Genomic DNA, 57,671 nt, shown 5'->3' on the forward strand with positions numbered 1-57,671 from the left:
TGCGGCGGGGCATCACACGCGGGCTACGCGCGATGATCAGACGGCGCAGCGCAATCGAGCCAGCCATCGGTCACATGAAGACAGACGGAAAACTCGATCGCAACTGGCTGAAGGGCGCGCTCGGCGATGCGATGCACGCGGTGCTGTGCGGCGCTGGCCATAATCTGCGGATGATCCTCAGGAAGCTGCGCTTTCTTTGTGTCTTCATTCTCGCTGCATTGTTCAACCGCAGCATTGCTGCCGACGCGATGGTGTGACGCCGGCCGCACGAGAAGCGAATTGTTCAGGGGCGACTACTTCCTGGCGCGGAGTACGGCATGGGGTGGCTGAAAATCCGTGACGGCTCACAGTCGGCAGCTCTCCCGGTTGCTGATCCTTACGGAGAGGTCTATCTGTCCCGTGGACAATGGTGGAGTCTTTGCGACGACAAATTAATCAACCCAATCGATGCGAATAAACAGACAGTTGATCAGGACTGGGCCTCCTATGAGCGAATCATCAACAAATTGGTCATTCCTTTCCACCTGGGGCTAGCTGGGAAGTACCACAGTAACTCCTACGCATTTTACGGAGACGATGATGCCCACAAGACATGGGGCGAGGTGGTATGGGAGAGAAAGATAGGCACCGTTCTGAAGTGGGCAGATGCTTATGCCAAGGTCGATGACCTTACAAGCGGGCAGGTCATGCGGGATACGGGTACAGGCGACCAGGATTTGCTTCAACGCAGTGGGAGGGACCCGCTCGCCGCGCACTATACATTGCGGCCTGCTGCACAGAGCGGTGACGGGACCGTTCCCGCCGTTTCGGGTGCAGCCCCGAGGGGAAAGATCAAGCTATGTGTTGGACACAAGGATGTAGACCATGAGGGCGCATATAAGAAAAAGCCACAGATGCTCTTTGCGCTTTGGGCTGTCACTCGGATCGTGTACCGGGCGAAGGAGACGAAAATGGCGTATGTCGAATGAGAACACTATTGATCACGATGCTCGCGTGCATGATGGCGCTGGTGTCCGCGTGTAACCGGGAGAAACCGATGACCGAGCAGGAAGAAGCCACCGTTCACGCGTTGACTACGGAACTCGAAACGCGCTGTATGGGCCGATATCTAATTGATCTACCAAAGGATATCCGGACGTTTGGCAACAGTTTCATTGAAGGCGTGACGTTTGAGGCTATACCAGCATCCAAAGCGGAATCCCTCCAGAACATCTCGGCTCGGGAGGCAAACCTCAAGTCCCTTGTGAATCTGGCCGGAGGATATCGTGTCCTGTACGAGCACGGGGTCGTTCCGGCAATAACAGACAGCTATTACTTCGTTTCACTCGAATCCCCTAAAGGGCAAAGCTCCGATATGCCGCGCATCGTAGAAGCATACCGCTGGGATCGTGGCTACCAGATAAAGCTACAAAGCACAGCAACCGATATGGTCAATTCGGTATATGTAAGAGAGAACAAAGGTACGCCGTACGGCATCCACGGCGAACTCATAAACGATGTTCCGGAAAAGAAGCGGCTTGTCTTTGGTCTTCTCAGCAGGGTGGAAGGTCGTGACGAGGCCACGATTCCAACTGTCCCCGGCGTGTGCTTTCTTGGCGGATTCCTGCATGGGCGTGCCGGGGAGAAAGAGGATCTGTCTGGCCAATACTACCTGCGCGATAAACAAGACGTGAATTTTGTTCTTGAGACAACCTCTTTCATTCACGAGAAGACCACGTTGCTTCAACGTGGCGATAGTATCAATGACGCACTCAAAGAGCGTAACGGCCATACTGTTCGAAAGGGCGTGGTTGATCTACCGGGTATGCAGGCCGAGGAGTGGCTGATGGCGGGTACAACGTATCTTTATATCCCGGGTCATCATTTTGTCCTGGAGGCAAATTCGAAAACAGGAAGTGCGCTTACGCCGTTAGTGGAACTCGATTTGGACAACGGCGACATCCTGCCAGACGATTGGCAGGGTGATCCGCCTCGCAAGGCGTCGCTTACGGAAAATGAGGCCGTCGCCCTTTGGGACGCTGTATCGCGGACACTTCGTCCACGTCCCAACGGTTTTTGAGGGGAGCTACGGGCGATTTAAAGCTTCAAGGTTGTCTCGCAGGGGCACCTTTCGCGCGAAGCAACCTGATATGGCCAGCATTTTGCCGATGCACTTCCCATACCCTGATCTATACACGGCGATGCGCTTCCGGCTCAAATCCAGCCGTCGATCTTCAGCCCGCTCGCCGCTTCCGCTTCTTCGCGCGTGACCTCGCGCACTGTTTCGCCGAAGCTCCACACGTGGCCTTCGGGGTCGCATGCCACATAGACGCGGTCGCCGTAGAACTGATCGGCCGGCTCGCGGATGATCTTTGCCCCGGCGGCGCGGGCTCGTTCGCAATGCGCGTCGAGGCCGCTTTTCAACTGCACGTGTACCGACTGCGTGTTCTTGCCTTCCAGTTCGGCGGGGGTCGTGTAGGGCATGCCGGGCCAGCCGCCGCAAATCATTACGTAGCCGTCGCCGAAGCGCATCTCCGAGTGGCCGAGCTTCCCGTCCGGCGACGTGACGACGAACTGGCGCGTGAAGCCGAACGCCTTTTCGAGCCAATCGAGCGCGGCGAACGGATCGCGATAGTAGATGGCAGACCCGAAGGCCGGACGCGGCGAGGTGTTGCTCATGCTTGTCTCCTGGGCTGTATGTGTGACGAATCTAGCACCAGCGTGGTGCGATTGCGCGCAGCGCGCTCACGCGTCCTTGCCGCCCACGCACGGCCATTACCTCCGACGTAATCGTCAGCACGCACGGCATCGACGACCATGTCGCTCATCGGCACACCCCACCCGCAAGGAGCGACGACCATGGCAACTTCCAACGCCCGCCAACCCGGCTACATCCGCATCGACGACGATACCGCGCTGCACTATCGCGACTGGGGCGATGGCGCACCGCTCGTGTTCCTCTCGGGTTGGACGCTCAACGCCGACATGTGGAACTACCAATGCGCGCCGCTCGCGGCCGCGGGTTATCGCTGCGTGGCATACGACCGGCGCGGCCATGGGCGCTCCAGCGACCCGGGCCGCGGCTACGACTACGACACGCTCGCCGACGATCTCGAAGCCGTACTCGCCGCCCGAGGTTTGGAGCGAGTCACGCTGGTCGGCCATTCGTTCGCGAGCGGCGAGATCGTGCGCTATTTGAGCCGTCACGGCTCGCGTCGCGTGGCGGGCATCGTGCTGGTTTCGCCGGCGTCGACGCCTTATTTGCTCAAGACTGCTGATAATCCCGGCGGACTCGATGCTAGCCTCTTCGAAGCGTCGATCGAAGAAATGCTCACGTCGTTTCCCGACTGGATCGAGCGGCGCGCCGAAGCCTACTTCAGCTCCGGTACTTCTCGCACGGTCATTCAGTGGACGGCCGACATGATGCTGGCCACGTCGCTCTACGCTGCGACGCAACTGTCGCGCGTGCAGATGGTCACCGACTTCCGCCGCGAACTGGCCGCGATCGACGTGCCGGCGCTCGTGCTGCACGGCGACTGCGATGCCTCGGCGCCGCTCGAGATCACCGGACGCCCCACGGCGGCCGCGCTCGAACACGCGGTGCTGAAGGTTTATGAGGGCGGCACGCACGGCATGTACTTCAACCACGCCGCGCGCGTGAACGACGATATCCGCGCGTTCGTGACGCGGCGACAGGCCTGAAACGCGACTCGGCCAGCCGGCGGATAGAATTCGCGGATACAAGTCGTAATCAGGGCCCGGCCATTCGCGCCGCGCGCAAAGGAATAGCACCCCTGCGCCCCTCGTTTTGCAGATGACACGCGGCCGGCGCGAGCCCACTCGCGCGCCGCGTGCCAGGCGTACCGATGGAGTCTTCACGGCCAAGGCGCACAGCCCGTGCACCGCGAGGCCGGTCCGTCGAGAGGGGCGACATCATGCGCAATCTTCTCGCCTTCACTGCACTGGCCTGTCTGCTGGGCGCCTGCACGACACCGGTCGCGTCGCAGCAGGCGGCGGACGCATCTTATTACCCGCCGCCGCCCAACTGCCGCTCCGTCACCGGCACCGCCGAGATCGACGGCGCGCCGCAGGTGATCAGCGGTCTCGCTTGCCTGCAGCCCGACGGCACCTGGCAGATCGTGCAGGGTAACGACGGCACGCAGGTCTACCCCGTGGCATGGACCGACGCGACGACCTGGTACGCCGGCCCATGGTACGGCTGGTGGCCGCCGGTGTTCGTGGGCGGCTCGTTCGTGTTCATCGATCACTTCCATCACTTTCATCACATGGATCACGTCTTTCCGGGCGGCCCGCATATGCATCCGGCGCCAGGCATGCACGGCGGCTTTCATGGCGGGCACGGCGGCGTCTGGAGCGGTGCGGGTGGAATGCACGGCGGCTCTCATCGCTGAAACACACTGCACGGTCTGATTGACGCACGACGAATCCTTTATGATGGAGCGCGCCTTCCCACCCGAGACGCTCCATGTTTTTCGCCGCGCATTCCCTGCATCGCCGCCTGAGCATTGCGATCGGCACGCTCGCGATCCTCGTCGGCGTGCTGGGTGCGCTCGGCACTTTCCTCGTCGTGCGCAGTCTCGCCGCCGAGTTCAACACGACGCTGCGAGACGCCGCCGCGCACGTGCAGACCGGCGTGCCGCATCGCGCGATCGAGCCGCGCGGCGACAGCGAAGCCGCCGACAATTTCGTCGTGCAGATCTGGTCCGCCGACGACTGCGCGGTCCCGAGCCGCACGAGCAACGCGCGTATCGCGTTGCCGCGCGCACAAAGCGGCTTCTCGTCGGTCGAATACGACGGCGAATCCTGGGACGTGTTCGCGCTCGCCGCCGGCGACGAATACATTCAGGTGGCCGAATCGCGCAGTATGCGCAATCGCAACGCGTTGCGCGTGGCGTTCTGGAGCCTGCTGCCCGTGCTCGCGCTGCTGCCGCTGCTCGCGCTCACGATCGCGGTGACGGTGCGCGTTTCGCTGCGGCCACTGGAGCGCGTCGGGCGGCGCGCGGCGAAGGTCGATCTGCACGACCTCAAGCCGCTCGAAGTGGGGCAGGCGCCCGTCGAGTTGCGGCCCTTCGTCGAGTCGATCAACCGCATGATCGAGCGCCTCTCCGTGCTCGTGAATACCGAGCGCATGTTCATCGCCGATGCCGCGCACGAACTGCGCTCGCCGATCTCCGCCATGCAGTTGCAGATCGACAACCTGCGCAACGCGCCGCCCGAACAATACCCCGAGCGCTTCGAGGAGCTGCGCCGCGGCATCGTGCGCACCGGGGCGCTCGTTTCGCAGCTGCTCGGTCTGGCGCGCGCCGAAATCGGCAGCACGCAACGCGTGCTGGCGGAGGTGCCGCTCGCGCAAGTTGTCACGGACGTGCTGTCCGACCTGCTGCCGCTCGCCGACGCGCGCGGCGTCGATCTGGGCGTGACGCGCCTCGACGACGTGACGGTGCGCGCCACCGAGACAGACATGCGCGTGCTCGTGCGCAATCTCGTGGACAACGCGATCCGCTATAGCCACGCAGGCGCGAATGTGGACGTGGCGGTGCGCCGCGAGGGCCAGGGCGTCGTCATCGACGTGACCGACAATGGGCCCGGCATTGCCGAGGCCGATTTACCGCGCGTGTTCGACCGGTTTTTCCGCGCGGGCGGTCATCGAGGTCACCCGCGCGGTGAGCATGACTCGCACGGCAGCGGCCTCGGCCTCGCCATCGCGCAGGCGGTGGCGCGCAGCTATCGCGGCTGCGTGACGCTCGCGAACCGGGGCGACGGGCAAAGCGGCATCGTCGCGCGCATTGAGTTTTCGCGCGAGTTACCGCGCGCCTGAGCGCCGCGTCGATGTAGCGAACGCAGGTCAGGCAAAATCCCGGGAAGCATGCGAAACAAAGGACGGACACGATGCGCATTCTGCTGATCGAAGACGATCTGCTGATCGGCCCTGCGCTGCTGCGCGCGTTGAAGGACGCGTCGTACAGCGTCGACTGGGTGCGCACGGGCGAGAGCGGCCGCGACGCCATTCGCGACGGCTCGTACACGGCGGTGCTGCTCGACCTGGGCCTCGGCGACATGAGCGGGCTCGACGTGCTGCGCGCGCTGCGCGAGTCGCTGGACGGCACGCCCGTGCTCATCATCACCGCGCGCGACGACGTGGACACGCGCGTGGAAGGCCTCGATCTCGGCGCCGACGACTATCTCGTGAAGCCATTCGAGAGCAAGGAACTGCTCGCGCGCATCCGCGCCGTGGTGCGGCGCAAGTCGGGCTTTGCCTCGCCGACCATGGGCAGCGGCCGCGTCACGCTCGACATGAACGCGCGCCGCCTCACGTTCGACGGTCAGTCCGACGATCTCTCCGCGCGCGAATACGCACTGATGCTCGCGCTGCTCGAGCGGCCGGGCGCGATCCTGTCGCGTCAGCAAATCGAGGAGCGGCTCTATGGCTGGGGCGAGGAAGTGGAAAGCAACGCGGTGGACGCCGTGATCTACAGCGTGCGGCGCAAGTTCGGCCACGCGGTGATCCGCAATGTGCGCGGGCTCGGCTGGGCCGTGTGCGTGTGAGCGGCGGAACCATCGAAGAAAAAAGCGCGCAAAAAAGCTGCGCGCTGTAAAAACCGAACTTACGCCAGCAGGCGCTGCCAGGGTTCCTTCTGCCACGCACGGCTAAGCGAGGCGAGCAGCGCGACTTCGCTTTCGGCGACGTGCCGGTCCGAATACACGGCCACGTGGCACAGATTCAACACTTCGGCGCGCAGCGCGGGATCGTCGAGCTCGCGCATCACCTGCTGCATCACGTCGGAGTCGAGCTTGCACGCATCGCTCCAGTTCAGGTGCGAAGTGGTCTGCAAGTCTTCACACAGATCCTTGAGGATATCGCCGAATTCGCCGGGCGCGAGGCCGAGCCGGTCGGCCAGGCGCGCGCGATGGACGGCTGCGAGTTCCTCGCTGCCCAGGTGGCCGTCTGCGAGCAGTGCGACCGCGACGATCCGGCCCGCGGCTTGCGGGCTGTTGCAGGTATAGTTGCGCATGATCAGGAATCCTCTTGAAACGTGATGTCGATGGGATAGCAGGCGTAGCCGTGGCTCAGTCGAAGATGTCCTGCAGCCACGACTTGCGGCGATGGCCATTGCCGCGGTAGCTTTCGTGAGCGCGGCGCGGGGCGTAGTCGCCGTGTTGCGTGCCGTGCTTCGAATCGTGCTGGCGGAATGCCTGTGCATCGCCTTCGTTGCGATAGTGCCGGTTGCCGCTGCGTTCGATCAGCTTGTCGAGTTCGCCGCGATCGAGCCAGACGCCGCGACACTGCGGGCAGTAGTCGAGTTCGACGCCCTGACGCTCTGCGAGCGAGAGGGTGACGTCAGGGCAGTTGGGGCATTTCATGATGCGCTCCGTGATGAGTGACAGGTCATCGAGGCCCTTGCCGTCCTGCGTGGAGGGCAGTGCGGCCTCGATGGAAACCATCCTGGCAGAGCAAAATGAGCGAAGAATGAGGAGCACGGGGGCGCTCCGTCTGAGTCGGGTTCGGCTTCAGGACGTGCCGAGCGTGTCCTTCGGCTTCTGCGTCTTGACGAGCGACACCACCACGCCGCCCGCGAGCAGCGCGGCCGTCACGCCAAGGCTGAATAGAGCGGGAATCTTGCCGATGATGCCCACCAGAAAGATCTTCGCGCCGATGAACACCAGTACGAGCGCGAGCGCATGCTTGAGGTAGTGGAAGCGATGCGCCACGGCCGCGAGCGCAAAGTAGAGCGCGCGCAGGCCGAGCACGGCGAAGATGTTGCTCGTATAGACGATGAACGGATCGGTCGTGATCGAGAAAATCGCGGGGATCGAATCGATGGCGAAGATCAGGTCGGCGAACTCGATCATCAGGAGCCCGAGCAGGAGCGGCGTGGCGAGCAGCGCGGGCTTGCCGGTGCGCGGATGCGCCTGGCGCACGAGGAACGCGCGGCCCTCGAGATGCGGCGTGACGGGCAGCTTGCGACGCAGCCAGCGCAAGAGGGCGCTGTCGTTCACGCCGGGCTCTTGCTTCGGGCCCAGCAGCATCTTCACGCCGGTCACGGCGAGAAATACGCCGAACACGTACAGCATCCACTCGAAGTGCGTGACGAGCGCGGCGCCGAGCCCGACCATCAATGCACGCAGTACCAGCACGCCGACGATGCCCCAGAACAGCACGCGATGCTGAAGCTGGCGCGGCACGGCAAGCGCGCCGAAAATCGACGCGATCACAAACACGTTATCGAGCGATAAGGACTTTTCGATCAGATAGCCGGTGATGTACTCGGTAGCGGGCTGCGCGCCGAGCTGCCACCAGACGAAGCCGCCGAACAGGACGCCCACGGCGACATAGCCGAGCGAGAGCCAGAGACTTTCGCGGATGCCGATCTCGTGGTCGTCACGATGCAGCACGCCGAGGTCGAGTACGAGCAGCACGATCACCACCGCGAGGAAGGCGATCCAGAGCCACGCGGGCTGACCGAGGAAGGAGGCCGTGGCGATCGGCGCGAGCATGGTCGATCCTTTGAACGTAGAGGGAAACGTGGCCCTGCTGCGCGTTTTAGGCGGGCGCAGCCGGCCGACTGGGCCTGGCGCCCGTACGGTCAAGGATAGTGGCGAAGAATGAGCGGTGAATGAGGGGTGGCCGGGCAGGCGCTCTCGCGACGTACGCCGGCCTGACGCCGGTCAGGCGGCCGGCCGCGCTAGAACTCGTAATTGATCGAGACGTCGCAAACGCCGCCCGTCTTCGACTGGACGATCGGGCTGTGCGAGGCGCTGCCGAGCAGGCGCTTGATGGCGCCGTCCGCGCTCACGAACCAATGTTTGTTGACGAAGTACACCATCGTGATGCCGAAGCCGGCCGACTTGAGGCCCGCGCTCGCGTCGTACTGACGGTAACCCGATGCGGCCGCCTGCTGCGGCGTCACGCCAAACCAGCTTTGCATGTAATTGGAGTCGGCGAACGTGACCGAGGGGCCGGCGAACCAGTAGAAGTTCTGGTTGCTGCCCGGCAGCGGCATGTAGGCGCCGAGGTCCGCTATCCAGCCATTCGAGCCGCCGAAGCTGCGCGTGAAGGCGGTGCGGAACACGAGCGGAAAGTCCTTCGAAATCACATACTCGCCAGCGATCTTCAATTCTGGCGCCGGGTTGATGTTGCCCATGCCGTGCAGCCGCGTCGGGTCGTCCTGGCCGCGCCGCCCGAGGTCGTACACGGCTGCCACGCTCACGCGCCAGTTTTCGCCCTGCAGGACGTTGGCGCCGAAGCCTTCACCCGTCGAGCCGAACAGGATGTCCTTGTAGCGCAGGTCGATGCTCGGCCCGATCTGCGTGTGATAGCGGTCTGAGCCGTCGTAGCGCGGCTCGAAGGTCGCGCCCACGCCGAGCCGCGCCTCGAAGTCGGGACGGTTCGGCTGAAACATCTTTTCGAGCGGAATGCCTGCAGAATATTGCCATTCGCCGAGCGGCGAGGGGGTCTGCGCCTCGGCGCGCGGGGCGAGCGCGGCGAGGGCGCATGCCGCGGCGGCGAGAGAAGCTCGCTGCGTGGCCCGCGAGCGGCGCGGCGCCGGTGGTTTTATTCTGCTTTTTCGTTGTTGCGCAGTGCGGATTGCGAGTGGCATGAAGCCTCCGGTTTTGCATGGTCGGCCGCGGCGTCGTTTGTTGGTGTGACGCAATCACAAAGTGGAATCCGGCGCGGCGTGGCTCGTTTCGCAAACCTCGTGCCTGGCTTGTGCATGACCGGCCGGCGTCCGCTCCGGCGATTCCCCGCGCTCCCCGGCGGCTATGGCTGTCAAACGCGGGAAACGAAGCTAAATAATCAGGAGAACTAACAGAATTGCAGGGGCTCCGGTGCACCGTTTTGGAGCGCCGCATTCGCCCCGGTTAAACCTTGGCGCCGATTTGCCGTTAGACAGTCATGGACTTCGGCGATGCGGCCCCCCCTGTGTCGCGGAATCCGGAGCCCATGTTGCACCGTTCTCACAGCGGTCACCAACTTGCGCCGGTCGTGGTCGGGCCGGCGCATCTCCTTTTTGCCTTCCGAATCCTTGCAACGCGCGGCCGAGCGGCGCTCGCTACGCCGCGGCACCCATGCGCGACAACCCGCGCGCGCGCGCCGGGTAACACTGATACAGGTATCGCGACTACCACCCAACTCCCTGTTTTTTATCGCTTTTTTTCGGGTAAGGCCCTGTGGCGAGCGGGTTTCGCGTGGCATAATCGATTCACACCGTATTGCCCCGCAGTCAAACATTTCCCCGCACATCATGGCAAAGACGCTCTACGACAAATTGTGGGACACGCATGTGGTCCACACGGAAGACGATGGCACGACGATTCTCTACATCGACCGTCATCTGTTGCACGAAGTCACCAGTCCGCAGGCTTTCGAAGGCCTGAAACTGCACCAGCGCCCGGTATGGCGCATCAGCGCGAACCTGGCCGTTTCCGACCATAACGTGCCGACCACCGACCGCAGTCACGGCATTGCTGACCCGGTCTCGAAGCTGCAGGTGGACACGCTCGATTCGAACTGCGACTCCTTCGGCATCACGCAGTTCAAGATGGCCGACCAGCGCCAGGGCATCGTGCACATCGTCGGTCCGGAGCAGGGCGCAACGCTGCCTGGCATGACCATCGTCTGCGGCGACTCGCACACGTCCACGCACGGCGCGTTCGGTGCGCTCGCGCACGGCATCGGCACCTCTGAAGTCGAGCACGTGCTGGCCACGCAAACGCTCCTGCAAAAGAAGAGCAAGAACATGCTCGTGAAGGTCGAGGGCCAACTGCCGCGCGGCTGCACCGCGAAGGACATCGTGCTCGCCATCATCGGCAAGATCGGCACCGCGGGCGGCACGGGCTACGCCATGGAGTTCGGCGGCTCGATGATCCGCGGCCTCACGATGGAAGGCCGCATGACCGTGTGCAACATGGCGATCGAAGGCGGCGCGCGCGCCGGCATGGTCGCCGTGGACGACACCACGATCGAATATCTCAAGGGCCGTCCGTTCTCGCCGCAAGGCGCGGAGTGGGATCAGGCCGTCGAGTACTGGAAAAACTTCCGCACCGACGAAGGCGCGCACTTCGACCGCGTGGTCGAACTGAGCGCGGCCGACATCGTGCCGCAGGTCACGTGGGGCACGTCGCCGGAAATGGTCACGGCAGTCGACAGCCGCGTGCCGGATCCCGAGCGCGAGAAGGACCCGGTCAAGCGCGACGCGATGGAACGCGCGCTGCAGTACATGGCGCTCGAACCGAATACGCCGATCGAGTCGATCAAGCCGGACAAGATTTTCATCGGTTCGTGCACGAACGCGCGCATCGAAGACCTGCGCTCCGCTGCTTACGTCGTGAAGAAGCTCGGCCGCCGCGTGGCGCCGAACATCCGCCTCGCGATGGTCGTGCCGGGCTCGGGTCTCGTGAAGGCGCAAGCCGAGCGCGAAGGCCTCGACAAGGTGTTTACCGAAGCCGGTTTCGAATGGCGCGAGCCGGGCTGCTCGATGTGTCTCGCGATGAATGCCGACCGGCTGGAGCCGGGCGAGCGTTGCGCGTCCACCTCGAACCGCAACTTCGAAGGCCGCCAGGGCGCGGGCGGTCGCACGCACCTCGTGAGCCCGGCCATGGCAGCCGCCGCGGCAATCGAAGGCCATTTCGTCGACATTCGCAAGCTGGGCTGAGGCTACACGGATCATGGAAAAATTCATCGTACACACCGGCGTCGTGGCGCCGCTCGATCGCGAGAATGTCGATACCGACGCGATCATCCCCAAGCAGTTCCTCAAGTCGATCAAGCGTACCGGCTTCGGCCCGAATGCCTTCGACGAATGGCGCTACCTCGACCACGGCGAGCCGGGCCAGGACAACTCGAAGCGTCCGCTGAACCCGGACTTCGTGCTGAACCAGCCGCGTTATCAGGGCGCCTCGGTGCTGCTCACGCGCAAGAATTTCGGCTGCGGCAGTTCGCGCGAACACGCGCCGTGGGCGCTCGACCAGTACGGTTTCCGCGCGATCATCGCGCCGAGCTTCGCGGACATCTTCTATAACAACTGCTTCAAGAACGGCCTGCTGCCGATCGCGCTTTCCGAAGCGGATGTGGATCACCTGTTCAACGAGACGTACGCGTTCAACGGCTTCCAGCTCACGGTCGATCTGGACAAGCAGGTCGTGCGCACGACGGATGGCTCGAAGGAATATCCGTTCGAAGTGGCCGCGTTCCGCCGCTTCTGCCTCCTGAACGGCTTCGACGACATCGGCCTCACGCTGCGTCACGCCGACAAGATCCGCCAGTACGAAGCCGAGCGCCTCGCGCGCCAGCCGTGGCTGAACAACCGCGTGCTTTGATACCTGCACATACGCACACTGAACAAACAGCGAGGAATCACAGGATGAAGATTGCAGTGCTGCCGGGCGACGGCATCGGTCCCGAGATCGTCAAGGAAGCCGTGAAGGTGCTGAACGCACTGGGCGAAAAATTCGAGCTGGAAGAGGCGCCGGTTGGCGGCGCGGGCTACGAGGCGAGCGGCCACCCGCTGCCCGAGGCAACGCTCGCGCTGGCCAAATCCGCTGACGCGATCCTGTTCGGCGCCGTGGGCGACTGGAAATACGACACGCTCGAGCGTGCGCTGCGTCCCGAGCAGGCCATTCTCGGCCTGCGCAAGCACCTGGAACTGTTCGCGAACTTCCGCCCGGCGATCTGCTATCCGCAGCTCACGGGGGCGTCGTCGCTGAAGCCGGAAATCGTTTCGGGCCTCGACATCCTGATCGTGCGCGAACTGAACGGCGACATCTACTTCGGCCAGCCGCGCGGCACGCGCGAAGCGCCGGACGGCAACTTCAAGGGCGCGCGCGAAGGCTTCGACACGATGCGCTATGCGGAGCCCGAAGTGCGCCGCATCGCTCACGTGGCGTTCCAGGCCGCGCAAAAGCGCCAGAAGAAGCTCACTTCTGTCGACAAGGCCAACGTGCTCGAAACGTCGCAGTTCTGGAAGGACATCATGATCGATGTCTCGAAGGAATATCCGGACGTCAAGCTGTCGCACATGTATGTCGACAACGCGGCCATGCAGCTCGTGAAGGCGCCGAAGGCGTTCGACGTGGTGGTGACAGGCAACATGTTCGGCGACATTCTCTCGGACGAAGCCGCGATGCTCACGGGCTCGATCGGCATGCTGCCCTCGGCCTCGCTCGACAAGAACAACAAGGGTCTGTACGAGCCGTCGCACGGTTCGGCGCCCGATATCGCGGGCAAGGGCATTGCCAACCCGCTCGCCACGATCCTCTCGGCGGCCATGATGCTGCGTTACTCGCTGGGTCGCCCGGAGCAGGCGGACCGCATCGAGAGCGCGGTGAGGAAGGTGCTGGAACAAGGCTATCGCACCGCCGACATCGTCACGCCGGACTGCAAGCAGGTTGGCACGGTGGCAATGGGCGATGCGGTGATCGCAGCGCTGTAAGTCGCACGAAGGGCATGCCGTTTCAGGCGTGCCCTTTTTTGTTTCGCGCGCCTGAAGAACGGGCGTTGCAAATAGCGGAAAGTAGGTTTTTGCCGCGCAAATTAACCGTTTCGTGTATATTGCTTCGATGGCGAAGATCCCCCAGATCACGACTGTTACGAACATCCACGGCATGAAAGCCCGTGCGATTTCGCTCGCCATCACCACGAAAACGACGATTATCAAAACGATCACCATTCGTTGATCGCTCGTCGTGCCCGCTCATCTTCCCCGCGCGGTCACGCCGGGCGAGCGAAGCGGGGAAGTGTCCATTTCAAGGGTTAGTCATGAACGTAGGTCTCGTAGGTTGGCGCGGCATGGTCGGCAGCGTGCTGATGCAGCGTATGCAGGAAGAACGTGATTTCGACCTGATCGAACCGGTGTTTTTCAGCACCAGCAACGCAGGCGGCGCGGCTCCGTCTTTCGCCAAAAACGAGACAAAGCTCAAGGACGCGAACAGCGTCGACGAGCTCAAGAAGTGCGACATCATCATCACTTGCCAGGGCGGCGACTACACCAACGAGGTGTATCCGAAGCTGCGCGCGGCAGGCTGGAACGGCTACTGGATCGACGCGGCCTCGGCGCTGCGCATGAAGGACGACGCCGTCATCATCCTCGACCCGGTCAACCTCGACGTCATCAAAGATGCTCTCGTCAAGGGTCAGAAGGACTTCGTCGGCGGCAACTGCACGGTCAGCCTCATGCTGATGGCGCTCGGCGGCCTGTTCCGCGAGAACCTCGTCGACTGGATGACGGCCATGACGTATCAGGCCGCTTCGGGCGCGGGCGCGCAGAACATGCGCGAACTGCTCTCGCAGATGGGCGCGCTCAACGCATCGGTCGCGAGCGATCTGGCGAATCCGTCGTCGGCGATCCTCGACATCGACCGCAAGGTGCTGGCCACCATGAACAGCGACGCCATGCCGACCGAACACTTCGGCGTGCCGCTCGCGGGCTCGCTGATTCCGTGGATCGACAAGGATCTCGGCAACGGCATGTCGAAGGAAGAGTGGAAGGGCGGCGCGGAAACCAACAAGATTCTCGGCAAGCCGGCCATGGGCCAGCCGGGCTCGATTCCGGTCGACGGCCTGTGCGTGCGGATCGGCGCGATGCGCTGCCACTCGCAGGCGCTCACGATCAAGCTGAAGAAGGACGTGCCGCTCGACGAGATCGACGGCATCCTCGCTTCGGCCAACGACTGGGTCAAGGTCGTGCCGAACCAGCGCGAGGCTTCGATGCGCGATTTGTCGCCGGCCGTGGTCACGGGCACGCTGTCGGTGCCGGTGGGCCGTCTGCGCAAGCTGGCCATGGGCGGCGAATATCTGTCGGCCTTCACGGTGGGCGACCAGTTGCTGTGGGGTGCGGCTGAACCGCTGCGCCGCATGTTGCGCATTCTGCTCGACAAGTGAATGAATTAAACTACGCGGCTAATGACGCGTAGACCGGGTGAAAAGCGCCGCGCCAGTCGCGGCGTTTTTTTTATTGCATGCTTTCTATTGCATGCATCGATGCAATCGCCCCGAAGCACACTCCTATTTGATCGACAGCCGCAAGAGCGGTATGCCAGGGCAACTGATGATCGTTCGATTTGATACTGATTCCGCCGCGCCTCGCGCGAAGCGCGCCCAAGGGCGGCGCGCCATCCGCGCCACCGTGGCGGCGGCGAGTTTCCTGTTCTGCGGCCTCGCCGCTGCGCAGGGCGGCGCGAGTGCGGCGCAAGGCGCTGCGGCCAGTGGTGCCAGTGCCGCGTCTTCCGCCGCGGCGGCGCTGAGCATCGCGGGGCAGTACACCGTTCATCCCGGCCAGTCGTTGCACGACGTGGCCGTCGATGTCACGCAGTCGCACGACAAGGGCACGCTCGCACGCATGAGCCAGGCGCTCTTCGATGCGAACCCCAATGCGTTCATCAAGCAGGATCCCAGCCGCATGCGCGTGGGTGCGACACTGAACGTGCCGGCCACGCCGGACGTTTCCAGTGCGGCGGAGGGCATGACGGCGGCATCGGGCGGGGCGGCTTCGGCTTCGGCGGGTGCTTCGGCCGCCCCCAGCGCGCCCGCCACGGCGACGGCTGCGCCTGCCAGCACACCGGCCGCTGCTTCGAGTGCTGCTGCCGAGGCTGTGGCAGCTGCATCGTCGGCGGCTGCCGCCGCAACGGGCGGCGCGAGTTCGGCCAGTGCTGCCGCGACGGCAGCGGCAACGGCTTCGGCAGTCGCAGCGAGCGGCCCCGAAGCGGCCGCGCAAGGCGCGTCGGGCGCCGCTGCGGTGGGCGCCAGCGCCGCCGTTGCGGCGTCAGAGGCCAGCGACTCGCACGTGTGGAGCGGTTCGATCCAGGCCCCGGCCAGCGGCGCGGCAGGCGCGTCGGCCCAGGGCGCGAAGGGCGCGCCAGTGACGGTCTCGAGCCTGCAGCAGCTCCTCGCGTTGAAGAACCGCGTGCTGATGGCGTTGCAGCAGCACGGCATCGGCAAGCCGGCGCAGACGGCGGGCGGCGCATCCGCCGGTGCGCCTGCTGCGCAAGGCGGTGCGCCGGTGCAGAACGGCGCGGCGAACGCCGGCCCGGCTGGCGGTCAACCGGAAGTCTCGCCGATCGCCATGGGGGCCGTGGCGGCGATCGTCGTGGCGCTGCTGGCCTTGTTCGTGCGTCTGCTCATGCGCAAGCGCAAGAAACCCGCTGAGCAGGCGGCTGAGGTCTCGCCCGAAGCGCACGAGCCGACGCCGTCTGCATCGGCTGCCGCCGTTGCCGCCGCGCCTGTGGCCGAGGAGCCGCCGGTACTGCACGAGCCGATTTCACGCGCCGGGGATGAACCGGGCGTGAATGAAGCCGCGCCTGTGGAGGAAGCGGAGTTTGTGCCGCCGGTTGCGCCGGTTGAACCCGCAGCGGACGAAGTCGCGATCACGCCGGTGCCCACGCCAGCCGTCTCTGCCGCGCCGCTCGAACACGACGAAGCGCTGCCGCCGATGCTGACCGAGACGCTGCACCCGGCCACCCCGCAAGCGCCTTCGGCTGCGCAGGAAGCTCACGCGGCACACGAACTGCAGCACGGCGTGGAACCGGGCGAGCCGCAGACGCTCGCCGACGCGACCGACGCCGCCAGCCTCGCCGCCGCGATGGAGCTGGGCGCGGATGCGCTGCCGCCCGAAAGTCTCGGCGCACCGCAAGCCGCGCAAGCGCCGCAGGCCGAACCGGCCGCCGTGCAAACGCCGCCCATCACCGAAGCCTTCGAGCGCCCGCCGGCGCCGCTTACCGCACCTGAAATTCCGTCTGTGCCCGCAGTCACCGCAGAAGACATGAGCTACGCCGAAGTCCCGATCGCGTTCCCGCACGATGCAATAGAAGCGATGGGCGGCCTCGACCTGCCCCTGCCGCCGCGCATCGGGGAGCCGGTCATGCCCACGGCGCCGCTGTCGACCGAGCCGGCCGCTACGCCCGAGGCCTCGGCGCGTCTTGCGTCGCCGTTCTTCGAGCCGCCTGCGCCGCTGGCGGGCCAGGCCATCGAGGCCGGGACGGCGGGCGCAGGTGCGCTCGCGGGCCTCGGCGCGCCGCGCTTTGGCGCGCTCACGCTCGACTTCGACCTGAACCTGCCGCCCGATTCGGCCGAGCCGCTGCCGGTCTTCACGCCCGAGCAGCTCGCGCGCATCGCGCGCAACAAGCTCGACCTCGCGCACGAATACATCGCGCTTGGCGACGTGTCGGGCGCCCGCTCGCTCATCAACGAAGTGATCGAGTCGAACGACCCCGCGACGCGCAGCGACGCGCAGGCGCTGCTGTCGACGCTCGCTCCGCTTTCGTGACGCCGTTGCAAGCCGTATGCGTATCGCGCTAGGAATCCAGTACGACGGCGCCGCGTTCTGCGGCTGGCAGTCGCAGCCGCACGGCAAGACCGTGCAGGACGCGCTCGAGCGCGCACTGCGCGAATTCGCCACCGTGCCGCTGTCCACCATCGTAGCGGGCCGCACGGACACGGGCGTGCACGGCCTCGGCCAGGTCGTGCACTTCGACACCGACCTCGATCGCACGCCGTTCTCTTGGGTGCGCGGCACCAATGCGTTCCTGCCCTCCACGGTGGCCGTTCAGTGGGCCAAGCCGATGCCCGAGGCGTTCCACGCGCGCTTTGCGGCGTTCGAGCGCACCTACTACTACGTGCTCTACGTGAACCCCGTGCGCTCGCCGATGCTGGCGGCCCGCACGGGCTGGATCCACACGCCGCTCGACGTAGATGCGATGCGCGAGGCGGCGGCGCACCTCATCGGCGAGCACGATTTTTCGTCGTTTCGCTCGTCGGAGTGCCAGGCGAAGACGCCGGTGAAGCATCTGTATCAGATCGACATGCGGCCGCAGGGCGACTTCATCCACTTCCGCTTTCGCGCCAACGCGTTCCTGCACCACATGGTGCGCAACCTCATGGGTTGCCTCGTGGCCGTGGGGCGAGGGCGATATCCGGCCGCGTGGATGGCCGAGGTGCTGGCGGGCCGCGACCGCACCTTGGCCGCGCCGACCTTCATGCCCGACGGCCTCTATCTCGCCCAGGTAGGCTATCCTGATGAGTTCGCGGTACCCGCGCCGCATACCGCCAGCGTGCCGTGGAGCGCGATCTGGAGCGACGCGCCCGAAGGCCGTGCCTGACGCGGCCCGGCGTATTGCCCCGCGAGCAATCACGTCGCGATTGAATCATCGGGATTGAATCATCGAGACCAACACCGCAGCCAGAACCATGACGTCAGCCGAGCAACTCGCCCCCGCGCACCGCACGCGCATCAAGCTGTGCGGACTTTCGACGCCCGAGGCGGTCGCGTACGCCATCGACCTCGGCGCCGACGCCGTCGGTTTCGTGTTCTATCCGCCCAGCCCGCGTTCGGTGAGCGTGGCGCAGGCGGTCGAACTCACGCGTGACCTGCCGCCGTTCGTTTCGGTCGTGGGCCTGTTCGTGAACGCCACGCCGCAATGGATGAGCGAAGTGGCGAGCAATGTCTCGCTCACCATGTTGCAGTTTCACGGCGACGAAACGCCCCAGCAGTGCGAGTCGCTGGCCTCCGTTGCCGGTTTGCCCTGGTTGCGCGCGCTGCGGGTGGCGGCCGATACTCAGCAGGCCGATTTGATAGAATCGGCTAATCGTTATTCATCAGCCAGCGGCCTCTTGTTCGACACGCATGTCGAAGGTTACGGCGGCGGCGGAAAGGTCTTCGATTGGTCACTTATTCCCGCAGGGCTCGCGCGTCGGGCCGTTTTGAGTGGTGGCTTGAACGCGCAAAACGTCAGTGATGCGATTCGCCGGGTGCGTCCGTTCGCTGTCGATGTCTCCAGTGGCATCGAGGTTCCGGGCGCAAAGGGCGTGAAGGATCACGCCCGCATGGCGGCGTTCGTGCGCGCAGTGCGCGAAGCGGACGCGGGATAAATCCGGGGTGGATGCCCCTTTGGCCGGCACGGCCCGCGCAACGCGGGTCCTCCCAAGCCCGGCCGAGCGAGTGACTTATGTACAATTTGCCAGATGAACGCGGCCATTTTGGCCCTTATGGCGGCGTATTCGCTGCCGAAACCCTCATGCAGGCGATCGACGAACTGCGCGACGCCTACGCGAAATTCAAGGACGATCCCGACTTCCGCGCTGAATATGAGCGCGAGTTGAAGCATTTTGTCGGCCGTCCGTCGCCGATTTATCACGCACAGCGGTGGAGTGAATTGCTGGGCGGCGCGCAGATCTACCTGAAGCGCGAAGACCTGAACCACACCGGCGCGCACAAGGTGAACAACGTGATCGGCCAGGCGCTGCTCGCCAAGCGAATGGGCAAGCCGCGCGTGATCGCCGAAACCGGTGCGGGCCAGCACGGCGTGGCCACCGCGACGATCGCGGCGCGTTTCGGCATGGAGTGCGTGGTCTACATGGGCGCTGAGGACGTGCGCCGCCAGGCCGCCAACGTCTACCGCATGAAGCTGCTGGGCGCGACCGTGGTGCCGGTCGAGTCGGGCTCGCGCACGCTCAAGGACGCGCTCAACGAAGCCATGCGCGACTGGGTCACCAATGTCGAAAACACCTTCTACATCATCGGCACCGTGGCGGGCCCGCACCCGTACCCGATGATGGTGCGCGACTTCCAGCGCGTGATCGGCGACGAATGCCGCGTGCAGATGCCCGAAATGACGGGCCGCCAGCCCGACTCCGTAATCGCCTGCGTAGGCGGCGGGTCGAACGCGATGGGTATCTTTTACCCGTATATCGAGGACACTTCCGTGCAGTTGATCGGGGTCGAGCCTGCCGGCGACGGCATGGACACGGGCCGCCACGCCGCGTCGCTCGCGGCGGGCACCGTGGGCGTGCTGCACGGCAATCGCACCTACCTGCTACAGGACGAGAACGGGCAGATCATCGAGACGCATTCGATTTCGGCGGGCCTCGACTATCCGGGCGTCGGTCCCGAGCACGCGTGGCTCAAAGACAGCGGCCGCGCGCAGTACGTCACCATCGACGACGAGGAAGCGCTCAAGGGCTTCCACGACTGCTGCCGCATCGAAGGCATCATTCCCGCGCTCGAATCGAGCCACGCGCTCGCGTACGCGGCGAAGCTCGCACCGACGTTGCCGAAGGAGAAAATCCTGCTGGTGAACCTGTCGGGCCGCGGCGACAAGGACATGCACACGGTCGCTGAGCGATCGGGCATCCAGTTCTGAGCGCCCGGAGCGACACAAGCGATGCGTGACGAGTTCGACGAGCCGCAGATGCCGGCGCCCGTGGGCGAGGTGAACGCCGAAGCGGCTGCTCTGGAGGCCGCCGAGGCGGTCGCCAATGCAGCCGCCGAGTTACCCATACTCGCCACGGTGCCGGAAACCATCCGGCTCCTGAACCGCGATTTTCTGACCGATGCAGCCAACCTGCCCGATGCCTCGATCGACCTGATCGTCGCCGACCCGCCCTACGGGCTCGGCAAGGACTACGGCAATGACTCCGACATGCGCTCGGGCGAGGACTTCCTCGCCTGGACGTATGCATGGCTCGACCTGGCGATTCCGAAGCTCAAGCCCACGGGCTCGCTCTACGTGTTCTGCACGTGGCAGTACGCGCCTGAGATCTTCGTCTATCTCAAGTCGAAACTCACGATGATCAACGAGATCGTCTGGGATCGTCGCGTACCCAGCATGGGTGGCACGACGCGCCGGTTTACCTCGGTGCACGACAACATCGGTTTCTTCGCGGTGTCGAAGGACTATTACTTCGATCTCGATCCCGTCCGCATCCCGTACGATGCCGTGACGAAGAAGGCGCGTTCGCGCAAGTTGTTCGAAGGCAGCAAGTGGCTGGAGCTCGGCTACAACCCCAAGGACGTCTGGTCCGTCTCGCGGCTGCATCGCCAGCACGCGGAACGCGTGGATCATCCCACCCAGAAGCCCCTGGAAATCGTCGAGCGCATGGTGCTCGCGAGCTGCCCGCCGGGCGGCCGCGTGCTGGACCCGTTCATGGGCAGCGGCACCACGGCAGTGGCTTGCGCACGTCAGCAACGCGAATTCGTCGGCTATGAAATTAACGAAAGTTACTGCGCGATCGCGCGCGAACGCGTCAGCGCGGCCGCATCAAGCGCCGTTGCGGCCGGCGCCTGATGCGCCGCCGCCGGACCCACGCGCAGTAACGCCTAAAAGCTGAGGACCCTGAAATGTCCCGTATCAAGACCACGTTCGAGGCGCTCGCCGCCCAAGGCCGCAAAGGCCTGATCCCGTTCATGACGGCAGGCGACCCCGATCCCGCGCGCACCGTCGAGTTCATGCACGCGCTGGCCGCAGGCGGCGCCGATGTCATCGAGCTGGGCGTGCCGTTTTCCGACCCAATGGCCGACGGCCCCGTGATCCAGCAGTCGTCCGAGCGCGCGCTCGAGAAGGGCGTGACGCTCAAGAGCGTGCTCGCCGACGTCAAGCGCTTTCGCGAAACCGACAACAAGACGCCCGTCGTGCTGATGGGCTACGCGAACCCCATCGAGCGCATGGGCGCCGATGCGTTCGCGCAGGCCGCGAAGGAAGCGGGCGTGGACGGCGTGCTCGTGGTGGACTATCCGCCCGAGGAGTCGGCCGAGTTCGCGGCGAAGATGAAGGCCGCCGACATCGATCCGATCTTTCTGCTCGCCCCGACTTCGACCGATGAGCGCATCGCCGAAGTGGGGCGTGCCGCGAGCGGCTATGTTTACTACGTCTCGCTCAAGGGCGTGACGGGCGCTGCGAATCTGGACGTTTCGAGCATCGCGGGTAAAATCCCGGCGATCAAGAAGCATGTCTCGCTGCCCGTGGGTGTGGGCTTCGGCATTCGCGACGCGCAAACGGCCGCTGCCGTCGCGCAGGTTTCGGACGCTGTCGTGATCGGCAGCCGCATCGTTCAGCTGCTCGAACAGGCTGCGCCGGAGACGGCCGCCGACACGCTCACGCAGTTCATCACGGGCATTCGCGCGGCGCTGGACGAAGTCTCCGCCGGGTAGTGCTGGAGGCTAGCCTGGTTGGCTAGATTCGAGACTGCTGTAAAATCCACTTTTCGCCATGCGCGGTCGGGGTCGGAACCCGGTCGGTTTTACCGATCGGTTGACTGGGTCGATCCGCCGCGCCCGCGCATCACGAAGGTCAAGGAAGGAACATCAATGAGCTGGCTCGATAAACTGCTGCCGCCCAAGATCAAGCAAACCGATCCGAAAAGCCGCAAGAGCATTCCGGAAGGGTTGTGGATCAAGTGCCCGTCGTGCGAAGCGGTTCTGTACCGCAACGACGTCGAGGCAAATCTCCACGTTTGCCCGAAGTGCGATCACCACATGCGCATCAACGCGCGCGAGCGTCTTGACGGACTGCTCGATCCGGAAGGCCGCTACGAGATCGGCCAGGAGATCGTTCCGGTCGACGCGCTCAAATTCAAGGACAGCCGCAAGTACCCGGACCGCCTGAAAGAGGCGATGGACGAAACCGGCGAAACCGACGCCATGGTGGTGATGGGCGGCGCGATCCGCACGCTGCCCGTGGTGGTGGCCTGTTTCGAGTTCTCGTTCATGGGCGGCTCGATGGGCTCGGTGGTGGGCGAGCGCTTCGCCCGCGGCGCGCAAAACGCGCTCGAGCAGCAAGTGCCGTTCATCTGCTTCACGGCTTCGGGCGGCGCGCGCATGCAGGAAAGCTTGCTGTCGCTCATGCAGATGGCCAAGACCACGGCCATGCTGACCAGGCTGGCCGAAGCCAAACTGCCGTTCATCTCCGTGCTGACCGACCCGACGATGGGCGGCGTTTCGGCGAGCTTCGCGTTCCTTGGCGACGTGGTGATCGCCGAGCCGAAGGCGCTGATCGGCTTTGCCGGCCCGCGCGTGATCGAGCAGACCGTGCGCGAAAAGCTGCCGGAAGGCTTCCAGCGCGCCGAATTCCTGCTGCAGAAGGGCGCGATCGACATGATCCTGGACCGCCGCAAGCTGCGCGACGAAATCGCGCAAATGCTGGCGCTGCTGCAGCGTCAGCCCGCCGACGCGGTGGCTTGAACCCTGCTTTGAGCGATCTGCGGCGCAGCCCGTGCCGCAAGCCGCAACGCTTTACCTAACGCGCCGCGAGCGAAAGCAAGCGGCGCGTTGTCATTTCCGCGATAATGCCGTTCTTTCGAAGCGGAACATTCGTGTGAACCCTCCGCCGTTGGCGGCGTCTCACGCGCAGCACCTGGCAATTTCTATCCTGATGAGTACCTTTCCCACCCTCGACGCGTGGCTCACGCACCTCGAAACTGCGCATCCGGTCGGCATCGACATGGGGCTGGACCGCATCCGTCAGGTGAAGGACGCGCTGGACCTCAAGTTCGACTGCCCGATCATCACCGTGGGCGGCACGAACGGGAAGGGCTCGACCTGCGCGATTCTCGAAACGATCCTGCTCAAGGCGGGCTTTCACGTGGGCTGCCACACCTCGCCGCATCTGCTCGAGTTCAACGAGCGCGCGCGCGTGGACGGCCAGCAGGCCAGCGACGCGGAGCTGCTGCCGCACTTCGAGGCCGTGGAAGCCGCGCGCAATTCGCTCGCCACGCCCGTTACGCTCACGTACTTCGAGTTCACGACGCTCGCGATCATGCATCTGTTCGCCTCGCGCAGGCTCGACGCCGTGATCTTCGAGGTGGGTCTGGGCGGGCGTCTGGACGCTGTCAACGTGCTCGACACCGACTGCGCGATCATCACGAGCATTGACCTCGATCACACGGAATACCTCGGCGACACGCGCGAGAAGATCGCGTTCGAGAAGGCCGGCATCTTCCGGGCGGGCAAGCCCGCGATCTGCGCCGACCCGATGGCGCCGCAGTCGCTCATCGACCATGCCGAGGCGATCGGCGCCGAACTGTGGCTCTTCGGCCGCGATTTCCGCTACGAAGGGCAGCCTGGCAACGAACGCCAGCAATGGAGCTACGTGGGCCCGACGATGCGTCGCTCGGCGCTCGCCTATCCGGCGCTGCGCGGCGCGAACCAGCTGATCAACACCTCGGCTGCGCTCGCGGGCCTCGAGTCGTTGCGCGACCGCCTGCCGGTTTCCGCGCAGGACATTCGCCTCGGCCTCGCCAACGTCGAACTGCCCGGGCGCTTCCAGGTGCTGCCGGGCAAGCCTTCGATCATTCTCGACGTCGGCCACAATCCGCACGCGGCAGCCGTGCTCGCGCAAAACCTCGGCAGCATGGGCTATTTCCCGTACACCTACGCGGTGTTTGGCGCGATGCGCGACAAGGACATCGCGGGCGTGGTCGAGCACCTGAAGGGCGAGATCGACCACTGGTGCGTGACCGATCTGCCGCTGCCGCGCGCGTCCACGGCCGAACAGCTTGAAGAAGTGCTGCGCGATGCGGGCGTGACGGACGGCGCCGATAGCAGCGTTACGCGCTACGAAAATCCCGCCGCCGCCTTCCAAGATGCGCTAAAACGTGCAACCGAAAATGATAGAATTATTGTTTTCGGAAGTTTTCTGACGGTTGCCGGGGTCATGGCCTGGCGAAAGTCGCAGCAACATTGACCGCCCGGCACCCGCACGCCGCCCACGTAAGACAGGCCAGGTAGGCCAACAGCAAGCCATACATGGGAATTTTCTCGTTCGGCAAGAAAGATGACGCTGACGCGCCCCGACGGCGCGGCACTGAGTCCGGCTCCAGCCGGCGCAGCAATCAGAGCTCGCGTGTGGAGCGGCGCAGCCGCCGGCCGGACCGGTCGGGCGACGCCGAGGCGATGCTGCTCGACCCCACGCTCCCTGAAAAGCAACGCGCGCGCCGCCGTCTCGTCGGCGCGATCGCGCTGGTGCTCGCGGCCATCGTGATCCTGCCGATGGTGCTCGATTCGCACCCGAAGCCCGTCACCGACGACATCGCCATCGACATTCCGAGCCGCCCGGCCGACAAGGCCGCCGCGCGCCAGCACGACGCCGAAGACACGCAAGCCGGCGTCGCTCCCGACAATCCCGCAGCCGCTGAAGCGACGCCTGGCGCGTCGGCTCTCGCGGCCGCTTCGGGCGCTGCGCCCACGCAGAACGCCCAAAGCACGGACAAGACGCCGGCAACGCCTGCCAAAAAGCCCGCCCAGGCGGCAGCCGCGGCGGCCCAATCGACGCAAACCGCCCAGACGCAAAAGCCCGCCGCCAGGCCGGCGGCGTCGGCCAGCACGACCGTCGCCGCGAACAGCAAGCAGACAACGCCCGCCGCAAACGACAACGACACCAGCGACGGAAACGGCGCAAAAGCCGAATCCGCCACACCGGCGGCGCCCCCGGGCGCACGTTTCGCGGTGCAGCTCGGCGCGTTCTCGAACGGCACGACGGCGAACAATTGGGTAACGAAGTTGAAAGCAGCGGGGGTGCCCGCATATACCGAACAGCGTAAGGAAGCCGACGGCACGACGCGCACGCTGCTGCGCGCGGGCCCGTTCCCGGACCGCGCTTCGGCCACGGCGGCGATCGCCAGGGTGCGCGGCGCCGGCCTGATGGCGGGCTCGAACGCCAACGCGGAATAAGCCGTCGATGTTGACTGCATTCGACTACGCTGTAATGGCGGTGATAGGCCTGTCGGCGCTGCGCGGCGCGTGGCGGGGCTTGATCGGCGAGATTTTTGGATTGATCGGCTGGATCGCGGCGTTGCTCGTGGCCTGCCGCTACGTGGACCGCGTGGTGCCCTGGATTCCGGCGAACTGGCCGGGTGGGGCGCTGACCCAGTGGCTGATCGCCTTCGCGCTGATCGTCATTGCCGTGGTGCTCGTGGCCGGCGTGGGCAACGCACTGATCGGCCGTCTGGTGCAGGTGAGCGGATTGTCCGGCGTGGACCGTTCGCTCGGGATGATGTTCGGCCTCGTGCGAGGCGTCGTGCTGGTGCTGATCCTCGTCGTCCTCGGCGGGCTGACCGAGCTGCCCCAGCAGGACTTCTGGCGCCACGCGCTGCTGCGGCCCTATGCCGTGCAGGGCGTGCTCGAACTGAAACCGCTGTTGCCCGAGGCGCTCGCGGCCTACGTACACGTCTGATCAGAAACTGGTCGGACGCGATGCGAGGCGAAGCTTCCCGGCAACACTGCCCATTTGCGGCGCTCGACCGGTGTTGATGAAGCTGGGCGACCCGCTACCGATTTCGCTTTTTTGAAGGACCTGCCATGTGCGGCATCGTAGGCGTAGTTTCCCGCTCTCCCGTCAACCAGCTCCTCTATGACGCGCTGCTGTTGCTCCAGCACCGCGGTCAGGACGCGGCCGGCATTGCCACCGCGAACGGCAGCACGTTCCACATGCATAAGGCCAATGGCATGGTGCGCGACGTGTTCCGCACGCGCAACATGCGCAGCCTCCCCGGCACCGCCGGCATCGGCCAGGTGCGCTACCCGACGGCCGGCTCGGCGTCGAGCGAAGAAGAAGCCCAGCCGTTCTACGTGAACGCGCCGTTCGGCATCGTGCTCTCTCACAATGGCAATCTCACCAACTGGCAACAGCTCAAGGAAGAGATGTTCCGCGTGGACCGGCGCCACGTGAACACCAATTCCGACACTGAAGTGCTGCTCAACGTGCTTGCGCACGAAGTGCAGCTCGCCACCTCGGGTCTCGAACTCGATCCGGCGACGCTCTTCAAGGCGGTTTCGGGCGTGCACCGCCGCTTGCGCGGCTCGTACGCGATCGTCTCGCTGATTGCCGGCCATGGCCTGCTCGCGTTCCGCGACCCGTTCGGCATTCGCCCGCTCTGCATCGGCAAGATGGAAACGCCGGAAGGCACTGAGTGGATGCTTGCATCGGAATCGGTGGCGCTCGAAGGTATCGGTTTCGAGTTCGTGCGCGACGTGAAGCCGGGCGAAGCGGTGTTCATCGACTTCGAAGGCAACTTCCATTCGCAGCAGTGCGCGCAGGCGCCGAGCCTGAACCCCTGCATCTTCGAACTCGTGTATCTCGCGCGTCCGGACTCGGTGCTCGACGGCGTGCCCGTGTACAACGCGCGTCTGCGCATGGGCGACTATCTCGCCGAGAAGATCAGGCGCGAGCTGCCCGACGTGAAAATCGACGTGGTCATGCCGATTCCCGATTCGTCGCGCCCCGCGGCCATGCAGGTCGCGAACAAGCTCGGCGTGGAATATCGCGAAGGCTTTTTCAAGAACCGCTACGTGGGCCGCACCTTCATCATGCCGGGCCAGGCCATGCGCAAGAAGTCGGTACGCCAGAAGCTCAACGCCATGGGCATCGAGTTCAAGGGCAAGAACGTGCTGATCATCGACGACTCGATCGTGCGCGGCACCACCTCGCAGGAAATCGTGCAGATGGCGCGCGACGCCGGCGCGACCAAGGTGATCTTCGCTTCGGCGGCGCCGCCCGTGAAGTACCCGAACGTCTACGGCATCGACATGCCCACGCGCGGCGAGCTCGTTGCGCACGGCCGCACCGATGACGAAGTGGCGCGCATCATCGGCGCGGATTACCTCGTGTATCAGGACGTGGAATCGCTCAAGCAGGCAGTGCGCGACATCAATCCGGAGTTGAAGGGCTTCGAGGCTTCGTGCTTCGACGGCGACTACATCACCGGCGACATCACGAGCACGTACCTCGACAACATCGAGACGGCGCGCCTCGCGCCCCAGGCGCAGTCGGACCGCGACGCCGCGAGCGACGCGATGGACGGCGGCTCCCGCTCGCAGTTGCACCTGCAGCTCTCGGTGGAGTGATCCCTTCGGCAAACGCGAGCGTGAGGCTCGCGTTCCCGCCGATTCCGAAGCCCGCTTTCTGCCGACGCAAAAGCGGGCTTTTTTGCGCCTGCACGTGCAGGATTGAAGCCTGATTGTTCAGAACACGGAGAACACGAACATGGACGACACCTTCAACTTCGACACGCTGGCCGTTCGCTCGGGTACGCTGCGCAGCGAGTTCAACGAACATTCGGAAGCGCTCTACCTCACGTCGAGCTTTTGTTTCGGCAGCGCCGCCGAAGCCGCCGAGCGCTTCAGGAATTCCGAGACCGCCTATACGTACGCACGTTTCTCGAATCCGACCGTCACCATGTTCCAGGAGCGCCTCGCCACGCTCGAAGGCGGCGAGGCGTGCATCGCCACGGCTTCGGGCATGGCCGCGATCATGTCGGTGGTGATGGCCGCGCTGCAGGCGGGCGACCACATCGTCAGCTCGCAGAGCATTTTCGGCTCGACGCTCGCCATGTTTTCGCAGATCTTCAGCAAGTTCGGCATCACGACCACCTTCGTCGATCCGACCGATCTCGATGCATGGAAGAACGCCGCGCGCTCCGAAACGAAGATGTTTTTCCTCGAAACGCCGTCGAACCCACTCACCGAAGTGGCCGACATCGAAGCCGTGGGCAAGATCGCCCGGGCGGCGGGCGCGCTCTTCGTGGTCGACAACTGCTTCTGCAGCCCGGCGCTGCAGCAACCGCTCAAATTCGGCGCGGACGTGGTGATGCATTCGGCCACCAAGTTCCTCGACGGCCAGGGCCGTGTGCTGGGCGGCGCGCTCGTGGGCTCGAAGGCGTTCATCATGGAAAAGGTGTTTCCGTTCGTGCGCACCGCGGGCCCGACGCTCTCCGCGTTCAACGCGTGGGTGCTGCTCAAGGGCATGGAAACGCTGTCGCTGCGTGTGGAGAAGCAGTCCGGCAATGCGCTCGAAATCGCGCGCTGGCTGGAGACGCATCCGGCCATCAAACGCGTTTTCTATCCGGGCCTCGAGTCGCATCCGCAGCATGCGCTCGCCATGCGGCAGCAGAAGCTGGGCGGCGCAATTGTCTCGTTCGAAGTGAAGGGTGGCACGCCGGAGCAGCAGCGCGCGAATGCCTGGCGCGTCATCGACGGCACGAAGATCTGTTCGATCACCGGCAATCTCGGCGATACGCGCACGACCATCACGCACCCGGCGACGACGACGCACGGCCGCATCACGCCTGAAGCGCGCGCGGCGGCCGGCATCACCGAAGGGCTGATCCGCCTGGCCGTCGGCCTCGAAAACGCGCAGGACGTGCGCAACGATCTCGCGCGCGGGCTCGATGCGGCGCGGTAAGCTGTTTTAAGCAGCGGTTGTATGATCGTGGGTCGGGCGCTGCCCGGCCTATTTCCTTTTTTCCTTTCCCGTGAGTTCGTCATGCCCATTGTTCGTGCGCTGTTCGTTTATCCCGTGAAGTCATGCGGCGCGATCGCGCTCGACGATGCGCAGCTCGGCCTGAAGGGTATCGAGTGGGACCGCCACTGGATGGTCGCCGACGAGAACGGCCGGCTCGTCACGCAGCGCCAGTACGCCGCCATGGCGCGCATCGTGCCCGCGTTCGTCGAAGACGGCGTGCGCCTCAGCATGGAAGGCATGAGCGAAGTGCTCCATCTGCCGTTCGCGCCGCGCGGCGGCGAGGCGCGCGTGCCGGCCTCGGTTTGGGACGACGATTTCGAGGCGCTCGACGAAGGCGATCACGCGGCGCAGTGGTTCACACAGGCGATTGGCGTGCCGGTGCGCCTGCTGCGCTTCGCGCACGACGTGACGCGTCTCGCGAGCAAGAAGTGGACGAACGGCGAAGACGCGCCCACGCAATTCGCCGACGGCTTTCCGATTCTCGTGACGAGCGAGGCGTCGCTCGCGGAACTCAACGAGCGCCTCGCGGCGAAGGGCGCGCCGCCCGTGCCGATGGCGCGCTTTCGTCCGAACATCGTCGTCGGCGACATTGACGACGCATTCGAAGAAGACTTCATCGACACGCTCGCCATCGAATCGGCTTCAGGCGGCGAAGAGATCGTGTTGCGCTTCGTGAAGCCCTGCGCGCGCTGCCCGATCACGACGATCGATCAGCAGTCGGGCGAGCGCGACGCGCAGTGGCCCACCGAGCCGCTCGACACGCTTGCCGTGTTTCGCGCCGATCCGCGCGTGGACGGCGGCCTCACGTTCGGCCAGAACGCGATGGTCGTGACGGGAGCGGGCCAGCACGTGACGGTGGGCGCACGTGCCGCGTGGGAATACCGCTTCGACGAATGAGCCGCGCCTGCGCGCTCAGTGTGACGGCAACGCGCGCCACTGGCCGGGCGCGAGCCCAAAGCGGCGTGTGAACGCATGCGTGAACGCGCTCTGGTCGCCGAAGCCCACTTCGAGCGCGATGTCGGTGAGCGAGGTGCGCGGGTCGGCGAGCAGCGTGAGCGCCGTGTCAAGCCGCAGCCGCTGCAAGTAGCGATGCGGCGTCTCGCCGAACGCTTCGATAAAAAGCTGATGAAAGCGCCGCATGCCGAAGCCGCAATGCGCGGCGAGATCGGCAATGCGCAGCGGCTGCGCGAGATGCGCGCGCAGCCACCGGTCGATGCGGGCGAAGTCCAGCCCGGCAGCCGCGCTGAATGGGGCGCTGGCTGCCACGCCGGTTTGTGCGATGAATGCCGCGCACAGGCGCGCCGAGGCGTCCCAGTGAAAGCGGCGCGCGCGCAGGTCGGCGCTGTCGCGCGGCGGCGTGGCCGCGGCGGCGCGCTGCGCGATCTGGCTCACGAGCTGCGTGAGCGCAGGGTCGAGGCGCACGGCGCGCGCGGTGTCGAAAAGCCGTTCGGGCACCGCGAGCGTAGCCGCGGGCAGGTCGAGCACGAGCTGGCGGTTATCGCCAATACCCATGTAGTCGTGCCGCGCGCCCGCCGGAATGAGCCACGCGGAACAACTGTCGATGCGCTCGCCCCGGCCGTTCACGGTCATCTCCATCTCGCCGTCGAGACCGAGCACGATCTGGTGAAAATCGTGCAGATCGGTTTCCTCGATCGCGCCGTAGCGGCGCAGTTCGACGCCGGGCGCGGTGACGGGAGCGTGGTGATGCGGATTCATGTTGACCGGTTGCGGTTGCAAGTCAGGCGAGCGCCGTGAAGTGTCAAGCGGGCATCAGACGTCGAGCAGCTCGACTTCGAACACGAGCGTCGCGTTCGGCGGAATCACGCCGCCCGCGCCACGCACGCCGTAGCCCAGTTGCGGCGGAATCGTCAGCTTGCGCACGCCACCGACCTTCATGCCCTGCACACCTTCGTCCCAGCCCTTGATGACCATGCCGCCACCCAGCACGAAGGCGAACGGATCGTTGCGGTCCTTGCTCGAATCGAACTTCTGGCCGTCCGTGAGCCAGCCGGTGTAGTGCACGCTGACGGTCTGGCCGGCCTTGGCTTCGGCGCCGGTGCCTTCGGTCAGGTCTTCGTACTTGAGGCCGGATTCGGTGGTCACGATAGACATGGAAAAACTCCTGATTCGGATAGGTTGAACCGCTTATTGTAGGCGCTTTGCAGGGCCGGGCGGGCAGCGGCTAGCCAGGCACGCCGGTTGCTCGCAACCCGCTGCCTATAATGGGGGACCGCTCGCCCGGCTTGTGGCGAAATACGAGGAATCAGATGGTGTCGACTTCGCAAAACCGAACCGAGCGCACGGCGCGCCTGTGCGCCGAGGCAGCGCTGTTCATGCGCGACCACGTGCTCTCGCGCGTCTCGCATGATCTGCGCAGCCCGCTCAATGCAATCCATAGCTGGGCTTACGTGCTCGAACGCAAGATCGACAACGCCGACGCCACCGCGCAACGTGCGCTGGGCGGCATTCGCACGGGCGTGGAGCAGCAGGTTCAACTGCTCGAAACGCTCGTCGATACCACGCGCGCCGAAACGCGCAAGCTGCGTATCGAGCGCGCGCCGTTCGCCGTCGCGGCACTGATCGGCGAGGCCGTGGATGATGCCCGCGCCGCGCTCGGCGATGCGCGCGGCGTGACGTTCGCGGTGCAGGACGCGACAGGCGCGGCGACGCTCGACGGCGACCGCGAACGCATTGCGCAGGCGCTGTGGCTGATGCTGGTGTTCGCGGCGGAAACGAGTGCTCAGGGAGCCAGCGTGGCGCTCGCGGCGAGCGCGAGCGCCACTGCCGCTCAACTGGAAGTGCGATGGCACGCCACGCGTGCGGTGCTTACCGACGACGCGCTGGCGCACGTGCTGGAACCGTTCGCGCGCGCCCAGGCGAGCGAGCAGCAGGAAGCGGGGCGCTACGCCTGGGTGCTGGCGCTGTGCCAGCGCGTGGCCGAGGCGCATGGCGGACGCTTCGAGGCGCCGGCTCTAGTGGGCGAGGGCGAGGCGATGGTGCTTGCGCTGAATGTGCCGCTGAATGGCGTGTGAGCGGGGATCGAGCCGGGTCGCGCACGAACGACCGCCGCGTGCGCGGCGGGTCGTATTGAGCCCGCCCGCACCTTTCACTCACCTTGCACCCTTATACTGAGCGCTTCGTCTCTCGGAGCCATGTGTCTTGATCCAGCTTCTCGCCCTCATCGGGGCGTTCCTGCTCGTTGCCCTCAACGGTTTCTTCGTCGCGGCCGAGTTCGGCCTCGTCAAGCTGCGCGCCACGCGCGTGCAGAGCCTCGCGCAGCAGCACGGCCTGCGCGGCCGCCTGCTCGCCAAGGTTCACGGCCAGCTCGATGCCTATCTTTCCGCGTGCCAGCTCGGCATCACGCTCGCTTCGCTCGGCCTCGGCTGGATTGGCGAGCCGGCTTTCGCGCAGTTGCTCGCGCCGGTGTTCGAACTGCTAGGCGTGCAATCGGCGGATCTCGTGCACGCCATCTCGCTGGTGTTCGCGTTCACGGTCATTTCGTTCCTGCACATCGTGGTGGGCGAACTGGCGCCGAAGTCGCTCGCCATCCGCCAGGCCGAGAAGATTTCGCTGTGGACGGCCATGCCGCTCTACGGCTTCTACTGGACCATGTATCCCGCGATCTGGGTGCTCAATTCGAGTGCGAACGCGGTGCTGCGTCTCGCGGGCCTTTCGTCGGGGCACGGCCACGACACGCACTATTCGACCGACGAACTCAAGCTGATCCTGCGCAGCCGCCGCGCCGCCGCCCAGGCCGAGGCGCATGACGCGATGCACGAGCCGCGCGGCGCAAAAGGCGGCGCGGTGCCGCTCCTCCCCGCGCCGGCTGCGAATGCCTATAGCGCCGACGAATGGAACACGCTCGCCCATTCGCTCGACTTCTCGCGTCTCACGATATCCGACCTCATGCGGCCTACGCACGAGATGGTGGGCCTGCGCCGCGACCTTTCGCTGCGCGAGAACATGCAGATCGTGGCGCGCCATCGTTTCAGCCGCTACCCGCTGTTCGAGGACGCCGCGGGCGAACGCGTGGCGGGCCTCATCCACCTGAAGGACCTGCTGCTCGCGCGCGAGGCGGGCAACGCACTCAGCGATCTCGGCAAGTTCGTGCGCCCCGTGCAGTACGTGCGGCCCGACACGCCCGCGCTCGCACTGTTCCGCCGCTTTCGCAAGGGCGCGCCGCATTTCGCGCTGGTGGGGCACAAGAACGCACGCCCGGCCGGCTTTCTCACGCTCGACAATCTGCTCGGTGCGCTCGTGGGCCAGATTCACGACGAGTTTCACCAGGCCGACACCGACTGGACCCGCATGGACGACGGCACGTTGATGGGCCGCGGCAGCCTGCCTGTGGTGTCGCTGGAGCAGGCGCTCGGCATCGACATCGACGAAGGGCGCGCGGAGTCGGTGGGCGGCCTGGTGATTCACGCGCTCAACGATCTGCCCACCGAAGGGCAGCGCGTGGAGTTCGACCGCTTCGACATCGTCGTGAAGAAGATGAAGGGGCCGCGCATCGTGCTCGTGCGCGTGTATCCGAAAGATCTCGAGGACGAGGGCGGCTGAGCGCGCCTCGAGTGCCGCTCAGCTGCGCGTGAGTGTGGCGAGCACGGCTACGGGCATTGCGCCCAGGATGTCGCGCAGCGCGAGCGTACCGCCTTCGCGCACCGTGTGCGTGGCGTCGCTGAGCCAGTCATATAGCGTGGCTGGTGCGCATCCTTTCGGCAATTCGACGGCCGTATCTTCCCAGCGTTCGGGCGCGACGAGCGGGGTGTCGCCATCCAGCAACCCTGCCGCGAGGCGGGTGCCGATCACGACGGCCCACGCATTGCCGTGATGGCGCGCGAACGCGATCACGTGTGAGGCCTGCGCGCCGCTGACTGTGAGCGGCAGATAGTCGCCTTCGCGCAGCAGTTCGGGCGCGCGCGAGTGCAGCGCGAGCAGGCGGTGCACGGTGGCCAGCTTCACCTGTGCGTTGCGCCAGTCCTTCAGCTTCGCGGCGGGCGCTTGCTCATCGAGCGCGGCCGCGCGTGCGGCGTAATCGACGGGCCGCCGGTTATCCGGATCGACGAGGCTGAAGTCCCAGAGTTCGGTGCCCTGATAGAGATCGGGCACGCCCGGCGAGGTGAGCCGCAGCACCGTTTGCAGCAGCGTATTGAGCGCCCCTGCGGGCGCCACGCGCGCGACGAATTCGGCCAGCGCCTGCAGGAAGCCGTCGCGCCGTTGCGGTGCGAGGATATCGAAGAGAAATGCCTGGCACTCCGATTCATAGGTTTCGTCAGGCGAGAGCCAGTTCGTGCGCAGCTTCGCTTCGCGCAATGCTTTGAGCAGCCACGTCGAGACGCGCTCCGCGAGCGCGTGCACGCCCGCTTCGTCGCCGGGGTCCAACTCGGGCGGCCAGCATCCCACCAGCGTTTGATACAGCATCGCCTCGGCGGTCGGTCCGGGCGACCAGGCCGCACCGGCCGCCCCTTCGTTGCGGCGATGCGTCTGGTTCAGCGTCGACCAGGCGCGCAGCGTGGCGCTCCAGTCGCCCGCAATCTCGCTCAATACGGCGAGCCGCGCGCGCACGTCCTCGCCGCGCTTGTGGTCGTGCGTGGCCGTGGCGAGCAGTCCATAAGGACGCCGCTGGCGCAATCGGTTCGTCGCATGAAAGTCGTGCGGCGTGCGCGCGAAATCGTCGGGGTCTGCGCCCACTTCGTTACGCGACAGCAGGCGGCCGTAGCGATAGAGCGCCGTGTCCTCCGTGGCCTTCGCCGCGAGCGGCGCGGTGAGCTGCGAGAACAGCGCGAGCGCCGTGCGTTGCGCGATCAGCGCGTGGCTGAGCGGCGTATTCGCCTGGCTGTTGCCCGCGCTCGCGTTCGCGACGGCTGGCGCGGCGCGTGGCGTCCTGGCACCGCCGCTAGTGTTGCCACTGTTGCCGCTGCCGCTACTGGCGTTGGTCGCGGCCGGTTCGGGGGCGCGTCCGCCTAGCCAGCCGTCGACCAGGTCGAGCGCCGCGAGGCTCGCGCGCGGCAGCGCGCATCTCGCGGCGTCGAGCGCAACGTCGAAGTAACGGTTGTCGAGCGCGCTGCGCAAGCCGTTCACCGGATAGATCCGGTAGATCGGGAAGGACATGGCCAGATGCGCGGCCACGCGATGCACCGATGCATAGGTGGTGTCGCGCGTGCCCGGGAGTTCGCGCGCGATGCGGTGCAGCGCGCGCGTCACATGGTCGAGTTCCGCGGGGAGATAGGCGGCCAGCATCTCGCGGCGCGCGTCGAGCGCGTAGGCCGCGAACGGCCGGTCGTCGCCTGCAATGGCGGCCCACGCCTCGGCGAGCGGCGCGGCGCCCGCGGGGTCGTGCAGCAAGGCGCCCACGTCGTTCATGAAGTCGTAGCCGGTCGTGCCTTGTACCGGCCAGTCGTCACGCAGCGTTTCGCCTTGCGCGAGGATCTTCTCGACCACGATGTAGGGCGGCGTGGCGCGCAGCGCAGCGAGCCGTTGCCGCAGGCGTTCGCAGTACTCGCGCGGGTCCGCGAGTCCGTCGATATGGTCGATGCGCAGGCCGTCGATCACGCCGTCGGCGTAGAGGCGAAACACGAGCTTGTGCACGGCCTCGAACACGTCGTGACGTTCCACACGCACGCCGGCGAGCGCGGTGATGTCGAAGAAGCGCCGCCAGTTGATCTCATCGGTGGCGGTGCGCCACCACGCGAGCCGGAAGTGCTGGCGTTCCAGCAGGCGGTGTAGCCGCTCGCGCGGCACCGGGTCGCTACTCGTATAGGATTCCAGAACGAAATCGATGGGGTCCGTGCCGGCCCGCTCGACGAACGCGCGCAGCGCGTCGCGCCCGGCGGCGGCGCGCGCCTGGTCGTCGGGCTGGGTCGTGAGGCCCTGGAATGGCCCGGCGAGCGTGTTCAGGTCGGCGCGGTTCGCGGACTGCAGGAGCGCCGCGTAATCGGTCGGGCAGATCGGGCACACGTGCGGCCCGTACTGCACGTAAAAGCGCGCGGCGGCGGGGTCGAACTTCAGCTCGATACGACCTGCGGCGAGTTCCTCGCCGTACTGTGCGCCGAGAAACGGCATCAGCACCTTGCCGCGCAGGGCGGGGTCGGGCGAGTGCCAGTCCACGTCGAAGTGGCGCGCGTACGCGCTGTGACGTCCCCATTCGAGGATGTCGAGCCACCAGGCGTTGTGGCCGCCGCCCACACCCATGTGATTCGGCACGAAATCGGCGATGATGCCCATGCCGCGCTCGTGCACTTTCGCGGCGAAGCGGCGCAGCGCGCCTTCGCCGCCCAGCTCCGCGCTCACCGTGCCGTAGTCGACCGTGTCGTAGCCGTGCATCGATCCGGGCTGCGCGGTCGTGACGGGAGAAAGGTAGAGATGGCTCACGCCGAGCGCGGCGAAGTAGTCGAGCTGCGCGAGCGCGTCGACGAACGTGAAGCCGTGATGGAGCTGCAGGCGCAGCGTCGCGCGAGGGTGTGTCATGGCGTCGGCTTCTTTTCCGGCGCACGTGGCGCCGAGCTGGCGGTTGAGTTGGCGTCGTTTGCGCCTGCACCGGCGCTCGGGTCGGCCGGCGTGCGCGCGACGGCGTCGCGTGCGCGTACGATGGCTTCGACGCGCGCGGAGACGGCCGCATCGGCGAACAGCGTCTCGACGGGCATCGGCAGACGGCGGCGCCAGTTCGGATGCTCGTCGATCGAGCCGGGCAGATTCGGCTGGTCGGACAACGCGAGCAGGTCTTCGAGCGGGCAGGTGACGAGCGGGCTCCGCGTTGCCGCGACATAGGCGAGCGCGGCATTCACGGGCGGATCGTCGGCGGGCGGCGGATCGGTGTCGCGCGGCGCGAGCCCGCTGTGCTGCAACGCGTGCCAGAGCGCGACGCGATCTGTCGCGCGCCGCGCGTGGTCGAGCGCGACGGGGTCGAGCCCGTCGGCACGCGGGAGCGTCTGGCCGATGCGGTTGCGCCAGTCGATGTCCGCGCCGCTCCACCATCCCGCGACGGTCGGCAGGTCGTGCGTGGTGGTCGTCGCGACGCCGTGCGGGTCCCAGCGCGCGGGCGCGAGAAAACCCTTGCCGTCGTGCTCGAACCACAGCACGCGAATGCCATAGAGGCCGTGCGCGGCGAGCCGTTCGCGCAGCCCTGGCGGGACGGTGCCGAGGTCTTCGCCAATCACGATCGCGCGATGCCGCCACGATTCGAGCGCGATGAGCCGCACGAGGTCGTCGAACGGGTAGCGCAGATACGCGCCGTGGCGCGCGCTTTCGCCTTCGGGCACGAGCCAGAGCCTGCGCAGCCCGAGGATATGGTCGATGCGCACGCCGCCCGCATGGGCGAAGGCCGCGCGCAGCATGTCGATGAACGCGCGAAAGCCGTTGTTGTGCATGGCGCGCGGCGAGAACGTCGTGAGCCCCCAGCTTTGCCCGGCCTGGTTGAAGATGTCGGGCGGCGCGCCGACCGAAACGCGTTGCAGCATGTCCTGCGGCAGCGACCACGCGTGCGAGCCGGCGCCGTCGCAGCCCACGGCGAGGTCGGCGACGAGGCCGATCGCCATGCCGGCCTCGCGCGCGCTGCGCTGCGCGCCCGAGAGCCCTTGCGCCGCGAGCCATTGCAGGAAGCAGTGAAAGTCGACTTCGCGACGGTGCTCCTGCGCAAACGTTGCCACGTCGGTGCTGCGCGGGTCGCGCAGCGGTTCGGGCCAGTCGCGCCAGTGGCGCTCGCCGCCGGGTCCGCGCAGCATGGCTTCCTGCAGCGCCTCGAAACGCGCGTGGTCTTCGAGCGCCTCGCCGCCGTGTGCGCGGAATGCGTCGAAGGCAGCGGCATGCGGCGAGCCGCTCGCGCGCTCTTCGGTGTCGAAGCGCTCGAACAGCGCGCGCAGCACCTTGAGCTTGAGCGGCAACGCACGCTGCCAGTCCACGAGCGGCGCGGCTTCGAGTTCGCGCCAGGCGTCGAGCGCGTTCGCGGCCACGCTCGCGTCGTGCGCGGCCTTGGCGCCGAATACCGCGGCGGGGTCGATATGCGCGACGTTGACCCACAGGCGCGATGAAGGCGAATAGGGGCTGAAGTGGCCCGGCTCGGCGCTGAACATCGCATGGGTCGGGCTGACTGCGAGCGCCTGTGCACCGCGCCGCGCGCTTTCCGCTGCCAGTGCGGCGAGCGCGGTGTAGTCGCCGATGCCGCCGTCGCCATTGCGTCGGAGTCCATACAATTGTGCGGCGAGGCCCCACAGCGGCGGCACCACGCCGCTGTCGCCGTGACGGGCGCGCCAGGCGTCGGCGACGGTATGGCAATGCGGCGGCGCGACCGCAATCGTCAAGCGGTGGTCGTTGACGGTGAGCGTGTGATAGCCCGGCTCCGCAAGCGGCGCGAGCAGTGCGCTCTCGCCGCGCGGCGAGGTGAAGCGGCCTTCGATATGCTCGCCGCTTTCGAGGTCGATACGATAGTGGCTGCCCGCGCGTACGGCCGAAGGCGGCAGTTCGATCGCGCTGTCGTATTCGGTGGTGATGAGCGGCGGCAGTCGCCGCGCCGACTGTTCCGCATTGAGCGCGGAGGTGCTCTGGCGGATTTGCGCGGCGTTGGCGCAAGGCAGGCCCGCGCATTCCAGCAGGGCGGCGAGCGTGCTGTCGGGTACGCGCTGCACGGCGCCGTGCGCGTCGGTCCATTCGACCTCGAAGCCCGCGCGTGCGGCCAGGGTCGCGAGCGTTTCGCTGCGGCGCGCCGTGCTCATGCGTTGGGCTCCTCGCGATGCACGACGCGCGCGTCGTGTTCGCTCGAATACTCGGGTACGTTGCCGGTGAGCCATGCAATGCACGCGCTCTCGGGCAGCACGCCATTGTCGGCATGGTCGCGCGCACGCGGCGGCGTTTCGAAGATCACCATGCCCTCGGGCCGTGGATTGAGCAGCACGCCGTCGCGGCCCAGGTTCAGCGCGATCGTGAGCGTTTCGCCATCATCGAGGCGCCAGCGCGCGACGAGCGCGGCGAGGCCGTTCGCCGCGTCGTCGGCGAGCACCGTCGCGCCGAGCGCACGTGTGTGGCGCAGGCGCGGCATGAGCAAATGCGCGCGCACGCATAGCGCCGACTTGTAGAAGTGCATCCATTCGAGCCGTTCGCCGTCGAGCGGCGCGTCGGCCAGTGGCGACGAATTCAGGAAGGTCTGCAGATCGTTCGGATCGGGAATGCGCGCGCGGCTAGCCTCGTCATTGAACGCGGTGAATGCCTTGAATTCGCGGCGGCGGCCTTCGCGTACCGCATCGGCGAGCTGACCGGTGAAGGCGGTGAAGAACTGGAACGGCTGCGTCGAGCCGTATTCCTCCTCCATGAAGAGCAGCGGAATTTGCGGCGATAGCAGCAGCATTGCCGTGGCCGCGCGCAGGGCGTCGTCGTCGGCCAGCGTGCGCAGCCGGTCGCCGAGCGCGCGGTTGCCGATCTGGTCGTGGTTCTGCAAAAACATCACGAACGCGGTAGGCGGCAGGTGCGCGCTCGGTTCGCCGCGCGGCTTGCCCGCATGCACGGGCGACGGGTCGCCCTGGTACACGAAGCCTTCGCCGAGCACGCGCGCGAGTTTGCCGATGGGGGAGTCCGTGAAGGCGCGATAGTAGCCTTCCGATTCGCCGGTCAGCAGCACATGAAAACAGTGATGCGCGTCGTCGTTCCATTGCGCGCTGAAGTGCGATTCGAGCAGATTGGCTTCGTTGTGCTCGTTTTCGAGCACGAGGTGCACATGGCGGCCGGGCTCGACCCGCGCCTTCACGTGGTCGGCCAGTTCGCGCAGCCAGTCGGTGTTGCCGATCGCGTGCGCAGCGTCGATGCGCAGACCGTCGAAGCGATATTCCGTGAGCCAGTAGAGCGCGTTGTCGCAGTAGAAGTCGCGCACTTCGAAGCGGTCGAAGTCGAGCGCTTCGCCCCACGGCGTCTTCACATCCTGGCGGAAAAACGGCTTGGCATAGTGGCCAAGCCAGTTCCCGTCGGGCCCGAAGTGGTTGTAGACGACGTCGATGAACATCTGCAGCCCCAGCCCATGCGCGGCATCGACCAGCGCCTTCAGTTCTTCAGGACTGCCATAGGCCGCGTGCGGCGCGTAAGGCAGCACGACGTCGTAGCCCCAGCCGCGCTCGCCCGGATAGTCGTTGAGCGGCATGAGTTCAACGGCCGTCACGCCAAGCGCTGCCAGCGCGGGCAGACGTTTCATTACACCCTGATATCCGCCCAGCGCGCCCACGTGCAGCTCGTAGATCACGGTCTCTTCCCAGGGGCGCCCTTGCCAGTGCGCATGCTGCCAGGCGTACGCGCGCGGGTCGAGCACTTCGCTCGGTCCGTGCACGCCCTGCGGCTGGAAGCGCGATGCGGGGTCGGGTACGCGTTGCTGGCCGTCGATGCAGTAGCGGTACAGCGTGCCCGGCCCGCACGGCGCCTGCGCTTCGAACCAGCCGTTGCCGCTCGGCGTCATGTCGAGCGGCGGCGCGTCTCTCACGTTCTCGAACACGACCTGCACCGTTTGACACGACGGCGCCCAGAAGCGAAAGCGCGTATGCGGCTGCGCGTGCGCCGCGCCGATCAGCTGCGCGCCGAACGGCAGGCAATGCATGTACTGGCGGGTGTGCGGATCGTGCGAAAGCGGGGACATGGTGGATTCCTGGTTGCGTCCTGTTCCTATCCAGCGGCGGCTTCGTCCGGGCCCGCGGGGGCGCCCGACCCGGACGCGCCCGGCGTGCGGCGCGGGTCCGGCGTGGGCGCGTCGCCGCGCGTGCCCGCTGGCCGGTGCGTGTCGGCTCGCGCCGGACGGGCGCGGAGCACGGCGAGCGCGCGCGCAGCCAGCTCGTACGTCGTGTCGGGCAGCGCGTAGGGCGCCGCGTCGGGACGCGCGGTATCGAGCAGTACCTCCCATGCCATGCGCGGCGCGGGCGCGACGAATGTCACCGCGCCCTGCGAAGCGTTCAGCATCATCAACAATACTTCCATTTGGCCGTGGAGTCCCGCTCCCGCGCGCCGCAGGGTGAACGCGCTCGCTTCCGGGTCGTGCCAGGCCTCGGGCGAGAGCGATTCGCCGCGTTCGTCGAACCAGTCGATGTCATGCACGCCGGGCATTAGTTCGCGCTCGCCGAACAGAAAGCGCGTTTCGTGCAGCAGCGGATGTTCGCGGCGCAGCGCGATAACGCGCGCGGCGAAACGCGTCATGGCCTTGCCTTGGGGCGTGTCGGCGAGCGCCCAGTCGAACCACGAAATGTCGTTGTCCTGGCAGTACGCGTTGTTGTTGCCGCGTTGCGTGCGGCAGGCCTCGTCGCCCGCGAGCAGCATGGGCGTGCCGAGCGCGATGAGGAGCGTGGCCATCATCGAGCGGGCCACGCGCGCTCGCGTGGCGAGGATGGCGGGGTCGTCGGTCGGGCCTTCCACGCCCCAGTTCGCGCTCCAGTTTTCATTGTGGCCGTCGCGGTTTTCTTCGCCGTTGGCTTCGTTATGCTTGCGTTCGTACGAAACGAGGTCGGCGAGCGTGAAGCCGTCATGGGAGGTGACGAAATTTATCGACGCCCAGGGCCGGCGCTTGCGTTTGTCGAACAGGTCCGCACTGCCGGTCAGGCGCGCCGCGAGGTCGGCGCGCTGGCCCGGCGCGCCGCGCCAGTAGCGCCGCACGCTGTCGCGAAAGCGATCGTTCCATTCGGAAAAGCCGGGCGGGTGGTTGCCAAGCTGATAACCGCCCGGGCCCACGTCCCACGGCTCGGAAATCAGCTTGCACTGCGAAAGCACCGGGTCCTGGCGCAGCACGTCGAAGAAGCCGCCGTTCGGGTCGAAGCCTGCGGGCTCGCGCCCGAGTGTCACGCCAAGGTCGAAGCGAAAGCCGTCGATGCCATATGACGTGGTCCAGTGGCGCAGCGAGTCGGCGACCATCTGCAGCACGCGCGGATGCGATAGGTCGAGCGTGTTGCCGCAGCCCGTGTCGTTGATGAAGTGGCGCTCGTCGCCTGGCACGCAGCGGTAATAGCTGGCGTTGTCGAGGCCGCGCCACGAGACGGTAGGCCCCATTTCGCCGCCTTCGCAGGTGTGGTTGTAGACCACGTCGAGAAAGACTTCGATACCCGCTGCATGAAGCTGCCGCACGGCGATGCGCATTTCGTCGGTGTCGTGGCCCACCAGGTAGCTGGGCTCGGGCGCGAAGAACGCGGCCGCGTTGTAGCCCCAGTAGTTGCGCAGCCCGCGATCGATCAGAAAGCGCTCGGAGAGAAACGCGTGGACTGGCAGGATCTCGATGGCCGTCACGCCGAGCTTGTGCAGATGCTCGATGAAACGCGGCGCGGCTAGCCCGGCGAAGGTGCCCCGCATGTGCGTGCGTAAATCGTGACGCTGCATCGAAAGACCGCGCAGATGCGCCTCGTAAATCACGGTGTCTCCCCACGGCGTATTGGGCCGCCGGTCGCGCGACCAGTCGAAGTTGTCGTTCATGACCACGCACTTGGGCATGGCCGGTGCCGAGTCGCGCCGGTCGATCGAGAGGTCCACGCGGTTCGAATGCGCGCGGTAGCCATAGAGTGTGTCCGACCAGCGGAACTGGCCGATGAGCTGCTTCGCGTAGGGGTCCAGCAGCAGCTTGTGCGGATTGAAGCGGTGCCCCAGATGCGGCTGATAGGGCCCATGCGCGCGCAGGCCGTAGACGGTGCCGGGATGCGCACCCGGCAGATAGCCGTGCCACACCTCGTCGGTGCATTCGGGCAAGGTGTAGCGAATGCGTTCCTTGCGGCCGGTGGGGTCGAAGAGGCACAACTCGATGCGCCATGCGTGGGCGGAGAACACGGCGAAGTTGGTGCCGAGTCCGTCCCACGTCGCCCCGAGCGGCCAGGGGGAGCCGGGCAGCAGGCGCTCAGGCGGACCATTTGCCATGACGATGCTCCATGTGTTGTTCTTCGTTTTGCATCGGCTTCCTGATCCAATCCCGCCGCTGCGCCGGGCTTAGCGGCGCAGGCGCAGGATCAGCGTGCCGAGTGGCGGCAGGACGAGCGCGGCCGACTGCGGCTTGCCGTGGCTCACCACGCTCTCCGTGGTGACGAGGCCCCCGTTGCCGATGTTCGAGCCGCCGTACACCTCGGCGTCGGTGTTGAGCGCTTCTTCCCACTGTCCCGGCTGCGGCATGCCGATACGGTAGCCGTGGCGTGGCACCGGCGTGAAGTTGCAGATCACCACGATCTCGCGGCCCGAGCCGTCCACGCGTCGCCATGCGAGCACGCTGTTTTCGTTGTCGTCGGAAACCAGCCATTCGAAGCCGCCGGGTTCCGTGTCGAGCGTGTAGAGCGCAGGCTCGCTCGCGTAGAGGCGGTTGAGGTCGCGCACGAGCGTTTGCACGCCGCGGTGCAGCGGGTCGTCGAGCAGGTTCCAGTGCGGCGTGCCGTCGTGATCGAATTCGGCCATCTGCCCGAACTCGCCGCCCATGAACAGCAGCTTCTTGCCGGGGTGCGCCCACATGAAGCCGAAATACGCGCGCAGGTTCGCGAACTTCTGCCAGCGGTCGCCCGGCATCTTGCCTAGCAGCGACCCTTTGCCGTGCACCACTTCGTCGTGCGACAGCGGCAGCACGAAGCGCTCGGACCACGCGTAGACCATCGCGAACGTCATCAGGTGGTGGTGATAGCGGCGATAAACGGGGTCTTCGTGCATGTAGTGCAGCGTGTCGTGCATCCAGCCCATGTTCCACTTGAACTGGAAGCCGAGCCCGCCATCTTCGGGGCGCGCCGTGACGCCCGGCCATGCTGTGGATTCCTCAGCAATGGTGATCACGCCGGGGCGTTGCGGAACGTATTGCGTTTCGTGATTGAGGCGCTTGAGAAATGCGATCGATTCGAGATTCTCGCGGCCGCCATAGATATTGGGCACCCACTCGCCTTGCGCGCGCGAATAGTCGCGATAGAGCATCGAGGCGACCGCGTCCACGCGCAGCGCATCCACGTGATAGCGCATGAGCCACGCAAGACCCGACGCGACCAGGAACGCGCTCACCTCGCGGCGTCCCAGGTTGTAGATCATCGTGTTCCAGTCGGGGTGATAGCCCTCGCGCGGGTCGGCATGCTCGTAGAGCGCCGTGCCGTCGAAATCGATGAGACCGTGCGCGTCGTTCGGGAAGTGCGCGGGCACCCAGTCGAGAATCACGCCCAGCCCCGCTTCGTGCGCGCGATCGACGAACGCCGCGAAGTCCACCGGCGCGCCAAGACGCGCGGTGGGGGCGAACTGCGAAAGCGGCTGATAGCCCCACGAGCCGCCAAACGGATGTTCCGCCACGGGCAGCAGTTCGATGTGCGTGAAGCCCATGCCCTGCGCGTAGGGGATCAGGCGATCGGCGAGCGCGCCCCAGTCGGGCGCGGGGGCGTCGACGCCTTGCGTGGGCAGCCACGAAGGCGCATGCACCTCGTAGACCGACATGGCCGCGCGCGCGTTCTGCCGTTCGGCGCGCGTTTGCAGCCACTCCTGATCGCGCCACGCGTAGTGGTCGATCGCTTCGACAGGGGCGACGATCGAAGCCGTGCCCGGCGGGCATTCCGTCTGCAGCGCGCAGGGGTCGGCCTTGAGCGGGAGGACCACGCCGCGTGCGCCGAGTATCTCGAACTTGTAGCGCGCGCCGGGCGCCACACGCGGAATGAAAAGCTCCCATACGCCCGCTTCGTGACGCAGCCGCATGGGGTGACGCCTCCCGTCCCACGCGTTGAAGTCGCCCACCACGGAGACGCGCTTCGCGTTCGGCGCCCAGACCGCGAAGCGCACGCCGGGTACGCCGTCGCAAGTCAAGGGCCGCGCGCCGAGGCATTCGAGCACGGCGTAGGGGTCGCCGTCCGCGAGACGCACAAGCGCATCGTGCGCGAGATGCGGGCCAAATGAATAGGTGTCCTCGATTTCCTGGCTCACGCCATGCCAGTCGACCACGAGCCGGTAGGGCACCGCTTCCGCGACTGGCCCTGCGTAGAGTCCTGCGGGATGCACGAGCGAGAGTTCGCCGAGCGTGTGGGCGCGGTCGCGCGCCACCACGCTCGCGCCCGAGGCGTTCGGCAGCCATGCGCGCACGTAGGGGGCGCCGTCCACCCAGTGCAGCCCGAGCACGGAGAAAGGATCGGAGTGGTACGCACCGGCGAGTGCGTCGGCGTCGTGGGGATTCAGGCCGGCTTGGGCCGCGCGCTCAACCATGGCCACCTCCGCCGGAATGCGATTGCGTGGACTGCGTGGGCGTGAGCCCAAGCACGCGAGCCGCCAGCGCCGCGAGACCGCGTACCGGCAGCGCGAGCCAGGTGGGACGGTTGGCCGCTTCGTAGCGGATCTCGTAAGCCGCTTTCTCGATCAGGAACAGGTCGAGCAGCGCCTGCTCGTGCGAAGCGCTGACGAGCGTAAGCGGTCCTTCTGCCACGGCTGCGCGGTACTGGCTCAGGAACGCTTCGGCCGCATAGCCGCGGAAGCGTTCGAACAGGGCACGCTTGCGATCGACGACTTGCTGCGGCGCGCTTTCGAGCGTCGATTGCGCGGCGGCGCCCGCATACGAGAGCGAGCGCAACAGGCCCGCCACGTCGCGCAGCGGCGAGGCCTTGGCGCGCCGGTATTCGAGCGCCCGCGCGGGCTCGCCTTCGAAGTCGATCAAATACGCGTCGCCCTGGGAAAGCAGGACCTGGCCCAGGTGGAAATCGCCGTGGATGCGGATGCGCACGGCCTTCGTGTCGTCCGGCACGAGTTCGTCGATCTTCGCCACAAGCGCCTTGCGCCGATCGATCAGGCTGCGCGCGAGATCGCGTGCGTCTTCGTCGAGCATTTGCTCGTCCTCGCCCGTATGCCGCGCGACGATGTCGAGCGCTTCGTTGAGCATGGTCTTCGCGTCGGCTATCCAGGCGCGCACGTCCTCGGGGGTCGCGGCAACGGGCGCGAAGGCTTCGTCGTCGCTGGGTCTCGAGAGCAACGCGTGCAGCTCGCCCAGCCGCTTGCCGATGGCGCCGATCACCGCGCAGTAGCCCTGCACGGCTTCTTCTTCGTGCGCCTGGTCGGCGCTCGTGTCGTCGTCCACGGCGAGCGCGAGTTCGTCGATCGTGCGGCGCAAATAGTCGAGCGCCCAGTCCCACGCGTTGCCCTGATTGTCGATGAAACCTTGCACGATGATGAGCGTATGCGGCACGCCCGCGGGGTCGACGCGCACCACTTCGCCATAGAGCGGCGCGGTGTTCGCGTAGCCGAGCTTCGTGAGGTAGCGGCTCATTTCCGCTTCGGGGTGCACGCCAGCCATCAGGCGGCGCACGATTTTGAGCACGAGGGTTTCCGCGATTACGAGCGAGCTGTTGCTCTGCTCCGCGGCGAGCCAGCGCACTTCCGGCGTGTCGCCAAGGTCGAGTTCGTCGAGGCGCTCGGTCGGCTCGAAGCGGATCGTGCTCTGCTGCACGGTAGGCACCGCGGCGCGCTCGCGCAGCTTGCGCAGCACGCCGTAGGCGAACCACGGCAGCGAGAACGCATCCGTGAGATAGCCCACCGTGCGGCCGCGCCGCACGCGCGAGAGCGCGAGCTGAATGTGCAGCGGCGTGGTGATTTCGGTGCCCCACGTAATGGCGATCGGGAGGACGTAGCGCTCGCTCGTGCCATCCGCAAGCTCGGCCTCGATCTCCGTGAAGGCGAAACCCGCGCCGTAAATCGTCGTGAGCGCCGCGAGACGCACGGCGCGCAGCGGCTTGTCCTTGGAGGCGAACCAGCGGCGACGCGAGAGCCACGAAGGCAGCACTTCCGATTCGAGCAGCCGCACATTTTCGGGCGTCGCACCGGTTTGCCCTTCGCGAATCACCACGGTCACGAACTCGGGCAATTGCTCCGAGGTCGGCTGGCTCCACGAAGGCCGCTGATCGCCCGCGCTCAGGAGGAACCACAGGAAGCCGTAGGGCGGGAATGTCAGCAGATAAGGCAACTGCCCGACGGCCGGGAACACGGAGTCGGCCGTCATCTCGACGGGGGACATGCCCGCGAACTCGGAAAGATCGAGTTCCACCGCCTGCGGCGCGCGCGACAGATTCGCCACACACAGGATCGGCGCTTCGCCGGGCATTTCGCGCAGGTACGCGAGGATCTTGCGGTTCGCAGGCCGCAGGAAGCGGATCGCGCCGCGCCCGAACGCCTGCTTCGCGCGGCGCGTGGCGAGCATGCGGCGCGTCCAGTTGAGCAGCGAATGCGGGTCGCGGCTTTGCGCTTCGACGTTGATGGCGTCGTAGCCGTAGAGCGAGCCCATGAGCGGCGGTAGCACGAGCTGTTCGGGGTCGGCGCGCGAGAAGCCGCCATTGCGGTCCGACGACCACTGCATCGGCGTGCGCACGCCGTCGCGGTCGCCAAGGTGAATGTTGTCGCCCATACCGAGTTCGTCGCCGTAATAGATCACGGGCGTGCCGGGCATGGAGAGCAGCAGCGAGTTGATGAGTTCGATGCGGCGCCGGTCGCGCTCCATGAGCGGCGCGAGACGCCGGCGAATGCCGAGGTTCAGGCGCGCGCGCCGGTCGCTCGCGTAGGTGTTCCAGAGGTAGTCGCGTTCGGAGTCGGTCACCATTTCGAGCGTGAGTTCGTCGTGATTGCGCAGGAAGATCGCCCACTGGCAGCTCGGCAGCAAGTCGGGCGTCTGCTTCATGATGTCGAGAATCGGGAAGCGGTCCTCGCTCGCAATCGCCATGTAGAGGCGCGGCATGAGCGGGAAGTGGAACGCCATGTGGCATTCGTCTTCGTTGCCGAAGTACTCCTGCACATCCTCGGGCCACTGGTTTGCTTCGGCCAGCAGCATGCGGTTCGGGTAGTGCTCGTCGATGGCCGCGCGGATGCGTTTGAGAATGCCATGCGTTTCAGGCAGGTTCTCGTTGTTCGTGCCTTCACGCTCCACGAGGTAAGGCACGGCGTCCAGGCGCAGCCCGTCGATGCCCATGTCGAGCCAGAAGCGCATGACCTGCAGCACCTCGCGCAGCACGGCCGGATTGTCGAAGTTCAGGTCGGGCTGGTGCGAATAGAAGCGGTGCCAGTAGTACGCGCCCGCCACCGGGTCGTGCGTCCAGTTCGATGGCTCCGTGTCGATGAAGATGATGCGCGTGCCCTGGTACTTCTGGTCGGTGTCGGACCACACGTAGTAGTTGCGATGATTCGAGCCGGGTTTGGCACGGCGCGCGCGCTGAAACCACGGGTGCTGGTCCGAGGTGTGGTTGATGACCAGTTCGGTGATCACGCGGATGCCGCGCGCATGCGCTTCCTGAATGAAGCGTCGCACGTCGGCGAGCTGGCCGTAATCGGGGTGCACGTTGCGATAGTCGGCGATGTCGTAGCCGTCGTCGCGGCGCGGCGAGGGGTAGAACGGCAGCAGCCAGACCGCCGTGACCCCAAGGCTGGCAATGTAGTCGAGCTTCGCGAGCAGGCCAGGGAAATCGCCCACACCATCGTTGTTCGAATCGAAGAACGATTTCAAGTGCACCTGGTAAATGATCGCGTCCTTGTACCAGAGCGGGTCGTCGGAGAGCATCGACGGCCTGCCGCGCCGTTGCGTGGCGCGCTCCTCATCTTGTGGGTCGTGTGCGGTCGAGTCTCGCGTGACGGTCTGCACGTTCGTTGCCACAGGCTCGTGCGTAGCGGGGTCGCGTTTCATGTCGCTCCTCCGGGCGGGAAGTCCGCGTCCAGTTCGGGATGGCCCTCGATGTGCTCGTCGGCGTGTTCAGGCAGCGGTTCTTCGCGCGGCAGGCCCTTCGCGGGCTCGATGCGCCAGATCGAAAACGGGCGCGCATGCGGGTCGAGCCGCACGTGCTGCCAACGTCCACGCCACTCGAAGCGCTCGCCGGTCATTTCGTCGATCACATTGAGGGGGGCGTGGTCGTCGAGGTGCCAGCGCTGGAACGTCGCCCACGAAAGTTCGAAGTCGGCGCCCTGCTCGTTGAAGGCATCGAGATTGATGGCCACGACGAGCACGTTGTCGCGCGCGGGCGTGGCCTTCTCGAAGCACAGCAGCGAGTCGTTGCGCGCGTCGAGGAACGTGATGCCGAGATGCGTGTGCAGCGCGGGGTTCGCGCGCCGGATGCGGTTGAGCGTGGCGACCTCCGCGACGATGTTGCCGGGGCGATGCCAGTCCCATGCGCGCAGCTGGTATTTCTCGGAGTCCAGATATTCTTCCGAATTAGGCATGGCACGTCCTTCGCACAGTTCGAAGCCGCAGTACACGCCCCACAGCCCGGATAGCGTCGCGGCCAGGGCGGCACGGATCAGGAAGCTCGAGCGCGCGCCGGTCTGCAAATGGCGCGGATTGATGTCGGGCGTGTTGACGAAGAAGTTCGGCCGATAGAAGTCGCGCACCTCGGTTTGCGTGAGTTCCGTGAGGTACTCGGTGAAATCTCGCTTCGATTCGCGCCACGTGAAATACGTGTACGACTGCGAGAAGCCGAGTTTGGCGAGCCGGTACATGAGGCGCGGCCGCGTGAAGGCTTCGGAGAGGAAGATCACGTCGGGGTGGCGCGCACGCACGTCGGCGATCATCCATTCCCAGAACGGCAGCGGCTTCGTGTGCGGGTTGTCCACGCGGAAAATGCGCACGCCCGTGTCCACCCAGAACAGAATCGCGTCGCGCAACGCGAGCCACAAATCAGGCTTGGAGTCGTGAGCGTAGAACTCGGGGTTCACGATGTCCTGGTACTTCTTCGGCGGGTTTTCGGCGTAGCGCAGCGTGCCGTCGGGCCGCCACGCGAACCAGGTGGGATGCGCTTTCAACCACGGGTGGTCAGGCGAGCATTGAATCGCGAAATCGAGCGCGATTTCGAGGCCTTGTTCGCGCGCCGCGGCAAGCATGCGGCAGAAGTCCTCGAGCGTGCCCAGTTGCGGATGCACCGCGGTGTGGCCGCCTTCGGCTCCGCCGATTGCATAGGGGCTGCCCACGTCGCCGGGCTGCGCATTGAGCGTGTTGTTGCGCCCCTTGCGGTTCGCGAGGCCGATGGGGTGGATCGGCGGGAAGTACAGCACGTCGAAGCCCATTTCGCGGATGCGCGGCATCTTCGCGATCACGTCGTCGAAGGTGCCGTGGCGTGATTCGTCGTCGCTCATCGAGCGCGGGAAGATCTCGTACCAGCTCGCGAAGCGCGCGGCGCCGCGCTCCGCATCCACGCGATTGACGATCGTGTCGCGCGAGAGAAACGGGCGATGGCGCGCGGCGCGCACGGCCGCAGCGGTCGAAGGCGCGGCGATGATCGCGCAGCGTGTTTCGGTGTCTGCAGCAATGAAGCGTTTGACGATGGCGTCGAGCGTTTCGTTGGTGCGCTTCTGGTCGTCGCCGCCCGTGCCCGATGTTTCCGCGGTGGCGAGCACGAGCGCGAACAGGCGGCTCGCTTCCTCCAGCTCGAGATCGACGGGCTGGTTCGCTGCGCGCTTCTTGTGCAGATGTTCCGCGAGCGAGGCGAAGTCGTCGCGCCACGCAATCACGACGTACTCGTAGCGTCCGACGCGATCGAGGGGAATGTGGCCCGCCCACAGGTCGGTGCCCGCGGGCGGCACGGGCGTCATTAGCGACTCGTGCCAGGCGGTTTCGTCGACGGCGCGCCAGAGCACGGCGGCGTCGATGCGGTCGTGGCCCTCGGCGAAGATCGCCGCGCGCACTTCGCAGCGCTCGCCCACGGTGCGCTTCGCGGCGAAGCGGCCGTGATCGACCGAGGGCTGCGCGCTCTCGATGGCAATGCGCGGCGCGGCGATCGCCTCGAGCACGCTCTTGTGTCCACTCGTGTCCGTCTTGCCGCGATCTTCGGGCGGCGCAAGGACCACGAGCGGACTCGCGAGCGCGCGGAACATCCAGCATGCGCCGGCGGGCAGCGTGAACGCGTCGGGGATCGCGCTCGCGTTGCGTGGCGCGGGCAGGCGTGCGCCGCGCAGCGTTTCGGCGTCGAGCGGCGCGAAGCGCGTGAAGCCGCCAGGCACGCCGTCGAGCAGGCGCGAGAGATCCACACGCACAGGCGCAGCGAGCGCGGGATTGATGAGCGTGAGGATGGCGTCGTCCGCTTCGCGCAGGTCCGCGCGGTCGCCGCGCAAGAGCGCCGCGACGCTCGCGCCGGGGCCATTGAGCGCACGCAGCTCACCGTTGGTCTGCAGCACCCACGTTTCGCGTTGCAGCGCGTTGGCGTGCGCGACATCGGCGCTCAGATCGAAGGGCGCGCGCGCCTTCGCGGCTTCCCACGCCTGTGCGCTGTTGCCGCTGTGCGAGGTCGCTTCGTCCACGCCATATTCGAAGCCCATCGGCATGAGCCAGCCGGTGCCGAGCGCGGCTGCCGCGCGCAGCATGCGGCGATAGGCGCGCTCGAGCGCGCGCGCATCGGCGGCGCCTTCCTGGTCGTGCGCGTAGCGCGCGCCATAGGGCGCTTCTGGAAACGTTATCGGCGAGCCCACGCGGCGCAATGCGGCGTGCTCCTCGACCATCCAGCTCGACGAGAAGTCCCACCAGCGCAGCGAGGAGAAGGCCGCGTCGAAGCCCGCACCTTCGAGGTGCGCGAGCGCCTCGCGCGGCAGGCCTGGCGTCGCGGCGAGCCAGCGCGTTTGCGGAAAGCGCGCGCGCACGGCATCGAAGATCGCGCGCAGCACATGGGGCGGCGTGCGGTGCGGAGAGTCCACGCGAAAGCCGCCGATGCCCGCTTCGACGAGCGCGACGGCGCGTGCCGTCCACCATGCGATGAGGGGCGCGCTCGCGCGCTCGAAATCGGCATAGGCGACGTTGGCTTCGCGATGGCCGTGGCGTGGGTCGAGGCGCGCGTCTTCGGGCTCGAAGGGGTGGAACCATTCGGGGTGCGCGGCGTAGAGCGCGCCGTCGGCGGCGCTGCGATCGAGCACGAGATCGGCGAGCAGCGTGACGCCGCGCGATTGCGCCGAGAGTGCGAGTTCGCGCACGGCGTCGGCGGCGAAAAGCTGGCTGCCGAAGGCCGCGTTCAGGCGCGCATGGTCGGCGACGATGCGGTCGTCGCCCGACGCGCCCGAGGCGAACAGGGCGCCGATCAGGACGTGATCGAAGCCCAGCGACGCCGCGCGGGCGATATGCGCCGGCCACGCGTCGAGTGGTCCTGCCAGGACGGAATGGACGAAGTAGATCCGCGGCGCATAGGCGTGGGGGGGTTCCATCGGTCGTATTCCAGGTACGTCAGGCGAAGGGGATGCAAGTCGGGGTTAGCCGAAATGCGATCGCGCCGCCCGGGGGCTGCCGGAGCGTGCCGCGCTGCGCGTGGTGACAGGCACCTGTTCAGAGTAGTGCAAGAGCAGGCCGGAACCAAACCGCTTGCGCCGCGTGGCGACTTGCGGGGGAGCCGAGCAAGGCACATGCCCATGAGCGAGCCAGGCGCGCGGCGCCGCGCGCAGGCGCATGTTCGCAAAGGCTGGGCTCAAAGGCGGGCGAATCGAGAGGCGAAACCGGCGGCGATTGCCGGTATCCGTTGCAGCGGTGAAAAAGGGAAACGCGCTCAGCTACCGACCATGCTCGCGGCGATATTGACGCACAGGCCTAGCACAGAAACGTTGAAATAGAACGACAAAATCGATTGTGCGAGCACGCCGCGCCGCGCGCTGCGCCCGCGCAGGCCGATATCGGCGGTTTGCGATGCGCATGCGATGGTGAACGAGAAGTACAGAAAGTCCCAGTAATTCGGCGTGAGCTTTTTGTCGGGAAACGCGAGGGCGGGCTCGTTGGGATCGGAGCCGTAGTAGATGCGTGCGTAGTGCAACGTGAAGATGGTGGGAATGAGAAACCACGCCCCGATGAGCGTGAGCCCCGTGAGCAGCGAATGCAGCACTTTCGAGGCTGTGTCGAGATCCTTCGTCGTGCCGAGTTCGATGACGATGGCGACGATGCTCGCCACCGTTGCGATGCAGATGAGAAACAGCACGGTGCCCGCGTTTTCGTCTTCGCGGCGGGCGTTCGCGCGCACGCTTTCTTCGTTTGCTAACACCATGTGCAGCCAGATCAGCACGAGGTAGGTCCATACCGTGGCGTCCCAGCCGAGCAGGACGCGCGCGGAAGTATGGATCGAGGCGGGCGCGAGCAAGCCGAGCACGACGCCCACGGCGATGGCGATCATCAAGTGCGGTCGGTTGCGCAGTACCAGCGGGATGAGGTTCATGGAGTGGCGCGGGTGGCGCGGGTTAGCAATCAATTGCGGCGATTCTACCGTGCGTGGTCCGCCGGGGTGACGCGCTGCTCGCTGTTATGCCGGGCATGCAAGCTTTCGGTTTGTCTTATCGGGCCATAAGGGGCTATATTGCTTGCGCAACGCGGCAGCGCGTTCTCGCAGTCAGCGCAACGATGGTGCATATGCATTGATCGCGGTGACTGACGATAGCAAACGTTTTTCGTATGGCCTGGTTTCAGGCGCCGCCCGCGCCGGCGGCAAGCGTGTTTCGCCCCAGCCAGGGGAACCTGGCGGGATCGACCTCATCTGGAGTGCCAATGACAGATGTGACACAACACGGGATGTCTCAGGCGCCGCACGATCTTCCCGCTGTATTCGAGCGCCTCGGCCGTCCAGGCCGCAGGCGTTTCGTCTCGGGCACGTGCGTAGCGGCGCTGCTCGCCTTCGCGGCTGCCGGGCGCTCGCGTGCGCCATTCGGCATGGGCCGCGCCTTTGCGGCTACTCCGGCGAGCGCATCCGGCAGCGGCTATGAAGCGTTCATCAAGCTATCGCAGCGCCTCACTGGCCGCACGAGCTTCGACGCCGTGCTCGGCAAGCGCGTCTATGCTGCGCTCGACCACGCGAGCAGTCAGTTCGACGCGAACGTCGCCACGCTCAACACCTGGATTCAAGGTCACGGCGGCGTGCCCTCCGATACCGTGACCGCGGCGCTCAAGCCCGATCAGCCGGAGCTCGCTTCGATGGTGGGCGACATCATGCGCGCGTGGTATCTCGGTCTCGTGGGCGAGATGCCGAAGGTGCAAGTGGTGGCCTTCGAAAAGGCGTTGATGTTCGACCCCGTCAACGACGTGCTCGCAATTCCCTCGTATTGCCGCGACGTGCCGTTCTACTGGAAGCACAAACCCGCAGGCGAATAGCGGGGTAACGGGCACGCACATCACGGGCCGCGCCAGGCCCCCACAACGAAAGCCAAAGGATGAGGTCGACAATGGCGACAGGACATTCCGCCGACGTGGTCGTCGTCGGTTCCGGCGTGGCGGGCAGTCTGGTGGCGCACCAGCTCGCCCAGGCCGGCGCTTCCGTGGTGCTGCTCGAAGCGGGGCCGCGCCTCGCGCGCTGGCAGATCGTGGAGAACTTCCGCAACTCGCCCGCCAAGGCCGATTTCGCCACGCCGTATCCGTCCGTGACTTACGCGCCGCATCCCGAATACGCCCCGCCCAATGAGTATCTCGTGCAGAAGGGCGATTATCCGTACAACTCACAATATTTGCGTCTCGTGGGCGGAACCACGTGGCACTGGGCCGCCGCCGCGTGGCGTTTGCTGCCTGCGGACTTTCGTTTGAAAACGCAGTACGGCGTGGGACGCGACTGGCCCTTTCCCTACGAAACGCTGGAGCCGTGGTATCAGCTCGCGGAATTGGAGCTGGGCGTGTCTGGACCGGACGCTACGTTCGATCTCGGCTCGCCGCGCTCCAAGCCGTATCCAATGAGCATGCTGCCGCTTTCCTGGATGGATCAGCGCTTCTCACAAGTGCTGAATGCGAATGGCTTTCACGTGGTGCCCGAGCCGGTCGCGCGCAATAGCCGCCCGTTCGATGCGCGTCCCACCTGCTGCGGCAACAACAACTGCATGCCGATCTGCCCGATCGGTGCGATGTACAACGGCGTGGTTCACGCGGACAAAGCCGAGCGCGCGGGCGCGAAGCTCGTGCCCCAGGCCGTGGTCTATCGCATCGAGGCCGACAACAAGGGACTCATTACCGCGGTCCACTACAAGGACCCGAGCGGCAGAAGCACGCGTGTGACCGGCAAGCTCTTCGTGCTCGCCGCGAACGGCATCGAAACGCCCAAGCTCATGCTGATGTCGAAGAGCGATGCATTTGCACACGGCATTGGCAACAGCTCCGACCAGGTGGGCCGCAATCTCATGGATCATCCGGGCACGGGCATCACGTTCATGGCCAACGAACCGCTATGGCCGGGACGCGGGCCCATGGAGATGACGTCGGTCGTGAACTTCCGTGACGGCGCGTTCCGCTCTGCGTATGCCGCGAAGAAACTGCATCTGTCGAACGCGGTGCCCACCATGGCCGTCACGGCCGCGCTCATCAAGAACGGCTTGACCGGCGCGGAGCTGGACCGGGAGATACGCGAGCGCACGTCGCGCACGCTCACCATCAACAGTTTCCACGAGCATTTGCCCGAGCCGCAGAACCGCGTGCTGCCCTCGGGCGAGCACAAGGACGGACTGGGCATTCCGCAACCCGAGATCTATTACTCGATCAACGATTACGTGAAGAAGAGCGCGGCGAACACACATGAACTCTATGCGCAGATCGCGCAGCTTTTCGGCGGTACGGACATCGCGTTCGACGACACGTTCGCGCCCAACAATCACATCATGGGCACGACGATCATGGGCGCGAACGCCGCCGATTCGGTCGTCGATGCCGATTGCCGCACGCACGATCATTCGAATCTGTTCGTCGCCAGTAGCGCGGTGATGCCCTCTGCCGCCTCGGTGAACTGCACGCTAACGATTGCCGCGCTGTCGCTGAAGCTTGCCGACAAGCTGCGCCACGAGCTTTGATACGAGCCAGACGATGAAAACAGCGAAGTCCTCCACCGCGGCCACCACGAATCACGAGCGAGAGAGACGCGCGCGTGCCGCCATCGCAGCCGCGCTTTTCTGCGCCTTCGCGCTCTATATCGCGTGGCACGCGTCGCACGAATCGCAAACGCGTCCCGTCGACGAACTGCCGATCTCCACGGCGCGCGGCGACGACACGTCGATGCCCATTAAGGACGCGGACAAGCCCGACCTCATCAAGCGCGGCGCCTATCTCGCGCGCATAGGCGACTGCGTCGCGTGCCATACCGCCGACCCGGGCAGGCCATTTGCGGGCGGCTTGCCCATCAGCACACCGTTTGGAAAAATCTACACGCCGAACATCACGCCGGACCCCGATACCGGCATCGGCCAATGGAGCGATACCGACTTCGTGCGCGCGCTGCACGAAGGCATCGGCCGAGGCGGTGAGCGGCTGTATCCCGCGTTTCCTTACGTCGAATTCACGCGCATGACCGAGCAGGATATGCTCGCGATCCGCGCGTATCTGAATACGGTCGCGCCGGTGCATTACACGCCGCCCGCCAACGAGCTGCGCTTTCCGTTCAACCAGCGCTGGCTGATGATCTTGTGGAATCTCTTCAACTTCAACCAGGGCCGCTTCGTGCCGGACCCGAAGCAGAGCGCCGAATTCAACCGCGGCGCCTATCTCGTCGAAGGCCTCGCGCATTGCGAGGAATGCCACACGCCGCGCAACTTCATGCAAGGCCTCAAGACGACCGGGCGCTTCTCGGGCGCGACGCAAGCGGGCTGGCAGGCCTACAACATCACGCCCGACCGTACGAGCGGCATTGGCAACTGGAGCGACGACGCGCTGATCGCCTATCTATCCACGGGCATCGCCGCGGGCCACGCCAGCGCAGCAGGCCCGATGGCCGACGTGGTCCAGCACTCGACGCAATACCTGACGCATGAGGACCTGCGCTCGATCGTGGCCTACCTGCGCGCGCTGCCGCCGGTTTCGGGCGGCGTGACGCGGCCGCGCGATGCCTGGGGCAAGCCCGCTGTGAACGACGTCACCGCGCTGCGCGGCACGGCGATCACGACCGTGAACGGCTTGCAGCTTTTCGTGGCGAACTGCGCGAGCTGCCATCACTGGACCGGCGAGGGCGTGGGGGGAAGCGCGCCGGGCGCCTATCCATCGCTCATTCATAACAGCGTCGCGGGCGCGCCGAGCCCGAACAATCTCGCGATGGTGATCCTGCACGGCGTGAGACGTCGAACGAAGGACAGCGACGTGCTGATGCCGGCATTCGGCGATGCATTGAGCAACGAACAGGTGGCGGCCATTTCCAACTACGTGACGACGCAGTTCGGCGATCCGCGGGCCACCCTCACGGCCGGCGAGGTTGCGGCGCTGCGTGCCCAGCCCCAGTAACTCACCAGTCACGCCGGGACTTTGCGCCGCGCTCGCGGCGGCGCTGGCAGCCGCAAACGCGTATGCTGTGAGCGCAGGCACGCCGCTTGCGTATTGTTTGCCTCGTGACGCGCTTATCGGAATCGCATTCGGTACGATATTTGGCGCTCATATGGCCCACTCACACAGCGCTATGATGAAGTGATGACGCATACACCCGACGCTCTCGTGCAGCACCATGCCGCCAACCTTGCAGGTCGCGACTTTGTAGTAGGCGATTTGCATGGTTGCGTGGAGGCGTTGCGCTATCTTTTGCGCGAGGTCGAATTTGACACCGCGCATGACCGGCTGTTTTCGGTAGGCGATCTCGTTGACCGGGGCGAACGCGAGCAGTGCGAACAGGCGCTCGCGCTGCTCGACAAACCATGGTTCTACGCCGTGCTCGGCAATCACGAAGATGCACTGTGCGCCGTGGCCGAGGGGCGCATGCCGCGCAATCGCTGGTATGGCATCGGCGGCGGCTGGGCGCAGAGCGTGCCCGACGCCGAACTCGTGCACTACGCGCAACGGCTGCGCCAATTGCCGCTCGCGCGCGTGGTGGGCGAGG

General features: G+C 66.0%; 45 protein-coding genes and 1 pseudogene (1 of these 46 running past the window's edge). 30 read left to right on the top strand and 16 right to left on the bottom strand.

What is annotated here, in order from left to right:
- From M3A49_RS32955 to M3A49_RS32965, 3 genes and pseudogenes are all read left to right on the top strand, one after another.
- A pseudogene (locus tag M3A49_RS32955) lies at positions 1–257 on the top strand (IS5/IS1182 family transposase); the annotation flags it as partial.
- Between the two features lie 60 nt (positions 258–317).
- Entirely contained in the window at positions 318–968 is a 651-nt protein-coding gene (locus tag M3A49_RS32960; protein WP_266232705.1) for a hypothetical protein, read from the top strand.
- A 17-nt stretch (positions 969–985) separates the two neighbouring features.
- Entirely contained in the window at positions 986–2,059 is a 1,074-nt protein-coding gene (locus M3A49_RS32965) for a T6SS immunity protein Tli4 family protein (RefSeq protein ID WP_266232754.1), read from the top strand.
- A 134-nt stretch (positions 2,060–2,193) separates the two neighbouring features.
- On the opposite strand, the gene M3A49_RS32970 is transcribed toward M3A49_RS32965, so the two are convergent.
- The gene (locus M3A49_RS32970; protein WP_254354153.1) at positions 2,194–2,658 is read right to left on the bottom strand and encodes a VOC family protein; all 465 of its coding nucleotides are present in this window, start codon (positions 2,656–2,658) and stop codon (positions 2,194–2,196) included.
- 180 nt (positions 2,659–2,838) lie between these two features.
- On the opposite strand from M3A49_RS32970, the gene M3A49_RS32975 reads away from it, so the two are divergent.
- The 4 genes from M3A49_RS32975 to M3A49_RS32990 all read left to right on the top strand — a co-directional run bounded on the left by M3A49_RS32975 (position 2,839) and on the right by M3A49_RS32990 (position 6,546).
- Positions 2,839–3,681, top strand: coding sequence for an alpha/beta fold hydrolase (locus tag M3A49_RS32975; protein ID WP_266232706.1), 843 nt, complete (start codon positions 2,839–2,841; stop codon positions 3,679–3,681).
- 233 nt (positions 3,682–3,914) lie between these two features.
- A complete protein-coding gene (locus M3A49_RS32980) occupies positions 3,915–4,391 on the top strand; it encodes a hypothetical protein (protein ID WP_266232707.1) in 477 nt (158 codons plus the stop codon).
- 74 nt (positions 4,392–4,465) lie between these two features.
- Positions 4,466–5,818, top strand: a complete 1,353-nt coding sequence (locus M3A49_RS32985) for a sensor histidine kinase (protein WP_266232708.1) — start codon at positions 4,466–4,468, stop codon at positions 5,816–5,818.
- 71 nt (positions 5,819–5,889) lie between these two features.
- Positions 5,890–6,546, top strand: coding sequence for a response regulator transcription factor (locus M3A49_RS32990; RefSeq protein WP_266232709.1), 657 nt, complete (start codon positions 5,890–5,892; stop codon positions 6,544–6,546).
- Between the two features lie 59 nt (positions 6,547–6,605).
- Here M3A49_RS32990 and M3A49_RS32995 read toward each other — a convergent pair whose 3' ends face one another.
- The 4 genes from M3A49_RS32995 to M3A49_RS33010 form a co-directional block, all read right to left on the bottom strand.
- Positions 6,606–7,013 carry a TerB family tellurite resistance protein gene (locus M3A49_RS32995; protein ID WP_266232710.1) on the bottom strand — a complete coding sequence of 136 codons (408 nt, stop codon included), beginning with the start codon at positions 7,011–7,013 and terminating at the stop codon, positions 6,606–6,608.
- Between the two features lie 55 nt (positions 7,014–7,068).
- Positions 7,069–7,443: a zf-TFIIB domain-containing protein gene (locus M3A49_RS33000; protein ID WP_416339062.1), complete on the bottom strand. Its 375-nt coding sequence runs from the start codon at positions 7,441–7,443 to the stop codon at positions 7,069–7,071.
- Between the two features lie 66 nt (positions 7,444–7,509).
- Entirely contained in the window at positions 7,510–8,496 is a 987-nt protein-coding gene (locus M3A49_RS33005; RefSeq protein WP_254354147.1) for a TerC family protein, read from the bottom strand.
- 188 nt (positions 8,497–8,684) lie between these two features.
- Positions 8,685–9,599 carry a MipA/OmpV family protein gene (locus M3A49_RS33010; RefSeq protein WP_266232711.1) on the bottom strand — a complete coding sequence of 305 codons (915 nt, stop codon included), beginning with the start codon at positions 9,597–9,599 and terminating at the stop codon, positions 8,685–8,687.
- Positions 9,600–10,244: 645 nt separating this feature from the next.
- Between M3A49_RS33010 and leuC the strand changes: the two genes are divergently transcribed.
- From leuC to leuB, 3 genes are read left to right on the top strand one after another with little or no spacing between them, the layout of a single operon-like run.
- Positions 10,245–11,654 carry a 3-isopropylmalate dehydratase large subunit gene (gene leuC / locus M3A49_RS33015; protein ID WP_266232712.1) on the top strand — a complete coding sequence of 470 codons (1,410 nt, stop codon included), beginning with the start codon at positions 10,245–10,247 and terminating at the stop codon, positions 11,652–11,654.
- A 13-nt stretch (positions 11,655–11,667) separates the two neighbouring features.
- Positions 11,668–12,318, top strand: coding sequence for a 3-isopropylmalate dehydratase small subunit (leuD, locus tag M3A49_RS33020; RefSeq protein WP_266232713.1), 651 nt, complete (start codon positions 11,668–11,670; stop codon positions 12,316–12,318).
- 44 nt (positions 12,319–12,362) lie between these two features.
- On the top strand, positions 12,363–13,430 hold the full coding sequence (gene leuB / locus M3A49_RS33025) for a 3-isopropylmalate dehydrogenase (protein ID WP_266232714.1): 1,068 nt from the start codon (positions 12,363–12,365) through the stop codon (positions 13,428–13,430).
- A gap of 22 nt (positions 13,431–13,452) precedes the next feature.
- On the opposite strand, the gene M3A49_RS33030 is transcribed toward leuB, so the two are convergent.
- Positions 13,453–13,695, bottom strand: a complete 243-nt coding sequence (locus tag M3A49_RS33030) for a hypothetical protein (protein ID WP_254354143.1) — start codon at positions 13,693–13,695, stop codon at positions 13,453–13,455.
- A gap of 61 nt (positions 13,696–13,756) precedes the next feature.
- Here M3A49_RS33030 and asd point away from each other — a divergent pair, with 61 nt between their 5' ends.
- The 14 genes from asd (at position 13,757) to M3A49_RS33100 (ending at position 29,898) form a co-directional block, all read left to right on the top strand.
- Positions 13,757–14,878 carry an aspartate-semialdehyde dehydrogenase gene (gene asd, locus M3A49_RS33035; RefSeq protein WP_028202917.1) on the top strand — a complete coding sequence of 374 codons (1,122 nt, stop codon included), beginning with the start codon at positions 13,757–13,759 and terminating at the stop codon, positions 14,876–14,878.
- 166 nt (positions 14,879–15,044) lie between these two features.
- Positions 15,045–17,258 (top strand): FimV/HubP family polar landmark protein, encoded by a 2,214-nt coding sequence (locus M3A49_RS33040; protein ID WP_266232715.1) that lies wholly within the window; start codon positions 15,045–15,047, stop codon positions 17,256–17,258.
- A gap of 16 nt (positions 17,259–17,274) precedes the next feature.
- Positions 17,275–18,090, top strand: coding sequence for a tRNA pseudouridine(38-40) synthase TruA (gene truA / locus M3A49_RS33045; protein ID WP_266232716.1), 816 nt, complete (start codon positions 17,275–17,277; stop codon positions 18,088–18,090).
- Between the two features lie 88 nt (positions 18,091–18,178).
- A complete protein-coding gene (locus M3A49_RS33050) occupies positions 18,179–18,859 on the top strand; it encodes a phosphoribosylanthranilate isomerase (RefSeq protein WP_266232717.1) in 681 nt (226 codons plus the stop codon).
- Positions 18,860–18,936: 77 nt separating this feature from the next.
- Positions 18,937–20,130 carry a tryptophan synthase subunit beta gene (gene trpB, locus M3A49_RS33055; protein WP_254354139.1) on the top strand — a complete coding sequence of 398 codons (1,194 nt, stop codon included), beginning with the start codon at positions 18,937–18,939 and terminating at the stop codon, positions 20,128–20,130.
- 21 nt (positions 20,131–20,151) lie between these two features.
- Positions 20,152–21,054: a DNA-methyltransferase gene (locus M3A49_RS33060; protein WP_266232718.1), complete on the top strand. Its 903-nt coding sequence runs from the start codon at positions 20,152–20,154 to the stop codon at positions 21,052–21,054.
- Positions 21,055–21,107: 53 nt separating this feature from the next.
- Positions 21,108–21,917, top strand: coding sequence for a tryptophan synthase subunit alpha (trpA, locus tag M3A49_RS33065; protein WP_266232719.1), 810 nt, complete (start codon positions 21,108–21,110; stop codon positions 21,915–21,917).
- Between the two features lie 156 nt (positions 21,918–22,073).
- Positions 22,074–22,946 carry an acetyl-CoA carboxylase, carboxyltransferase subunit beta gene (accD, locus tag M3A49_RS33070; protein WP_028202924.1) on the top strand — a complete coding sequence of 291 codons (873 nt, stop codon included), beginning with the start codon at positions 22,074–22,076 and terminating at the stop codon, positions 22,944–22,946.
- A 190-nt stretch (positions 22,947–23,136) separates the two neighbouring features.
- Positions 23,137–24,447, top strand: a complete 1,311-nt coding sequence (folC, locus tag M3A49_RS33075; protein ID WP_266232720.1) for a bifunctional tetrahydrofolate synthase/dihydrofolate synthase — start codon at positions 23,137–23,139, stop codon at positions 24,445–24,447.
- A 62-nt stretch (positions 24,448–24,509) separates the two neighbouring features.
- Entirely contained in the window at positions 24,510–25,433 is a 924-nt protein-coding gene (locus tag M3A49_RS33080) for an SPOR domain-containing protein (RefSeq protein WP_266232721.1), read from the top strand.
- Between the two features lie 7 nt (positions 25,434–25,440).
- The gene (locus tag M3A49_RS33085) at positions 25,441–25,935 is read left to right on the top strand and encodes a CvpA family protein (RefSeq protein WP_028202927.1); all 495 of its coding nucleotides are present in this window, start codon (positions 25,441–25,443) and stop codon (positions 25,933–25,935) included.
- Positions 25,936–26,060: 125 nt separating this feature from the next.
- A complete protein-coding gene (purF, locus tag M3A49_RS33090; RefSeq protein WP_254354135.1) occupies positions 26,061–27,605 on the top strand; it encodes an amidophosphoribosyltransferase in 1,545 nt (514 codons plus the stop codon).
- A 139-nt stretch (positions 27,606–27,744) separates the two neighbouring features.
- Positions 27,745–28,941, top strand: coding sequence for an O-succinylhomoserine sulfhydrylase (locus tag M3A49_RS33095; protein WP_266232722.1), 1,197 nt, complete (start codon positions 27,745–27,747; stop codon positions 28,939–28,941).
- Positions 28,942–29,022: 81 nt separating this feature from the next.
- On the top strand, positions 29,023–29,898 hold the full coding sequence (locus tag M3A49_RS33100) for an MOSC domain-containing protein (protein WP_266232723.1): 876 nt from the start codon (positions 29,023–29,025) through the stop codon (positions 29,896–29,898).
- A gap of 15 nt (positions 29,899–29,913) precedes the next feature.
- Here the strand turns inward: M3A49_RS33100 and M3A49_RS33105 are convergent, their stop codons facing one another.
- Positions 29,914–30,717: an AraC family transcriptional regulator gene (locus M3A49_RS33105; protein ID WP_266232724.1), complete on the bottom strand. Its 804-nt coding sequence runs from the start codon at positions 30,715–30,717 to the stop codon at positions 29,914–29,916.
- Positions 30,718–30,771: 54 nt separating this feature from the next.
- Positions 30,772–31,113 (bottom strand): FKBP-type peptidyl-prolyl cis-trans isomerase, encoded by a 342-nt coding sequence (locus M3A49_RS33110; RefSeq protein WP_028202932.1) that lies wholly within the window; start codon positions 31,111–31,113, stop codon positions 30,772–30,774.
- 155 nt (positions 31,114–31,268) lie between these two features.
- Between M3A49_RS33110 and M3A49_RS33115 the strand changes: the two genes are divergently transcribed.
- The gene (locus M3A49_RS33115; protein WP_266232725.1) at positions 31,269–32,033 is read left to right on the top strand and encodes a sensor histidine kinase; all 765 of its coding nucleotides are present in this window, start codon (positions 31,269–31,271) and stop codon (positions 32,031–32,033) included.
- A 127-nt stretch (positions 32,034–32,160) separates the two neighbouring features.
- Positions 32,161–33,561: a hemolysin family protein gene (locus M3A49_RS33120; RefSeq protein WP_266232726.1), complete on the top strand. Its 1,401-nt coding sequence runs from the start codon at positions 32,161–32,163 to the stop codon at positions 33,559–33,561.
- Between the two features lie 18 nt (positions 33,562–33,579).
- On the opposite strand, the gene treY is transcribed toward M3A49_RS33120, so the two are convergent.
- From treY to M3A49_RS33160, 8 genes are all read right to left on the bottom strand, one after another.
- On the bottom strand, positions 33,580–36,468 hold the full coding sequence (treY, locus tag M3A49_RS33125; RefSeq protein WP_266232727.1) for a malto-oligosyltrehalose synthase: 2,889 nt from the start codon (positions 36,466–36,468) through the stop codon (positions 33,580–33,582).
- The gene (gene malQ, locus M3A49_RS33130; RefSeq protein ID WP_266232728.1) at positions 36,465–38,708 is read right to left on the bottom strand and encodes a 4-alpha-glucanotransferase; all 2,244 of its coding nucleotides are present in this window, start codon (positions 38,706–38,708) and stop codon (positions 36,465–36,467) included. Before malQ ends, treY begins: the two co-directional genes overlap by 4 nt.
- Positions 38,705–40,606 carry a malto-oligosyltrehalose trehalohydrolase gene (treZ, locus tag M3A49_RS33135; protein WP_266232729.1) on the bottom strand — a complete coding sequence of 634 codons (1,902 nt, stop codon included), beginning with the start codon at positions 40,604–40,606 and terminating at the stop codon, positions 38,705–38,707. The genes malQ and treZ overlap by 4 nt, the downstream gene beginning before the upstream one ends.
- A 26-nt stretch (positions 40,607–40,632) precedes the next feature.
- Entirely contained in the window at positions 40,633–42,852 is a 2,220-nt protein-coding gene (glgX, locus tag M3A49_RS33140) for a glycogen debranching protein GlgX (protein WP_266232730.1), read from the bottom strand.
- A 69-nt stretch (positions 42,853–42,921) separates the two neighbouring features.
- Positions 42,922–45,138 carry a 1,4-alpha-glucan branching protein GlgB gene (glgB, locus tag M3A49_RS33145; protein WP_266232731.1) on the bottom strand — a complete coding sequence of 739 codons (2,217 nt, stop codon included), beginning with the start codon at positions 45,136–45,138 and terminating at the stop codon, positions 42,922–42,924.
- Positions 45,131–48,586: a maltose alpha-D-glucosyltransferase gene (treS, locus tag M3A49_RS33150; RefSeq protein ID WP_266232732.1), complete on the bottom strand. Its 3,456-nt coding sequence runs from the start codon at positions 48,584–48,586 to the stop codon at positions 45,131–45,133. The genes glgB and treS overlap by 8 nt, the downstream gene beginning before the upstream one ends.
- Positions 48,583–52,077, bottom strand: a complete 3,495-nt coding sequence (locus M3A49_RS33155; protein WP_266232733.1) for a maltotransferase domain-containing protein — start codon at positions 52,075–52,077, stop codon at positions 48,583–48,585. The genes treS and M3A49_RS33155 overlap by 4 nt, the downstream gene beginning before the upstream one ends.
- Before the next feature lie 335 nt (positions 52,078–52,412).
- Positions 52,413–53,069, bottom strand: a complete 657-nt coding sequence (locus M3A49_RS33160) for a DUF1345 domain-containing protein (RefSeq protein WP_254354122.1) — start codon at positions 53,067–53,069, stop codon at positions 52,413–52,415.
- Positions 53,070–53,395: 326 nt separating this feature from the next.
- On the opposite strand from M3A49_RS33160, the gene M3A49_RS33165 reads away from it, so the two are divergent.
- From M3A49_RS33165 to M3A49_RS33180, 4 genes are all read left to right on the top strand, one after another.
- Positions 53,396–53,995: a sugar dehydrogenase complex small subunit gene (locus M3A49_RS33165; protein ID WP_266232734.1), complete on the top strand. Its 600-nt coding sequence runs from the start codon at positions 53,396–53,398 to the stop codon at positions 53,993–53,995.
- Between the two features lie 71 nt (positions 53,996–54,066).
- On the top strand, positions 54,067–55,668 hold the full coding sequence (locus tag M3A49_RS33170; RefSeq protein WP_266232735.1) for a GMC family oxidoreductase: 1,602 nt from the start codon (positions 54,067–54,069) through the stop codon (positions 55,666–55,668).
- Positions 55,669–55,681: 13 nt separating this feature from the next.
- Complete coding sequence (locus tag M3A49_RS33175; protein WP_266232736.1) at positions 55,682–57,085, top strand: cytochrome c; 1,404 nt, start codon at positions 55,682–55,684, stop codon at positions 57,083–57,085.
- 183 nt (positions 57,086–57,268) lie between these two features.
- Positions 57,269–57,671, top strand: partial view of a metallophosphoesterase gene (locus tag M3A49_RS33180; protein ID WP_266232737.1) — the 5' portion only. Its footprint extends 338 nt past the window's final position; 403 of the gene's 741 nt are visible here — the first part of the coding sequence; its start codon is at positions 57,269–57,271; its stop codon lies off the right edge, out of view.

The sequence above is a fragment of the Paraburkholderia sp. CNPSo 3076 genome, from assembly GCF_026343935.1.
In the GTDB taxonomy this organism is placed as follows: Bacteria; Pseudomonadota; Gammaproteobacteria; order Burkholderiales; family Burkholderiaceae; genus Paraburkholderia; species Paraburkholderia nodosa.

Excerpts from the sequence above, each read along its gene's own strand:
- M3A49_RS32960 (WP_266232705.1), top strand. The coding sequence starts at position 318 with ATGGGGTGGCTGAAAATCCGTGACGGCTCACAGTCGGCAGCTCTCCCG.
- M3A49_RS32965 (WP_266232754.1), top strand. The coding sequence starts at position 986 with ATGCTCGCGTGCATGATGGCGCTGGTGTCCGCGTGTAACCGGGAGAAA.
- M3A49_RS32970 (WP_254354153.1), bottom strand. The coding sequence starts at position 2,658 with ATGAGCAACACCTCGCCGCGTCCGGCCTTCGGGTCTGCCATCTACTAT.
- M3A49_RS32975 (WP_266232706.1), top strand. The coding sequence starts at position 2,839 with ATGGCAACTTCCAACGCCCGCCAACCCGGCTACATCCGCATCGACGAC.
- M3A49_RS32980 (WP_266232707.1), top strand. The coding sequence starts at position 3,915 with ATGCGCAATCTTCTCGCCTTCACTGCACTGGCCTGTCTGCTGGGCGCC.
- M3A49_RS32985 (WP_266232708.1), top strand. The coding sequence starts at position 4,466 with ATGTTTTTCGCCGCGCATTCCCTGCATCGCCGCCTGAGCATTGCGATC.
- M3A49_RS32990 (WP_266232709.1), top strand. The coding sequence starts at position 5,890 with ATGCGCATTCTGCTGATCGAAGACGATCTGCTGATCGGCCCTGCGCTG.
- M3A49_RS32995 (WP_266232710.1), bottom strand. The coding sequence starts at position 7,013 with ATGCGCAACTATACCTGCAACAGCCCGCAAGCCGCGGGCCGGATCGTC.
- M3A49_RS33000 (WP_416339062.1), bottom strand. The coding sequence starts at position 7,443 with ATGGTTTCCATCGAGGCCGCACTGCCCTCCACGCAGGACGGCAAGGGC.
- M3A49_RS33005 (WP_254354147.1), bottom strand. The coding sequence starts at position 8,496 with ATGCTCGCGCCGATCGCCACGGCCTCCTTCCTCGGTCAGCCCGCGTGG.
- M3A49_RS33010 (WP_266232711.1), bottom strand. The coding sequence starts at position 9,599 with ATGCCACTCGCAATCCGCACTGCGCAACAACGAAAAAGCAGAATAAAA.
- leuC (WP_266232712.1), top strand. The coding sequence starts at position 10,245 with ATGGCAAAGACGCTCTACGACAAATTGTGGGACACGCATGTGGTCCAC.
- leuD (WP_266232713.1), top strand. The coding sequence starts at position 11,668 with ATGGAAAAATTCATCGTACACACCGGCGTCGTGGCGCCGCTCGATCGC.
- leuB (WP_266232714.1), top strand. The coding sequence starts at position 12,363 with ATGAAGATTGCAGTGCTGCCGGGCGACGGCATCGGTCCCGAGATCGTC.
- M3A49_RS33030 (WP_254354143.1), bottom strand. The coding sequence starts at position 13,695 with ATGAGCGGGCACGACGAGCGATCAACGAATGGTGATCGTTTTGATAAT.
- asd (WP_028202917.1), top strand. The coding sequence starts at position 13,757 with ATGAACGTAGGTCTCGTAGGTTGGCGCGGCATGGTCGGCAGCGTGCTG.
- M3A49_RS33040 (WP_266232715.1), top strand. The coding sequence starts at position 15,045 with ATGATCGTTCGATTTGATACTGATTCCGCCGCGCCTCGCGCGAAGCGC.
- truA (WP_266232716.1), top strand. The coding sequence starts at position 17,275 with ATGCGTATCGCGCTAGGAATCCAGTACGACGGCGCCGCGTTCTGCGGC.
- M3A49_RS33050 (WP_266232717.1), top strand. The coding sequence starts at position 18,179 with ATGACGTCAGCCGAGCAACTCGCCCCCGCGCACCGCACGCGCATCAAG.
- trpB (WP_254354139.1), top strand. The coding sequence starts at position 18,937 with ATGTACAATTTGCCAGATGAACGCGGCCATTTTGGCCCTTATGGCGGC.
- M3A49_RS33060 (WP_266232718.1), top strand. The coding sequence starts at position 20,152 with ATGCGTGACGAGTTCGACGAGCCGCAGATGCCGGCGCCCGTGGGCGAG.
- trpA (WP_266232719.1), top strand. The coding sequence starts at position 21,108 with ATGTCCCGTATCAAGACCACGTTCGAGGCGCTCGCCGCCCAAGGCCGC.
- accD (WP_028202924.1), top strand. The coding sequence starts at position 22,074 with ATGAGCTGGCTCGATAAACTGCTGCCGCCCAAGATCAAGCAAACCGAT.
- folC (WP_266232720.1), top strand. The coding sequence starts at position 23,137 with ATGAGTACCTTTCCCACCCTCGACGCGTGGCTCACGCACCTCGAAACT.
- M3A49_RS33080 (WP_266232721.1), top strand. The coding sequence starts at position 24,510 with ATGGGAATTTTCTCGTTCGGCAAGAAAGATGACGCTGACGCGCCCCGA.
- M3A49_RS33085 (WP_028202927.1), top strand. The coding sequence starts at position 25,441 with ATGTTGACTGCATTCGACTACGCTGTAATGGCGGTGATAGGCCTGTCG.
- purF (WP_254354135.1), top strand. The coding sequence starts at position 26,061 with ATGTGCGGCATCGTAGGCGTAGTTTCCCGCTCTCCCGTCAACCAGCTC.
- M3A49_RS33095 (WP_266232722.1), top strand. The coding sequence starts at position 27,745 with ATGGACGACACCTTCAACTTCGACACGCTGGCCGTTCGCTCGGGTACG.
- M3A49_RS33100 (WP_266232723.1), top strand. The coding sequence starts at position 29,023 with ATGCCCATTGTTCGTGCGCTGTTCGTTTATCCCGTGAAGTCATGCGGC.
- M3A49_RS33105 (WP_266232724.1), bottom strand. The coding sequence starts at position 30,717 with ATGAATCCGCATCACCACGCTCCCGTCACCGCGCCCGGCGTCGAACTG.
- M3A49_RS33110 (WP_028202932.1), bottom strand. The coding sequence starts at position 31,113 with ATGTCTATCGTGACCACCGAATCCGGCCTCAAGTACGAAGACCTGACC.
- M3A49_RS33115 (WP_266232725.1), top strand. The coding sequence starts at position 31,269 with ATGGTGTCGACTTCGCAAAACCGAACCGAGCGCACGGCGCGCCTGTGC.
- treY (WP_266232727.1), bottom strand. The coding sequence starts at position 36,468 with ATGACACACCCTCGCGCGACGCTGCGCCTGCAGCTCCATCACGGCTTC.
- malQ (WP_266232728.1), bottom strand. The coding sequence starts at position 38,708 with ATGAGCACGGCGCGCCGCAGCGAAACGCTCGCGACCCTGGCCGCACGC.
- treZ (WP_266232729.1), bottom strand. The coding sequence starts at position 40,606 with ATGTCCCCGCTTTCGCACGATCCGCACACCCGCCAGTACATGCATTGC.
- glgX (WP_266232730.1), bottom strand. The coding sequence starts at position 42,852 with ATGGCAAATGGTCCGCCTGAGCGCCTGCTGCCCGGCTCCCCCTGGCCG.
- glgB (WP_266232731.1), bottom strand. The coding sequence starts at position 45,138 with ATGGTTGAGCGCGCGGCCCAAGCCGGCCTGAATCCCCACGACGCCGAC.
- treS (WP_266232732.1), bottom strand. The coding sequence starts at position 48,586 with ATGAAACGCGACCCCGCTACGCACGAGCCTGTGGCAACGAACGTGCAG.
- M3A49_RS33155 (WP_266232733.1), bottom strand. The coding sequence starts at position 52,077 with ATGGAACCCCCCCACGCCTATGCGCCGCGGATCTACTTCGTCCATTCC.
- M3A49_RS33160 (WP_254354122.1), bottom strand. The coding sequence starts at position 53,069 with ATGAACCTCATCCCGCTGGTACTGCGCAACCGACCGCACTTGATGATC.
- M3A49_RS33165 (WP_266232734.1), top strand. The coding sequence starts at position 53,396 with ATGACAGATGTGACACAACACGGGATGTCTCAGGCGCCGCACGATCTT.
- M3A49_RS33170 (WP_266232735.1), top strand. The coding sequence starts at position 54,067 with ATGGCGACAGGACATTCCGCCGACGTGGTCGTCGTCGGTTCCGGCGTG.
- M3A49_RS33175 (WP_266232736.1), top strand. The coding sequence starts at position 55,682 with ATGAAAACAGCGAAGTCCTCCACCGCGGCCACCACGAATCACGAGCGA.